Origin of the sequence: Actinokineospora auranticolor (assembly GCF_002934265.1) — a bacterium.
In the GTDB taxonomy this organism is placed as follows: domain Bacteria; phylum Actinomycetota; class Actinomycetes; order Mycobacteriales; family Pseudonocardiaceae; genus Actinokineospora; species Actinokineospora auranticolor.
This window is the reverse complement of the sequence record NZ_PTIX01000010.1, coordinates 115,135-171,557: the sequence shown is the minus strand read 5'-3', so window position 1 is coordinate 171,557 and position 56,423 is coordinate 115,135. Positions and strand designations below refer to the sequence as shown.

The window sequence follows — 56,423 nt, the reverse complement described above, 5'->3', positions numbered from 1 at the left end:
GCTACCCGCACTGGCTGGGCTACACCGACTCGATGCGCAGCGCCGAGCCGCAGCCGTTCAGCTTCGACGGTGACCGCATGGGCACCTTCATGGGTGGTGTGCAGACCTACAACTCGCTGCACGCCGAGCAGCTCGCGGCGGTGTACGACTTCACCAAGCACCAGAACCTGCTCGACCTGGCGGGTCTGTCCACCGCGTTCCTCGACGAGGCGCACAAGCAGAACCCGAACCTGCGCGGCGCGTTCGTCAGCACCGCGGAGATGCTGCAGATGGCCCAGGGCGGCGCGCCCGAGGGCTTCACCGACTTCGTGGAGTTCCACGAGGCCGACCCGCTGACCCAGGACGTCCCCGGCAAGTACGACTCGGTGCTGCTGGAGCACGTGCTGCACCGGTTCACCCCGGCCGACAACCAGACCATCCTCACCAAGGCCCGCGCGGCCGTGGAGCCGGGCGCCGCGCTGCTGGTGCTCGACTTCCTGCTCGACGCCTCGGACGGCCGCCGCCTCGACCCCGTGCTCGCGGGCGAGTACCTGGTCATCGACGGCACGGTCGTGTACCCCGAGGACGAGGTCAAGGGCTGGCTCGAGGCCACCGGCTGGCGCTGGGTCGAGACCCGCGAGGTTCCCGGCTCGCCGCGAGTGATCATCGCGGAAGCGGTCTGACCCCTGGTGGGTGACCGCGAGGGCGACTTACGCCTTCCAGAACGGCGGGGCGGGTGGACGCGGTTTTGCCGCGCCGCCCGCCCCGCTTGCCCAGCACCACACTCCTGAAGACTCCTGAAGGGGAGAGCCCAGCGTGACCCGTCGTCCGGTCGACCACACCCACGCGCCCATCGCGGGATACACCGACCGGCTCTCCGCCAGACCGGGGGAGTCGATCACCGTGCACGCCAGTTCCACCGAGCCCGACGTGCGGGTCCGGTTGGTGCTGGTGGACCACGACGGCACGAAGTCCGTCCGGGTGCCGGTGGAAGCCGGGTTGCCGGAGCGGATCACCGTGCCGCACCAGGACCTGCGCCACGGCTCCTACGGCCTGGTGCCCAACCCGCCCGCGTTCGGCGGCGCGGCGACCTTCGCCACCTGGGTCTGGCCGACCACCCCGCCGGGCCGCCGCCAGGCCCTGCTCACCCAGGAGTCCGTGGCCGGGCTGTCGCTCGACGAGCAGGGGCGCCCGGAGTTGACCGTGCACACCGACGACGGCGTGGTCACCGTGACCGCGTCCGCCGCGCTGCACCCCCGCCGCTGGTACCTGCTCACCGGCTCCTACTCCGAGCGCGGCGCGCGCCTGGAGGTCCGGCCCCGCGACCCGCTGGCGGCCGAGAAGCCGTCCACCGTCGTCGTGGCACCCGCGCGCGGCGTGCTGGCGACCGCGGACACCCCGCTGGTGTTCGCCGGGCGCCTCGCCGACGGCGTGGTCGAGGACAACCTCGACGGCAAGCTCAGCGCCCCCTGCCTGTTCGACCGGGCGCTCGACGCCGCCCAGGTCGCCGAACTGGCCGCGGACACCACCGGCGCCTGGCACCGGGGCGCGGCCGCGCAGTGGGACCTGGCCCAGGAGATCTCCGGCGACCGGCTGCTCGACCTCGTCGACGGGCGGCACGGCACCCTGCACAACGGGCCGCTGCGCGGGGTCACCGCGCACGACTGGACCGGTGAGGTGCTGGACTGGCGCTTCGCCGACACCGGTTACGGCGCGGTGCACTTCCACGCCAGCGACATGGAGGACGTCGGCTGGGCGCCGGTGCTCACCGTCGACCTGCCCATCGACCTGCCCGGCGGCTGCTACGCCGTCGAGCTGACCTCCAGCGCGGGCGCGGACCGGCTGCCGTTCTTCGTCCGCCCGCCGGAGGGCGCGCCCAAGGCGCCGCTGGTGTTCCTCGTGCCGACGCTGAGCTACCTCGCGTACGCGCTGGAACACGTGCACATGGCGTTCCTGCCCGAGGACCCCGCCGAGGTCGCCGCGCCGTTCGCCCGGGCCAACGACCTGCACAGCCTCTACGACCGGCACAGCGACGGCGCCGGTGCCGCCACGGCGTCCCTGCGCAGGCCGCTGCTGGGCCTGCGCGACGACCACGTCTTCCGGCACGCGAGCGGCCCGCACCAGTACAGCGAGGACCTGCACCTGGTCGGCTGGCTGGGCAGGCAGGGCTTCGAGTACGACGTCATCACCGACCACGACCTGCACGCCGAGGGCGCGGCGGCGCTGGAGGGCTACCACGGCGTCATCACCGGTAGCCACCCCGAGTACTGGACCGGGGCCATGCTCGACGCGGTCACCACCCACCTGCACGGGGGCGGCGGTCTCGCGTACCTGGGCGGGAACGGCGCGTACTGGGTCACCGCCATCCACCCCGCCAAGCCGCACGTGGCCGAACTGCGCCGGGGGTACTCCGGTGTGCGCATGTGGGAGAGCGAGCCCGGTGAGCTCACCCTGGCCTGCACGGGCGAACCCGGCGGTCTGTGGGCCGAGCGCGGTCGCGCGCCCCACCGCCTCTTCGGCATCGGGACCACCGCGGCGGGTCTTACGACCGGAGGCTCCTACGAGCTGACCACCGCGACCGGCGACCCCGCCGTCGATTCGCTGCTGCACGGCATCGACCGCGGCGTACCGTTGGGGGAGTTCGGCGCGCTGCTCGGCGGTGCCGCGTCCTTCGAGACCGACGCCACCAACGCGCTGCTCGGCACCCCACCCGGTACCCGCCTGCTCGGCCGGGCGCTGCTCGGCGAGTCCTACATGCAGGCCGACACCGGTCCCACCACGCCCCACCCCCTGGCCGACCCGGTGGACCCCCGCCGGTCCGACCTGACCCTGCTGGACACCCCCGGCGGCGGCACCGTGTTCGCCACCGGGTCGATCGGCTGGTGCGCCGCCCTGCCGCACCGCGGGGACGCCAACGACGTCTCCCGGCTCACCGCGGCCGTGCTGCGCTCCTTCAGCGCCGATCGGCACGGAAAGGAGTTGTAGTTGACCCTGCACCCTGAAGCCAAAGCGGTCATCGCGGCCACCGAAGCCGCGGGCGGACTCCTGCCCGCGGGCCTCTCGGCAGCCGAGGTCCGGGCGGGTTTCGCCGCGAACTGGACCATGCCGGAGAACCTGGACCCGGTCGGCCGGGTCTACGAGCGCACCATCCCCGGTCCCGCGGGGGAGTTGGCCGCGCGCGTCTACGAGCCCACCGGTGAGGGGCCGTTCCCCGGTGTGCTGTGGCTGCACGGCGGCGGTTTCGTGGTCGGCTCGGCGGTGGAGAACGAGCAGGCCTGCCGCACGCTGTGCAACGAGGCCGAGGCGATCGTGGTGTCGGTGGAGTACCGGCTGGCGCCCGAGCACCCCTTCCCGGCCGCCGCCGACGACGCGTACGCGGCACTGACCTGGATCACCGAGCACGGCGCCGAACTGGGGATCGACACCGAGCGGATCGCGGTGGCGGGCGAGAGCGCGGGCGCCAACCTGGCCGCCGTCGCCTGCCTGATGACCAAGGACCGCGGCGGGCGGTTACCCCGGCTGCAGATCATGGCCTGCCCGGTCATCGCCCCACCGACCGACGAGCGGCCCTCGTACGTCGACTTCGCCGTCGGCCACTTCCTGACCCGCGCGGACATGGAGTGGTTCTTCGAGCAGTACCCCGGCGACAAGGCGGACCTGGACAGCCCGTACTTCAACCCGCTCAACGCCACCGACCTGTCCGGCCTGCCGCCCGCGCTGGTGATGACCGCCGAGTACGACCCGCTGCGCGACGAGGGCGAGGAGTTCGCCCACCGGCTCATGGACGCGGGCGTGCCCACCGAGCTGATCCGGTACCACGGCCAGATCCACGGCTTCTTCGCCCTGCTGGTCGACCAGCTCAGCATCTCCGCGGTCGCCCACCAACGGGCCATCGACGCGCTGCGCCGGGTCTTCACCGAGGGACTGGACCTGGACCGGGCCTGACGCCGGGGAGTCCTACCACGACCGTCCTGTTCGGCCCCCGGCGCCGCGATCTTGGTCGCGGGCGAACACCCGTTGACCCGCAGCGCACGCCCTCCGTGCGCTGCGGGCTCCTCGCCTGCCAAACTACTGCCCGGTCCGGGTAGGTTCCCGGTCCTCGGGGTCGGCGAGGAGGTGCGATGGACCCGGCGTTCGTCTCCTCGGCGGTGCGCATCGGGGCGGCGCTGGGCACCAGCGCGGACGTCGAGTGGGAAGAGGTGTTCGACGCGATCACCAGTGCCGTGCCGGACACCTGCGCCGCCCAGGTCACGGGCTGGGACCCGGTGGCCCGCGGGTTCGTGGTGCTGGCCGAGCGCGGCTACACCCGGTCGATCTCCCAGGACCTGGCGCACGAACTGCCGCGCACCCGCTGGGGTGGCCTGCTGTTCGACTCGGACGTGCCGCTGCTGATGGACGACGCCCCCCACAACTTCCGGGATTCGCCGCACTACCAGGAGAACCTGCGCCCGGCGGGCCTGGAGGACGGCCTGTCCGCCGCCCTGCGCCTGGGCACCCACCGGGTCGTCGGCATCCTGCACCTCAACGCGTCCACCCAGAAGTCGTTCGGAGAACGCACGCGAGCGTTCATCGGCGAACTGGAGAAGACCCTCGCCCGCCGCGTGGACCCCCTGCGCAACCCCCGCTTCGAGGCCTGGTTCGGTCCCGAGTGGACGGCCAGCCACCTGGTCCCCGGCGGCGCGCCACTACCCCTGGCGGACCGCCTGCCGTCCCCCTTGGCCGACGACCCCAGGATCCAGGCCCTCAGCGCCGCCTTCAACGACCTGGACGTCGGCACGGTCGCCTTCCTGTGGCCCGGCCCCGACGGCTGGTACCGGGTCCGGTTGTTGCGGGTCATCGACGGCGTCCGCACGGGCGTGATCGTCGCGTCGGCCCCGTACGAGAACGCCCTGAGCCTGACGGCCCGCGAGGTGGACGTGGCCACGGGCATCGTCGCGGGCCTCAGCAACCAGTCCATAGCCGAGAACCTGGTCGTCAGCCGCCGAACCGTGGAAACCTACGTCGAGCGGCTGCTGGGGAAGCTGGACTGCCAGTCCCGGGGGGAGGCGGCGGGGGTGGCCGCGCGGGCGGGCATCATCCGGCCGACGCCCGGTGGGGGAGTGGGCGACCTGCACCGGCTCACCAGGGGTTCCGAACCCACCTGGCTCTAGATTTCCCGGCGTCAAGTCACTCGATCAGGGCTGTGGACAACTTTCTGCGCCGGTGCGCCGGGACCTCCATAGTGGTTCACGCGGAGCCGGTCGGTTCCGCGTGACATCGCCAGGAGGTACGAGATGCCCGTCCCGCACCACGCGACCCGGTCTTGCCCGCGCCCGGGAAGTCCACTTCGGACACCCAGGAGGCTGCCGCGCTCGGGTGCGGGGGCAACCGCGCGCCGAGCAGGACCAGCGGTTCCCGATCCGCGCCGCCGGGCCGAAAACCAGTGCTGCCCGGAGCCCCCTCGGGGCTCCGGGCAGCACTGGGCCCCGCGTCTAGGAGACGAACTCCGTCAGGACCATGACCTTGGGCTCGGTCAGGTCGAGCATCGCCGAGAGGACGCCCTCACGGCCGACACCGGAGTCCTTGATGCCGCCGTAGGGCATCTGGTCGGCGCGGTAGGTCGGGACGTCGCCGATGACGACGCCGCCGACCTGGAGCTTGGCGGTGGCGTGCGCGGCCAACCGCAGGTCGTGGGTGAACACGCCCGCCTGCAGGCCGTAGCGGGAGGTGTTGGCGGCGGTGATGGCCGCGTCCACCGACTCCACCCGCTGCACCACGATGACCGGGCCGAAGACCTCCTCGGTCACCACCGCGCAGGTCGGCGGGACGTCGGCCAGCACGACCGGGTCCAGCAGGGTGCCCGTCCCGCCGCCACCGGCGAGCAGGGTGGCGCCGCGGGTCACCGCGTCGGCCACCCAGTCGGACACCCGGCGGGCGGCGTCGGCGTTGATCATCGGGCCGACGTGCGTGTTCGGGTCGGCGGGGTCGCCGTTGGCCAGGCCGCGCACGTGCGAGACCAGGGCGGGCACGAACCGGTCGTAGACGTCGGTGTGCACGAACACGCGCTGCACCGACACGCACGACTGACCCGCCTGGTGCGTGCCGAAGGTGGCCACGCGGGCGGCCGCGCCCTCGATGTCGGACCAGTCGGGGCAGATCAGCACCGGCGCGTTGCCGCCGAGTTCGAGCAGCACGTGCTTGCGCGGGTTCGCGTCGTTGATCCGGAAACCCACCGCGTCGGAGCCGGTGAAGGAGATGACCGGCAGCCGCGGGTCGCCGACCATCTCGGCGATCTGCTCGTTGGTCATCGGCAGCACCGACCAGGCGCCCGTGGGCAGGTCGGTCTCGGCCAGCAGCTCACCGAGCAGCAGCGCGGACAGCGGCGTGGCCGGGGCGGGCTTGATGATCACCGGGCAGCCCGCGGCGATGGCGGGCGCCAGCTTGTGCGCGACCAGGTTCACCGGGAAGTTGAAGGGCGTGATGCCCAGGACGGGCCCGCGCGGCACCTGCCGCACCAGCGCGACGCGGTCCTCCGAGCCGGGGTCGGTGTCCAGCCGCTGCACGCTGCCGGAGAACCGGCGGGCCTCCTCCGCGCCCCAGCGGAAGGTGGCGATGGCCCGGGTGACCTCGACCCGCGCCCAGCTGATCGGCTTGCCGGACTCGGCGGTGATCAGCGCGGCGACCTCGTCGAGGCGCTCGCCGAGGCGGCGCGACACGTGGTCGAGGGCGTCGGCGCGCACGTGCGCGGGGGCGGACGCCACCTCGTCGCGGGCGGCGGCCGCGGCGGCCACCGCCTCCTCGATGTCGGCGGCGGTGGCGTTGCTGGTGACCCCGGCGACCGTGGCATCGAACGGGCTGCGCACGGTCACCGGGGAGTCGGAGGTGCGGGGCTTGCCCGCGACCCAGTAGGGGGTGCTCACTGAGCAGCCCCGTAGTGCATCCACACGCCCTTGATCTCGGTGAAGGCCTCGATCGCGTACGGGCCCATCTCCCGGCCCCAGCCGCTGGACTTGAACCCGCCCCACGGGGCGGCGGCGTCGGGGATGCAGGGCATGTTGACGAACACGGCGCCCGCGCGGATGCCGTCGGAGAGGCGGTGCGCGGTGCGGACGTCGTCGGTCCACACCGAGGCGGCCAGGCCGTACGGCGAGTCGTTGACGCGGTGCAGCAGCTCGTCCTCGTCGGAGTAGTCGAGCACGGTCAGCACCGGGCCGAAGATCTCCTCGCGGACGATCTTCATGTCGTCGTTGACCCCGGCGAACACGGTCGGGCGGTAGAAGTTGCCCGCGGCCAGGTCGCCGTCGGCGCGCGCGCCACCGGCCACGAGCTGGGCGCCCTGGTCGACGCCGCTGCGCACGTAGTAGTCGACCTTGTCCAGGTGCTCGGCGGTGACCAGCGGGCCGAGCTGGGTGTCGGCGGCGGAGCCGGGGCCGAGCTTGAGGCCGTCGACGGCCTTGCCGAGCTTGGTGGCGAACTCGTCCACGCGGGAGGAGTCGACGTAGAGGCGGGCGAAGGCCGCGCACACCTGGCCGCTGTTGAGCAGGCCACCGGCGACGGCACCGGCCACGGCGGCGTCGATGTTGGCGTCGCGGGCGACGACGGTCGGGGTCTTGCCGCCGAGCTCCAGCGTCACGCGCTTGAGGTCGTTGGCCGCGGCCGCGACGATGTCCTTGCCGACCGAGGTCGAGCCGGTGAACGAGACCTTGTCCACGCCTGGGTGACGCACCAGCGCCTTACCGGCCTCGGGCCCACCGGTGATCAGGTTGACCACGCCCTTGGGCACGCCGGCCTGCTCGCACAGCCGCACCAGGTAGGCCGCGGACAGGGAGGTCTGCTCGGCGGGCTTGAGCACCACGGTGTTCCCGCAGGCCAGCGCCGGGGCCAACTTCCACACCATGATCATCAGCGGGAAGTTCCACGGCGCGATCAGCGCGCACACGCCGACCGGCACCCGCTGGTCGAACTGGAGCGTGTCGGGGAACGACACGTGCCGCACCGCACCGTCGATCTTGGTGGTGAACCCGGCGAAGTACCGGAAGTGCTCCACGGCCCCCGTCACGCTGACCGCCTTGGCCACCCCCAGCGGCTGCCCCTGGTCCAACGTCTCCAACGCCGCGAGCTCCTCGGCATTGGCCTCCAGCAGATCAGCGATCCGCCACAAGATCCTCGCCCGCTCCGTGGCGGGCACCCGCCCCCACGCCGGAAGCGCCGCCCGAGCCGCGGCAACCGCCGCGTCCACCTCGGCCGCCCCCGCGTCCACCAACGTGGCGATGGGGTTCCCGGTAGCGGGGTCGAGACTGGTGAACTCCCCAGCCCCGGCCGGTCGAACCCACTCCCCATCGATGAACAAGCTCTCGCTGCGCATCGGCTCCCCTTCCTCGCCGCCACTGGACCAACGCGGAAGCAAGTGTCAACCGACACCCCCACCCCGTGATTGCCTGTCAGCGCATGGCCATTGACCAGACGTGCCCAGCCCCGACACCCCCGGACCCCACCCCTGTCCGTTTTGTCGGCGCACCGGGAGCGTACGACAACCAGCCCACCGGCGCCTGACCTGAGCAGGCACCTCCGGTCGCTACCCGCGGGGCAGTTTCGGCTCGACGACCCGGGCCAACTCGAGCGCCATCTCGCACGCCTTGTCCACGTCGACCCCGACTGTGGCCTGCGTCGCGACTCTGGTGGTGTCGGTCACCGCCATCATCACGGCGCAGTTTTTCTCCACGTCATTGATGACCTGGATCGTCTGCCGATTCCCGATCGATGCGATCGGCTTTTTGTTCAGCGTGTCAGAGAGGTCTTTGAGACCGGCGCTGTCGTAGAGAATGACGTTCAATATGGAGGTGTATTCCTGGCCTCGGACCTGCCAGGTGCACAAGCGCCCCGAGCCTAGTTCGCTGCTCTTGCCCGTCGCGGTGATGCCGAAATGGGCCTGCTCGGCGCTCGACAGCATCTCGCAAGCCTGCAAATCAGCGAGTGGGCCTGACGCTTTCCTCGATGTGGACGTCGGTTTTGAGGAACTCCTACCGACGGTCGTCGTGGTACCGGTCGGCGTGGCAGGCGAAGTGGTCGCGGTGCCGTCGGTCGTGGTTGTGCACGCGGTGCTTGCGGTTGCCACCGTGACGGCGGTGACCAGCGCCGCGCCGAGTTTGATGCGCATGGTGGGGATCCTCTTCGGGAGCATCGATGGCTGCGACGACTCAAGCCTGGGGGAACTCTGCGGCATTTTGGGCGTCTTTATGCTGGTAGTTCGCCATTGCGGTGGTGATTGCCTCTTGAGCTTGGGTCAACGATTCACGCAATGCCATCATCTGGGTGACGAAGCCTCGATCATCGCTTGCCGCGGCGATCATAAAAGGCTTCATAATTTCGGCATTGTTCGTGGATCCCAGCTTCGGCGCATAGGTCAGAATCGCCCAGTTGGCCCGGTTCGCGTCGATCAGTCGATCATGTTCCGGATCGCAGTGAGCAGGGCCTGGCCGCCGCGTTCGTTGACGGCGAAGCCGCCGGATTGGGCGGCGCCCAGGAAGTGGGAGATGTCGGGGGCGATGGAGCCGCCGCCGTCTGAGTCGCGCATGGTGTGGTTCTTCCCTCCCTGTCAGTGCGATGCTACGGGGGAGGGGTGACGGGGTGTGGGGAATCGCCGGTTTGCCTGCGGTGGGTGACGGTCTGGTCACCGCGAGGAGTGGCGTTGGGGAGGGTTAGTCGCTGCGGTGGGTGGCGCTGCGTTGGCGGTATTCGGAGGGGCTCAGGCCGTACTCGGCCTTGAAAGGCTCGGCTGAGGTATGACGCGTCCATCAAACCCCAGCGGACGCCGATGCCGCCGCCCGAGCCGCGTCCACCTCGGCCGCGCCCGCGTCCACCAACGTGGCGATCGGAGTCCCGGCAGCGGGGTCAAGACTGGTGAACTCCCCAGCCCCGGCCAGTTGAACCCACACCCCGGCGATGTACAGGCTCTCGCTGCGCATCGGCTCCCCTGTAATCGCCTTGGCCTCGCCTACCGTGAGCTGACAGGCTCTGACCTGGGCGCGTACCCGCTACTACGGATACGGCGGTGCGGGACTGTCTGGGCACCGCCATGTCGATCGAACACGTACCGAACTCTTCGACGGATTGGTACGGGCGGTTCTCCTGCCCCGACACTGGCCAAGTCCGCGATGTCGGTATCGGCCAGCAGGCCATCGTGGCAATGTGCTTGGGAATGCTGAATAGCAGTTCCTACTCGCGCGGCAGGGTGGGATCGATCAACTCGGCGATGGTGCGAGCGAGTTCGCACCCTTTGGTCTCATCGTTGTCCGCCATGACGATCGCGGCCACACTGCTCTTCTTGGCAACCGCCATTGATACCGTGCAAGCTTTGAATGCGGTGCCACCGGTTATCTGGATGGCTTTCCGTCCGTTGATGTCCGGCAGGGGCTTGGTTTTCGCGGTATCGGGCACTTCGTCAACCGCGAGGCTGTCGTACAGTACAACACTAATCACCCAAGGGCGCTTTTCCCCTGCTGTGTGCCAATCGCAAGAACGCCCTGAACCGATGTCGCTGGGTTTTCCCGCGTCTGTGACGCGCAATTGCGTTTTCATGGATGGGGTGAGTACGCTGCAAGGCTCGATATCGGCCATTGAGCTCGTGGGTTTCGACGATGTCTTGGCGGGAAGGGACGAGGTCGACGTGCCCGCACTAATCGGTGAGGTTCCGGGTTGGGTTGTCGCAGTCCCGGTGGCGGATGTCGTGCAACCGGAGACGCCGGCTGCCGCGAGTATTGCCAGGAGTACGGCGCTTGACTTGGCGCGCATGTGCCTGCCGGTCCTATCCGGTAGTGGTGTACTTGGTAGCTGTGCTGCCCTATGTCTGGGTATAGCTCGACATTGCTCGCGCTTCAGTGTTCTTGTAGTTGGCAATGGCCGCCACGATCGCTTCTCGTGCGCTGAGCAGGGATTCACGGAGCGCGGACATCTGCGTGATGAACCCACGATCGTCGCTCGCCACCGCCACCATGAACGGCTTCATCACCTGGGCGTTGTTGGTCGATCCCAGCTTGGGCTCTCGGGCCAGCTTCTCCCAGCCGACGACGTTGTCGTCGATCCACGACGTCATGTTGTCGATCGCAGTGAGCAGGGCCTGGCCGCCGCGTTCGTTGACGGCGAAGCCACCGGATTGGGCGGAGCCCAGGAAGTTGGAGACGTCCGGGGCGATGGAGCCGCCGCCGCCGTCGGAATCGCGCATGGTTGTGTTCCTCCCCGTCAGCGCGATGCTACCGGGGGAGGGGTGACGGAGTGTGGGGAATCGCCGGTTTGTCTACGGTGGGTGACGGTCTGGTCACCGCGAGGAGTGGCGTTGGGGAGGGCTAGTCGCTGCGGTGAGTGGCGCTGCGCTGGCGGTATTCGGAAGGGCTCAGGCCGTACTCCGTCTTGAAGGCCCGGCTCAGGTATGACGCGTCCACCAGGCCCCAGCGGGCTCCGATGGCTCCGATCGCCAGTTGCTGCTTGCTCGGGTCCGCCAAGTCCTGACCGCACCGCTCCAACCGCCGCTGGCGGATCCACCCCGACACCGTCACGCCCGCGTCGCTGAAGAGCTTGTGCAGGTAGCGGGTCGAAATGTGGTGTGCGGCGGCGATCTCCGTGGGGCTCAGGGCCGGGTCGTTGAGGTGCGTCTCCACATAGGACTTGATCTTCACCAGCAGCGCGCCCCGGCTCGACTCCGCGGGCACGTTCGAGTAGTCCACCCGGTCTGCCAGCGCCGTCCCCAGGAGGTCCACGACGTTCCTCGCCAGCCGCACGCTGCCGTACACCTGGGGATCGTCGAGGTTGCGGGCCAGCTGCACCAGGATCGAGCTGACGATCCCACTCACCCCGGATCCACCACTAAAGCGTGTAGCCGTCAGCTGTTCGACGTGTCCGGATGGCAGGCACAGCATGTCGCGGGGGAACATCAGGACCAAAGTGGACGAGACGTCGTCGAAGGCCAACGTATACGGGCGGGTGGTGTCGTAGATGGCGAAGTCGCCGGGGTCCAAGGCCGCCTGGCGGCCGTCCTGGCTGAGTCGCGCGGAGCCGTGCAGCTGCAACCCCAGCTTGTACACCTCGGGGTTGCCCTTGGCGATGGCGCGCTGCGTCCGACGTACGGTGTGCGCGTCGGCGGTCGCCTCGTACACGGCGACGCTACCCAGGTTCTGCCCGCGCAGCCTGCCCCGGAACGCCGAGCGCTCGCCCGGCGCGGCCTCCAGCGGCACGAAGGTCTGCGATACCGCGGACTCCCACAGGTCGAACTGCTGCGCCGCCGGCGCGCCCGCCGTCGTCACCGAGTACGTCAACGCTGACCTCCTTGCCAGAGTGACCCTGCGTGACTGGGAACACTGTTCCCTCACGCCCGTTCCCGTCAAGGCTCGGCCTCGCACCGAGTCCTACCCGCAATGTTGCGATGCGCTCCCGGTCAACCGGAGTGCACGCCCCGCCAAGGAATCAACGCTCCGAGGGGGTACACCTGTTCCCATCGGTGGCGTGTGCCGCCGTCGGAGTACGAATCATATGCGATCCGCTACATGATTCCCTCTATGGAGGAGGTCACCATGGGTGAGCTGGTCCTGGCCGCCAAGATCACGCACGTGCCGTCGATCTGGCTGTCCATCCAGCCCGGCAAGAACCACGGCATCCGCAGGCCCGCGGAGCTCGGCCTGGCCGAGGTGGGCAAGCGGGCGCGCGACCGCGGCGCCGACACCTTCCTGGTGGCGGACTCGCACTGGATGAACAGCATGGGCTTCCACCTCAACGGCAAGGCCCAGCACCACGGCAGCTACGCCTCGCACGAGCTGCCGCACTTCATCGCCGACCTGGAGTACGACTACGCGGGCGCCCCCGACCTGGCCCGGCTCATCGGCGAGGAGATCAACGCCGGTGGACAGAAAGCCCTGGTCCACGACGTCAAGGACCTCGGCCTCGAGTACGCCACGCTGGTCCCGATGCACTTCATGAACCGCCCCGACAACACCGAGGGCGCCCGGCAGCTCGACGTGCTCCCGATCGGCTGCAACATCTACTCCACGATCGACGAGAACCGCCGCGTCGGCGAGGCCATGCTGCGTGCCATCAAGCGCTCCGACCGCAAGGTCGCGTTCCTGGCCAGCGGGTCCCTGTCGCACCAGTTCCCCACGAACGAGATCTCCTCCCAGTACCTCAACACGATCTCCAACCCGTTCAACGAGCAGGCCGACCGGATCGTGCTCGACCAGTGGCGCGAGGGCCGCATCGCCGAGTTCCTCGAGACCCTCCCGACCTACAACGAGCGCTGCACCGGCGAGGCCGCCATGGCCGACACCGCCATGATGTTCGGCCTCCTCGGGTGGAAGGACTACTCCGGCAAGGGCGAGCAGCTCTGCGACTACTTCCCGAGCTCCGGCACCGGCCAGGTCATCGTTGATTTCCCGGTGCCCGCGTGAGCGCGCACCCGCTGGGCATCCAGCCGACCAAGATCATCGCGGTGCACCTGAACTACCGCAGCCGCGCGGCCGAGCGGGGCCGGTTCCCGGAGGAGCCGTCCTACTTCCTCAAGCCGCCGTCGTCACTCGCGGCGACCGGCCAGGACCTCGTCCGTCCCAAGGGCACCGTCCTTTCCGCGTTCGAGGGCGAAATCGCCGTAGTCATCGGCAAGCGCGCCAAGAACGTGAAGCGTTCGGACGCCCTGGACTACATCGCGGGCGTCGCCGCCGCGAACGACTTCGGCGTGCACGACCTGCGCTACGCCGACCGCGGCTCCAACCTGCGCAGCAAGGGCTCCGACGGCTTCACCCCCGTCGGCTCCGCCCTGCTGGACCCCCGCACCGCCGACCTGACCCTGCGCACCTGGGTCAACGGCACGCTGGTGCAGGAGGCCAAGGTCGACGAGCTGCTGTTCGACTTCGGCTACCTGGTCGCCGACCTCTCCCGCACCATCACGCTGGAGCCCGGCGACATCATCCTCTGCGGCACCCCGACCGGCGCCACCGTCGTCGAGCCCGGTGACGTCGTCGAGGTCGCCATCGGCGACGCCGAGCGCCTGGTCAACACCGTCGTCGAGGCCGACGACGAGCTGCCCAAGCCCGGCGCCCGCCCCCAGGTGACCGCCGTGGACAAGGGCATCGCGTTCGGCAAGGACGTCCCGTCCATCAAGCCGGAGACCGAGGCCGCCCTCAACGCGGTGTCCACCGCGACGCTGTCGAGCCAGCTGCGCAAGCGCGGGCTCAACCACACCTTCCTCACCGGACTCGCCCCCGCGCGCGCCGACCTGCGGATGGTCGGCGTCGCGCACACGCTGCGGTACCTGCCGCTGCGCGAGGACATGTTCGACGAGCGCGGCGGCGGCATGAACGCGCAGAAGCGCGCCGTCGAGGCCATCGGCCCCGGCCAGGTGCTGGTCATCGACTGCCGCGACGAGCACGGCGCGGGCACCATCGGCGACATCCTGGCCCTGCGCGCGGCCCGCCGCGGCGCGGTCGGCATCGTCACCGACGGCTGCCTGCGGGACAGCCCGTCCTTCGGCGAACTGGAGATCCCGACCTACTCCGCGGGCGCGCACGCCGCGGTCCTCGGCCGCAAGCACGTGCCGTGGGAGATCGGCGTGGACGTGGCCTGCGCGGGCGTCCTGGTGCGCCCCGGCGACGTGCTGGTCGGCGACGGCGAGGGCGTCATCCTGATCCCGCCCGCCATCGTGGACGAGGTCGCCAAGGACGCGCTGGAGATGGAGCGCCAGGAGAAGTTCATCCTGGCCCGCGTCGACGAGGGCGAGTCGGTCGACGGCCTGTACCCGATGAACGCGACCTGGAAGGCCAAGTACGCCGAGTGGGACGGGCGATGACCACCTCGGTCACCATCCCGGCGCTCGCGGGCCGCTCCAAGACCCAGTACGCCTACGAGACGCTCAAGGAGCGCATCGTGGACGGCTGGTACGGCCCCGGCACCCGGCTGGTCTTCGACCGGATCGCCCGCGACCTCGGCATCAGCGCCGTGCCGATCCGCGAGGCGGTGCGGCGGCTGGAGGCCGAGGGCTGGGTCATCTTCGAGCGCAACGTCGGTGCCCAGGTCGCGGGCGTCGACCCGGACCAGTACCGGCACGCCATGCACACGCTGGCGCTGCTGGAGGGCCACGCCATGGCGACCGCCAAGGCCACCCCGACGCTGCTGTCGCGTGCCGAGAAGCTCAACGACCGGATGCGGGCCACGCTCACCGAGTTCGACCCGCTGGGCTTCACCCGGCTCAACCGGGAGTTCCACCTCCTGCTGTGCGGGGGCTGCCCCAACCCGCACCTGCGGGACCTGATCACCCGCGAGTGGAACCTGCTGGACGTGCTGCGCCGCTCCACGTTCAGCCTAATCCCCGGACGGGCCAGGGAGTCGGTCGAGGAGCACGACGAGCTCTTACGCCTGCTCCGCACCGGAGCGCCCGCCGCCGACGTCGAGGCCTTCGCCCGCCAGCACAAGCTCAACACCGTCACCGCGGTCTCCACCCGCGCCTGATCCTGGAGAAGCAATGAAGTTCCGCTCCACCCCCGCCGCGGTCAAGGGCTCCATCGCCCCGGTGGTCACCCCGTTCACCGCCGACGGCGCCGTCGACCTCGACGGCCTGCGCAACCTCGTGCGCTGGCAGCTCGACTCGGGCTCGCACGGCATCTCCATCGGCGGCTCCACCGGTGAGCCCAGCGCGCAGACCATCGCCGAGCGCATCGCCGCGATGAAGGCCGTGGCCGAGGTGATCGACGACCGCGTGCCGTTCCTGCCGGGCACCGGCTCCACCAAGCTCGACGAGACGCTGGAGCTGACCGCCGCCGCGCAGGACCTCGGCGCCGACATCGCGCTGGTCATCACCCCGTACTACAGCCGTCCCACCCAGGAGGGCCTGATCGCCTGGTACGGCACCGTGGCGCGGGAGTTCCCCGACCTGCCGATCGTGGTCTACAACGTGCCCTCGCGCACCGCGCTGGACATCGCCCCGGACACCGTGGCGACGCTGCGCCGCAACCACGACAACATCGTGGGCATCAAGGAGACCACCAAGGACTTCGAGCACTTCTCGCACGTGCTGCACAAGTGCGGGCGCGACTTCCTGATGTGGTCGGGCATCGAGCTGCTGTGCCTGCCGCTGCTGGCCATCGGCGGCATCGGCTTCGTCTCGGCGCTGGCGAACATCGCGCCCGCCGCGGTCGCGCGGATGTACGAGCTCTACGTCTCCGGCGACCACGAGGGCGCCATCGACCTGCACTACCAGCTCGCGCCGCTGGTGGAGCTGCTGTTCGTGGAGACGAACCCCGCGCCCGCCAAGCACATCCTGAAGAACCTCGGCCTCATCGAGAGCGGGTTCGTCCGCGCGCCGCTGATCGAGCCGACCGCCAAGGGCCTGGAGAAGATCAACGCCCTGCGCGCCCAGGCCGAGCACCTGCTCGTCCGCCCCGCCAACTGACGCCCCCGCCGACCCGCCAAGGAGAACAAGCATGACCGAGCCAGTCGTCCCCCGCCCTGCCGACCTGCCCAGCGACCTGCGGCACTTCATCGACGGCAAGCCGGCGTCCAGTGTGGACGGTGCGACCTTCCCGGTCGCCGACCCGGTCACCAACGAGGTCTACGGCCGCGTCGCCGCCGGTGACGCCGCCGACATCGACCTCGCCGTGGCCGCCGCCAAGCGCGCGTTCACCGAGGGCCCGTGGCCGCGGCTGAGCGCCCGCGAGCGCGCCAAGATCCTGAACAAGATCGCCGACGGCATCGAGGTGCGCGCCGAGCGCCTGGCCGAGCTGGAGACCTTCGACACCGGTCTGCCGATCACCCAGGCCCGCGGCCAGGCGCACCGCGCGGCGGAGAACTTCCGCTACTTCGCCGACGTCATCGTGGCCATCCACGACGAGGCCTACGTCGTGGGCGACAAGCAGGTCAACTACTCGGTGCGCCAGCCCGCCGGTGTCGCGGGTCTGATCACCCCGTGGAACACCCCGTTCATGCTGGAGACCTGGAAGCTGGCCCCCAGCCTCGCGTCGGGCTGCACCGTGGTGCTCAAGCCCGCCGAGTGGTCGCCGCTGTCGGCGAGCCTGCTGCCGGAGATCATGACCGAGGCGGGCGTGCCGGACGGCGTGTTCAACCTGGTGCACGGCATCGGTGAGCAGGCCGGTGCGGCGCTGGTGTCGCACCCGGACGTCCCGCGCATCTCGTTCACCGGTGAGAGCGGCACCGGGCAGATCATCATGCGCTCCTCGGCCGACAACCTCAAGGAGGTGTCGATGGAGCTGGGCGGCAAGTCGCCCTGCGTGGTCTTCGCCGACGCCGACTTCGACCGGGCCGTGGACGCCGCCGTGTTCGGCGTGTTCTCCCTCAACGGCGAGCGCTGCACCGCCAGCTCGCGGGTCCTGGTCCAGCGCGAGATCTACGACCGGTTCGTCGAGGCGCTGGGCGCCCGCGCGGCGGCCGTGCGCGTCGGCCTGCCCGCCGACCCGACCACCGAGGTCGGCGCGCTGATCCACCCCGAGCACTACGCGCGGGTCATGGAGTACGTCGAGATCGGCAAGCGCGAGTCCCGGCTGGTGGCCGGTGGCGTGCGCCCCGAGGGCCTGCCGGAGGGCAACTTCCTGCAGCCGACCGTGTTCGCCGACGTCCGCCCGGACGCCACGATCTTCCAGGAGGAGATCTTCGGCCCGGTCGTCGGCGTGACGCCGTTCGACACGGAGGAGGAGGCCATCGAGCTGGCCAACGCCACCAAGTACGGGCTGGCCGGATATGTCTGGACCAGTGACCTGCAGCGCGGCCACCGCGTCGCGCGCGCGGTGCAGTCGGGCATGGTCTGGATCAACTCGCACAACGTGCGCGACCTGCGGACCCCGTTCGGCGGCATCAAGGCCAGTGGTGTTGGCCAGGAAGGCGGTGTGCACAGCATCGACTTCTACAGCGACGTGCGCGCCATCCACGTGGCCGTCGGCGACCTGCACACGCCGCAGTTCGGCAAGGCTGGCAAGTAAAAAGACCCAACCGGTGGTCCGGCTTCGGTGCAAGTCGGACCACCGGTTGTCCCATGCCGTGACCAACTAGTTGCCTCGAAGCGAACGATCGTTGTTCGGCTGCGCACTAGTGGGTTCTGGCTCTGGGTAACCGCTCATGGCGGGAATTAGCGTGCCCGGTCATGGGCAGCATGGACGGCAAGGTGGCACTGGTCACCGGGGCCGGTTCCGGGGTCGGCATCGCGGTCGCGCGGATGCTCGACGACGAGGGCGCCACGGTGGCGGTGCTCGACGGTGACTCGACCGGGGCGGAGCTGGCCTCGCGCGGGCTCCGGCGCGGCATGGTGGTCAGCGCCGACGTCTCCGACCCGGTGCAGGTCGACGGCGCGGTGCGCGCGGTGGTCGACCACTTCGGCAGGCTGGACGTGCTGGTCACCAACACGGGCGGCTGGGACTGCGGTCCGGCCGCCGCCGGGTCCACGATGGACATCACGGACGAGCAGTGGCACGAGGCGCTGGGAGTGCGCCTCGACGGCACGTTCTACGGGACCCGGGCGGCGTTGCGGGCGATGAAGGGCCAGGGCAGCGGGGCGATCGTCACGATCGTCGCGGACTGCGGGCACATGGCGCACCACAGCGCCGTCGAGGGCGCCGTGCGCGGGTTCACCGCCGCGGTGGCCGGGGACGTGGCCCCGCTGGGCATCCGGGTCGGCGCGGTCGCCCCGGGGTGCACGGACTTCCTGGTCCCCGAGGACATCGCCGCGGCGGTCCTCGGCCTGCTCGGGCCGGACGGCGCCCACCTGAGTGGACAGACGATCAAGACGAGAGGAACGGTCGCATGAGGTTCGCGGACACGGTCACCCTGATCACCGGGGCGGGCACGGGGATCGGCGCGGCCACGGCCCGCCGGCTGGTCGAGGAGGGCGGCAAGGTCGTCCTCACCGGCAGGCGCGAGGCCCCGCTGCGCGAGGTCGCCGACCCGCTGGGGGAGAGCGCGCTCGTGCTGCCCGCCGACGCGGTGGACTCGGCGGCCATGAAGGCCGTCGTGGCGGCGACGCTGGAGAAGTTCGGCAGGCTCGACGGCGTGGTCGCCAACGCCGGTGGCCACGGCCTCGGCACCGCCCTGGAGACCGACGACGCGGGCTGGAAGCTGGCCCTCGACGTCAACCTGACCAGTGCCTTCGTCACCATCCGCGAGGCGCTGCCCGCGCTGCGGGTGCGCGGCGGCTCGGTCGTGCTGGTCTCGTCGCTGGCCGGTCTGTTCGCGGGCCCCGGTGTCGCGGGCTACACCTCGACCAAGCACGCGCTCATCGGCCTGACCCGCTCGATCGCCCGCGACTACGGCCGCGACGGCGTCCGCGCGAACGCGGTGTGCCCGGGCTGGGTGCGCACGCCGATGGCGGACGAGCAGATGGCGGCGTTCGGGGCGGGCAAGGGCCTGGACCGGGAGCAGGCGTACAAGGTCGTCACGGAGAACTGCCCGCTGGGCCGCCCGGCCGAGCCGGAGGAGATCGCGTCGGTCATCGCGTTCCTGGCGTCGAAGGACGCCGCGATCGTCAGCGGCGCCGTCGTGACGGCCGACGCGGGCGCCAGCTCCGTCGACCTGCCGACGATCGCCTTCGTCGACTAGCGGCAGCGCCGTGCGGCGGGGTGGTGACCGGTCGCCGGTCGCCACCCCGTTCCGCTTCAGGCCGTGCAGCGCAGCCAGGGGCGGTTCGCCCGCCACGGGTACACGGTCGCGACGCCCCACCGGCTCGCCGGGTCGTCCAGGTAGCCGGGGTCGCGCACGAACATGATCCAGGTTCGGCCGTCCCCGGCCTGGTACGTGACCTGGCACTGCTTCTCGTCCGCCAAGAGGTGCGGCGTCCCCTGGGTCAGCACCCGCCGGACGCACGCCACCAGGTGGTTCCGCTGCGCCCGCGACGTGACGTTGCCGTGCCTGGCGCTGATGTGCCGCATCCCGTAGTTGATGTCGTGACCGCCGGCGGCCGGGTCTCTTGGGTCTCGTCTGGCATCGCGCCTGCCCGGTCCGGGCGGCGTGGAGCAGGAGACCAGTCCCCGGAACGGGGGTTGCGGGAGTTCACCTGTCGGCGGTGGATACGCACACGACCGGATCCGATCGCGTGTTCGCCCCGCTACGCTGTGCGCATGTCGACATGGCGCGACCTCGCGCAGTACGTCCGCGAAGAGTACGAGGTCATCTCCGAGGAGGAGGACCAGCTCCGGATCCTGGTCAACTTCGAGCAGCAGGACGAGGAGGACGAGCGCACCCAGGTGGTCATCGTCGCCCTGGAGATCCTGGACAGCAAGCACGAATGGGTGCAAATCGCCACGCCGCTGGGGTTGGCGGACAAGGTGGACCTGAAGGCGGTCCTCACCGAGATCGGCCACTCCAGCATCGCCTGCGGCGCCGCGATCATGGGCGACCACGTCGTCCTGCGGCACTCGCTGCCGCTCAAGGACCTGGACATCCACGAGTTCACCGACCCCCTGGAGCTGCTCGCGGGCACCGGCGACCAGCTGGAGGAGATCTTCTGGGGCGGCGACGAGTACTGAGCGGGCCCACCCGCGCGTCCGCCGGAGCGCCGGAGCACCGCACGCCCCCTCGCGGGGGCCGTGCCCCGCTCCGGCGCTCCGCCGTTCCAGGGGCCGCCCGCGCGCTCGCGGACGGAGTGGTCGGACACTTGGTACGTCGAGCGACCGCCCCGGCGGAACCGGCCTAGTCCCGGATCGTGAACCGCGCCCGCGGCGCGCTGGTCGACCAGGAGCACGGCCGGTGCGACCGTCCGCAGCACGGCGAGTAGGGCCAGGTGTCCGATCGCGACCGCCTCCCCGCTCCGGTCGCCGTCCGAGCGGGTGCGCCAACACCGCGCCCGGAACGAGGTCGGTCGAGCCGCCGGTGCGGTCGACAGCGGGATTCACCCGGACGACGGTCGTTCCCGCCGATGTCGTCCCCTTTTTCTACTCAAGCGCGTATCAACCTTTCGCAAAGCGTCCGGTCGGGTTATCAACCCGATCACCCTTCGTGCCCGCCGGCTATTGACGCACTGGGGCCGCGCATCGTCCCACATTCACCTCACATCCGCTCATCGGGTGCGTGTTAAAGTCCGCAATCTCACTCGTCGGTAAGGACGACCCGCTTTTCGGCAGGCCCTTGCAATTTGCAGTCTTCGCCCGTACGGCCCACGTCCGTGCGGCATCCGGACCGGCACGACCTTCCGTCTCGCATACTTGAGACTGAATTGATGCCCGCTATGGTCGAACGTTATGTACCTATCACGTTGTCAACGGCTTGACTGGCGAGACTTTGGTGGGCAAACGTTCACATGTCACCTGAGTGAATGGCAAAGAACATTGGAACGCTACTCCTTTTGGGTAATAGGTTGTGAATTCTTCTACCCCGAAGGGCGTAGGTGGGGATAGTTAGCAACAGTTATGTTTCGCATGCCTCCAGTGCCACGGTGAAACTGTTAATGCGCGCAGTCGGAATCCGAACGCGTCGATCCGCCCCGGCCCGGTCCGCGGCGGCGGCACCGACCACAATGGACTCCTCCCGAACCGCGGCACGGCGGAGGCGACGCCCGGCAGGGCGGGGCGACCCCCGCCGCCGGACTCACCGAAAGTCCCACCACGACACACGGTGTTAAGGAACCAGGAGTGAGCGAATGACCGACCTCATCGTGGCGATGAGCCTGCCGCACGTCGACGGCGCGCTACCGGGCGCGCGTTCGGCGCGGTACCTGGCCCGCCAGGAGCAGACCGAATCCAACGCCCGCAGCTACCCACGCGGTCTGCCGATCGCGATCGAGCGCGGCCAGGGCAGCTTCGTGCGCGACGTGGACGGCAACGTCTTCATCGACTTCCTCGCGGGCGCGGGTGTGCTTTCCCTGGGGCACAACCACCCCGAGCTGGTCGCGGCCATGGTCGACCAACTCGGCGTGCTCACCCACGGCCTCGACTTCCCCACCCCGGCCAAGGCGGCCTTCGTGGAGGCGCAGCTGGCGATGCTGCCGCCCACCATGCGGGAACGCACCAAGATCCACTTCTGCGGTCCGACCGGGGCCAACGCGGTCGACGCCGCGATCAAGCTGTGCAAGACCGCCACCGGCCGCGGCGACGTCGTCTCCTTCCAGGGCGGCTTCCACGGCGCCACCGCCACCGCGATGGCGCTGACCGGCCTCGTCGCGCAGAAGAGCCCGGTGGCCAACGGCCTGCCGGGCGTGCACTTCTTCCCCTACTCGTCCTGCACCCGCTGCCCGCTCGGGCTGCGCCCGGACACCTGCGCCACCAACTGCGTCGAGTACCTGGAACGGTCCCTGCGCGACCCCAACGGCGGCTTGCCGCTGCCCGCCGCGGTCATCCTCGAACTGGTGCAGGGCGAGGGCGGCGTCATCCCCGCGCGGCCGGAGTTCGTCCGCCGGGTCCGTGCGCTGACCGCGGAACTCGACATCCCGCTGATCGTCGACGAGGTGCAAACCGGTTGCGGGCGGACCGGAACCTGGTTCGCGTTCGAGCAGTACGGCATCGAACCGGACGTCGTCGTCGCGTCCAAGGCGCTCAGCGGCGTCGGCGCGCCGGTCGCGGTCATCCTGTACGACCGCAAGCTCGACGCGTGGAAACCCGGTTCGCACACGGGGACCTTCCGCGGCAACCAGCTCGCGTTCGCCGCGGGCGTCGAGGCGGTCCGCGTCATCGAGCGCGACGACGTGCTGGGCAACGTCCGCCGACGCGGCGAGCAGGTCTCCAAGCGGCTCGCGGAAATCGCGTGGCACCCGGCCGTGCGCGACATCCGGGGCCTCGGCCTGATGTGGGGCATCGAACTCACCGACGCGCCAGACGGCACACCCGCGCCGGAACTCGCCGCCAAGGTACGGGATTCGGTGCTGCACGAGGGATTGATCCTCGAACTCGGCGGCCGCGACGACCGCGTCGTGCGGCTGCTGCCGCCGCTCAACGTCACCGCCGAGGTCGTGGACATGGCGTGCGACATCCTGATCGGCGTCCTCGGTCGGCTCGGACTGGGGGAGCGGGGTTGACATGGCACTCGTCGTGCAGAAGTACGGTGGCTCCTCGATCGGTTCGGCCGAGCGCATCACCGAGGTGGCCCGGCGGGTGATCGCGACGAAGGAGGCCGGGCACGACGTGGTCGTCGTCGCGTCCGCCATGGGCGACACGACCGACGAACTGCTCGACCTGGCCGCCCGGGTGTCCCGCACCCCCGGTTCGCCGCGCGAGATGGACATGCTGCTCACCTCCGGCGAGCGGATCTCCAACGCGCTGCTGGCCATCGCGCTGACCGACCTCGGGCACCCGGCGACGTCGCTGTCCGGCCCGCAGGCAGGCGTGTTCACCACGGGCGACCACGGCAGCGCGCGCATCGTCGACGTGCTGCCCACACGGGTGCGGCAGGAACTGGACCGCGGCCGGATCGTGCTGGTCGCGGGCTTCCAGGGGCTGTGCAAGGACACCGACGACGTGACGACCCTGGGCCGCGGCGGGTCCGACACCACCGCGGTCGCCATCGCGGGCGCCCTGCGCGCCGACGTCTGCGAGATCTACACCGACGTCGACGGCGTGTGCACCGCGGACCCGCGGGTCGTGCCGACCGCGCGGCTGCTGCCCCGCGTCGGCTACGCGGAGATGCTGGAACTGGCCGCCAACGGGGCCAGGGTGCTCATGACACGCTCGGTCGAGTACGCGCGGCGCCACGGCGTCACGCTGCACGTGCGGTCCTCGTTCACCGATGAGCCGGGGACGATCGTGGCCGAGCCCGCCGGAGAGGTTGTGGAGAGGGACATGGAGAAGGAAACCGTCACCGCCATCGCCCACGACCGCTCGAGCGCGCTGGTCACGGTCGCCGGGGTGGCCGACGACCCGGCGCTGGTCGCCCGCGTCTTCCGGGTGCTGGCCGGTACGGGCGTCGAGGTGGACATGCCCGCCTTAGGGGCTGCCCTTTCGTTCACCGTCCCGCGCTCGTCGGCGGTGGCGACCGCGGAGCTGCTGGAAGCCGAGCTGGGCCTGAAATCGGTGTCGGTCGACGTGGGCATCGGCAAGATTTCCCTGGTGGGGTCGGGCATCCGCGCCGCCACCGGTGCGTTCTGGGAGACCTTCGCCGCGCTGGAGGTGGAGATCACCCAGGTCGCCACGTCCGAACTGCGCCTGTCCGCGCTGTGCCGGGAGAGCGAGCTGGACCGGGCCGTGCGGGCGCTGCACGAGGTTTTCGAGCTCGGTGGCGCGGACCAGGCGGTGGTGTACGCGGGGAGCGGTCGGGGGTGGTGATGTAACACCGGCGTCGCGCGGGGCGACGTCGTGAGTGCGGCCCCGGCCAAGTCTTCTGACAGCCCCCCGATCAGCCTTGACGGGGCCGCACTCCCCGGTAGCGTCGGTGCCGTGATCACAGTTGCCGGATTGCACGCGTACCCGGTCAAGGGCTGTGCCGGGACGGCCTTGGCGGAGTCCGCGGTGGGCCCGGCGGGCCTGGCGCACGACCGGGCGTTCATGGTCGTGGACGCGTCGGGTGTGTCCCGGTCGCAGCGCCGAGACCCTCGGTTGGCCGTGATCCACCCCGAGGCCACGGCGGACAAACTGGTCCTGCGCGCCCATTCGCACGGCGAGATCACCGTGCCCGTCGACCTGCTGTCTCCTCCGCGCCCGGTAACGATGTTCGGAGACCCCTACCGCGCCATAGACCAAGGCGACGACGCGGCGGCTTGGTTCACCGACGTCCTGGGATCCCCAAGCCGCTTGGTGCGCGTACCGTTGGACCACGACCGGGTCGCCACGGGAGAAACCCCGGGTACTTCCGGTTTCGCCGACAGCAGCGCGATCCACCTGCTGTCACTGGAGTCTTACGACGACCTCCGCACCCGCTTGCCCGCTGTGCCCCTCGATCGCTTCCGTCCCAACATAGTCATCACGGGCGTTTTCCCTTATGCCGAGGACTCGTTGCGCACTTGCCGAATCGGTGATGTCGCCCTGGGGTACACGAAGCCCGCGATCCGTTGTGCCGTGACGGTGGTCAACCAGCGCACCGGAACTCGTGAGGGCCCGGAACCACTCCGCACCCTCGCCACCTACCGCCGGACCCCGGACGGCATCGCCTTCGGCACGAAGTACGCGGTGACCACCCCGGGCACTATCGCGGTGGGGGACGAACTCAAGCCCCTGACCTGGGCCTAACCCACCCGATGTGACTTCTCCACCAAGCCCGGGATTCCCCCGTTGCGGTGACGGCAACATTGCTACCGTACCCCCGACTCACCCCTTCGGCGGAGGCCCCATGCGAGACTCAGACGGCGGCGGAGGCTCCCTCTCCGCGGCATCGGTGGACAGCTTCCTGTCCACCGCCAACCAAGGCGGCTTCGCCGTCAACGCCCGTGGCGGCGAGGCCCTGCGACAGGCCATCCGCAACATGGTCGCGTGGATTGATAGCCAGAGGTTCGAGTTCGAGAAGCTTCAGCAGGTGCCCAAGCTGGGCAGCTCGAACAACGCCGAGATCATGAAGCCGTTCATGCAACAGGTGGCTGGTGACGCGAACGGCTTTGTCACAAGGGTCTTGGAGCTGCGCGAGTCGCTGATCAAGGCGGATGAGGCCATCCAGGCCGCCATGGCGAACTATGCTGAGGTCGAGCAGACCAACGCCAGTCTCAACTCGGAAGGTCGTTAGATCCCGGTGAAGCGTTCACGCTGGTGGGCCCAAGCAGCAGTGTCGGTTGCCTTTCTCGCGGGGTGTACGACGACCACGGGTGGGCAAGCCAACACCGAGGGGTCATCCACGCCTCCGACCAGCGGCGGAGCCGACAAGACCACCACTGGCCCATCGGAATCGAACACGTCCGCTCTCAAGCCGTGTGGATGGCTTGCGGAATCCGACCTGCGGACGTTCGGTACATCCGAGAAGCCGAAGCAGAAGGAGACGAAGAGCTATACCTCCTGCGAGTGGAGGGTGTCGAAGGAGCGTCTAGCCGACAGCTTCACAATCGGTATCACCTACTACAAGGAGCGCGGAGTCGAAGAGTTGGTCGCTGAGGGCGAGCGGACTCCGGTGCGGATCGGAAGGCACGAGGGTGTTCAGGCGTTGGGCACCAACAAGGTGGGGTGCATTGTCTCGCTCGGGATCACGCAGACCTCGCGCGTGGATGTGCTGATCGTGGGCACTGGTACGAGTGAGCTCTGTCCTCAGGCCAAGACCGTGGCCGAGTTGGTCGAGCCGAGCCTGCCCTAGCCGGGGAGGCGGACCAGGGCCGTGGGGGTGGTTCGGTCGTCGCCGGGTGGGGGTTTCGGGGTGTGCAGGGCGTAGCCCTGGCCGAGGGGTTCCAGCCAGCCCGGGGCGGTGGTGACCTTCTCCACGCGGTCGCCGTCGACCAGGAGGACCTGGGAGGCGTTTTCGCTGGTTCTGGTGGCCAGCCAGATCCGGTCGCCGTCCACGCGGATTCTGGGGGATTCCGTGGGGACGACCGAGGCGAGGTTTCCCAACAGGCCCGGGAAAGTGCCCAACACGCGCGGGCGGGTTTCGTCGTATAGGTGCAGGGACAGGCCGCGGTTCGGGATCAGGGAGTCTTGTACCAGGCCGTACAGGTGGGTCGCGGTGGCTATCCAGCGGGCGGTGCCTGCCGGTGGGCGTTCCACGAACAAGCGGCGGTCTGTTCCCTCGAACGTTTCTAAGCCCAGGTTGGTGGCCAGGAACCAATTGTCCTTGTAAAGCAGTTGGTGCGCCCACAATCCCGTGGTGTCCTGTTGTTCGGCGACCACGGACAACTCGCCGGTGGCGTCGAGCGTGGCCAGGGTTTGGCTCGGCACAATGGCCCGCGACCGCAGTCCGGTCCGGCGGCGGCTGGTGCGGCCCAGGATCAGCGCGCACGAACGGCCGTCCCCCAAGGGGGTGGGTGGTACCGAACTGGGCATGGACGGGTCCAGGAGCCGCCGCCGGGTGCCGTCTTCGTTGATGAACCAGGTGGCGGTCGGGCCCAGGGGAGTGGGCTGGGCCGTCACGGGGGTGAAGGCGGTGGTCGGGCGGACGACGAGGAAGGCGGGGTCGGCCAGTTCGCCCCAGGGGAGGCCGTCGGCGTTGTTCACTGGGCGTGTCGATGTCCCCCGGAGGAACACCCAGCCGGTGCCCGCCTGGGCGATCAGCCACGGATCGTGCGGGGTGAGCAGGTCGACGGTGTTCAGGATGATCAGGTCCGGGCTCAGCGCGTGCACCCGCACCGCCGTGCCGCGTCGCTCGGCGATGAGCACCAAGTGCTCGGCGACGGCCCACCCGACGATCCGGGCCATCGGCAGCTCGCGCTCCACTCGGCCGTTGCCGTCCAGCAGGCGGACCCGGTGGCCACCGCCCTCGCCGACGCCCCACGTGTACAGGACGCCGTTGGCCGCGACGGCCTCGAGCACGCCCGTGGCCAGCACCGGGAACGGTCCGTTCGGTGACGGGATCCGCACCACCTGGGTTTTCTCACCCACACCGGGGTCACTCACTGGGGTGGGTGGGGCGGGTTTGAGTGACCGCTGGGCCCAGCGCGCCGCCCCCAGGGACACCACGGCCTTCGGGTCGTGCACCGTCCGCACCAGGTCGTTGTAGCTGGCCCGCAGCGTCTCCTCCACCAGCCGGATCCGGCTGGCGCCACCCGTCAGGAACACCCCGCGCAGCTGCTCCGGCGACCGCCCGCTCTCCGCCAGGCTCTTGGCCAGCAGCGCCGTCGTGCGCGCCACGTCGTCGGCGATCAGCGCCTCGAACTCCGGACGGGTGATGCGCACGTCCGCGTCCGCGCCGACCACGTACTGCCCGGCGTCGTCGTGCTCGGACAGCGACTCCTTGGCCAGCCGGGCGTCGGTCAGCAGGTCGGTCGCCGCGGCCAGCCACCGCCGGTCACCGCTCGTGCTCACCTGCTCCCACCACTGGGGGTTCAACGCGCTCAGCTGCTCCCCGAAGTGGTGAAACACCCGCTCGTCGAACGTCTCGCCACTGATCTCGGGGTCACCCGCCGGTGCGCCCACCACGGTGAACCCGGACTCGGTGAACGACAGCACCGCCGTGTCGAAGGTCCCGCCGCCCAGGTCGTACACCGCGACGCTGTCCTGCCCATCACCCGATCGTGGGTGGCCGTAGGTGGCCCCGTAGTGCACGGCCGCGGCGACCGGCTCGGCCACCAGCTCGACCGGCACCCCCGGCAGCACCAGCTCCGCGACCTCGCCGAGTACCGTGCGCTGGGCCTCCGACCACGCGACCGGGTGGGTGAGCACCAGTACCGACGGGGCGGACCCGTCGAACCGGGCGCGCGCGGCGTCGACGTACTGCCCCAGCAGCGCCCCCAGCGCCTGCTGCGCGGTGATCAGCTCGCCGCCGAGCACCATGGGTCGCCTGCCGACGTACCGCTTCGGGTTGCGCTCCGCACGATCGGGTGAACGGCCGACCATGCGCTGCGCCACGCCACCCGCGAGGAGCTTGCCCGAGCCGTCGAGCAGCACCGTCGAGGGGATGCGGCGCTCACCGGCGACCTCGAGCACCTCGACCCGGTCGGCGGTGGCGACCGCCCCGGACGTGAAGCTCGTGCCGAGGTCGACCCCCAGACTCCACCGTGTCACGTCACTCCCCGCTGCCGACTTGTCACCCGGTTGTTCACCCGTTCGTGTCCATACTCAGGATCGCTCCTGCCTGGACAGTGTTTCCCGGCGGGGTGGGCGCGGCTCCGTAGACTCCCGCCATGGCGAAGTACTTCGACGTGCACCCGGACAACCCGCAGCGGCGCTCGATCCTGCAGGTGGTGGACCTGGTGCGGGATGGCGGACTGATCGCCTACCCCACCGATTCCTGCTACGCGCTCGGCTGCGCGCTGGGCAATCGCGACGGCATCGACCGGATCCGGCAGATCCGCGGTCTGGATGATCGGCATCACTTCACCCTGATGTGTCAGGATTTCGCTCAATTGGGCCAGTTCGTGCATCTTGGCAACGCGGTGTTCCGTGCGGTCAAATCGGCGACGCCGGGTAGTTACACGTTCATCCTTCCTGCCACGAAGGAGGTGCCCCGCAGGCTACTGCACCCGAAGAAGCGCACGGTGGGTGTTCGCATCCCCGATCACACCGTCACCCAGGCGCTGCTCGCTGAACTGGGCGAACCGCTGTTGTCCAGTACGTTGCTGCTGCCCGGCGAGAACGAGCCGATGGTGTCCGGTTGGGAGATCAAAGAGGCCCTCGACCACGTGGTCGACGCGGTCATCGACTCCGGGGAATGCGGCACGGTGCCGACCACGGTGATCGACTTCTCGGAGGACGAACCGGAGATCGTGCGGCGCGGCGCGGGCGACACGGCGCGATTTGAGTAGTCCTCACCACTAACTGCGGGGAAGCGGCCAAATCGGTTGCACGGTGTGTCTATCGCCACGATCGTTGTATAACGAGCGGATTACGCTACTGTCTGCTCCCGTGTCGGATCATCTACCTTCACCCGATCAGGGGATGCGAGAGCTGCCGAAGTTCCCGCCGCGCCCGGCCGAACCGGCCCCCGCGCCTGCCGTGATCGTGAGCACGCTCCCGGACGAGTTGCCCTGGAGCGCCAAGGCGCCGAGGGGGGCCGTCGAGGCCCCGTTCGAGCCGCCGTTCCAGCCGTTCGCCGTCACCCAGGTGATAGAGCCCCCCGTCGAGCCCGAGCCCGCCCCCGCCGCGCGCCCCCGCGCGCGCCTGCTGGCGCTCGTCCTCGCGAAAGCCCGGCCGCGGTGGTTGCTGCCCGCAGCCGGTGCGGTGGTCGCCGCGGTGGTGGCGGGGCTGGTCCTGGTGCTCACCTCCGGTGACGAACAGCCACCACCGCCCGCGCCCGTCCCCGTGCAGGGTGAGTTCCTGTTCCAGCGGATGGGTGAGACCGTCGAGCCGCTGCGGGACAGCGACTGCGCGGCGCACGCGTACGGCAAGGTCAAGCAGTTCCTGGTGGAGAACCAGTGCAGGCAGTTGTCGCGCGCCGTCTTCATCACCCCGATGGATGACGGTCGAACGGTGTACACCAGCGTCAGCGTGGTGCGCATGCCGGACCGGGCCGCCGCCGAGAAACTGGAACTGCTCGTCCGCTCGGACGACACGGGCAGCGTCAACGACCTCCTGCGCGAGAAACGCGTGGTGGTCCCCGGCCTGGCCCGCCTGAGCCGGGGCGGCTTCTCGGCCATGTCACTCGATCGGGACGTCATCATCGCCGAGTCGGACACGGCCAGCCCGGACCCCGACCCGGAGATCCACAAGCAGGAGATGAAGCGCATCAGCGTCGACGCCCTGCGGCTGGGCAAGGACTTCAACTAGGTGGTTCGCGGCTCCGCCCGGGTAGGTCGGGCGGAGCCGCGAACGATCCTCGAGTGTCACTTTCGCATAACTTTTGTCGAACTACCCACAATCCACTATCGAGATAGGGGTGGGTTGGCTTCGGTGCTCGGTGCTCGGTGCTCGGTGCTCGGTGCTCGGTGCTCGGTGCTCGGTGCTCGGTGCTCGGTGCTCGGTGGCCCCGCTCTTGATCTTGGTCGCGCCCGGATCCGCCCTCGTGCGGTTGTCCACATCCCCGCCGCTCATCCACAGGAAATCGCGGCCCCTTCCCAGCAGTCTTCGCGCCGATAGACTGGAGCAGGGCTGTCCCCCCGGAGGAGGGCGGGGGCTGTCCTGGGTCTGGGCGGGGTGGTTAAACAGTTGCTGACCAGGCGGGCGCTGCTTCGGCTGGCTGCCGCCGACCGTGGTCCGCACCCGAATGGCTCGCTGCCGGGGTGTCGGGTGCTCGTGCCGCAACCGTTCGCGCGGCACTCCGCTGCGGCACAGCCCGCTAAGCCTCGGCCGTTGGTGCCGTGCCTGCTCCCATCGTTCCCGTAGCAGCTCGTGGCGCCACAACGCGCGCGCATGGGGGGCTTCTGGCACGGCGCCCGTGTTGCCGGCCGGTCTCCTCGTGGCGAGGTCGTTCGATGGGCGCGGCTTGTTCGCGGTCCGGTGAACATTCCGGGACGTCCACCGCCGCCTCGACGTCACGGCTGGTCGGCCCCGTGAACGGGTCCGCCGGTGGCGGCGCCACAACCGATCCACAACCGGGGTGCGCTACCCAGTCCCAGGGCGGCTACACGAAAGGGATCGAGTCCATGAGGGCAATGGTGCTCGCCGCGGCGGTGGTGGTCGCGGCCTTGCCGGTGGTACCGGCGTACGCGAGCGGTTCGGGCTGCGCGCCCGCGAGTGTGGCGGTGGGTGACTACCGCCAGTACGAGGGCACCGGCGCCGGGACGACCACGTTCAGCTTCTCGGTCTCCGTCACCGCCCCACCCGGGTGCGCGGCCAGCGGGTCGGTCGACTACACGACCGATCCCGGCACCGCCACCCCCGGCGTCGACTACACGCCGACCTCGGGCACCCTGACCTGGAACGGCACGACGGACACCAAGACCGTCTCGGTCACCATCGCCCGTGACGCGGCACCGGAGTACGAGGAGACCTTCGCGGTCCGCCTGCACTCGCCGCAGGGGTTGGTGATCGCGGACAACCTGGGCGTCGGCCAGATCATCGACGACGACCGGCCCCCGCTGGACACGTCCCTCGACGGCGGCAAGATCTGCTGGCGCTCCCAGGGCACCGCCGAGATCGGCCTGCACACGTCGGCCCCGGCCCGCGCGCCGATCACCATCCACTACCGCACCATCCAGGTGGGCGACGGCAAACCGGGCTACTACCCCGTGCGCGACGGCGTCGTCACCATCCCCGTCGGTGAGACCCGGGGCGTGGCGAAGGTCCGCCTGTTCACCGACGAGCAGCTGCCGGACGAGCAGTTCGTGCTGGAGATCTTCAACCCGTCGGCGGGCACCATCGGCCTGTCGAAAGTCCCGGTGACGGTGAGGTCGCGAGGCTGACCGCAGGGGGATCGAGTCGGGGGACCTGCCTGGGCGGGCAGGTCCCCCGACGTTCGTCCAACCCCGGACCGGGTCAAGGCGGGCGCGGGCTTCTTCATCGTCCAAGACCGCCGAGTCCGCGTTGCGCTCCAGGGTCTTCAAGCACGGGCGGGCCAGTCGAACAGGCCCACCACCGTCCAGGGTTTCGGCACGATCGCCCGCCTGACCAGGAAACTGCCACGTTTCGGGGCTTGGTCATCGCGCCACTTGCCCGCACCGGTCCCATGGCGGTTGACCCGCAAGGCCGACGGCAGGGAACCAACCCGGGCGCCACCACTCCGCGGTGGCCCACCGGCCAGTGCCGAGGGCGCCGGCGCGGCACCCTCGGCGATCATCGCCCGGTCCCGCGCGTCCGGGGCTCCCGCCTCGTGCCAACCCCATCGGCGTCCGGATCGGGTGTAGTCCATCCACCCCACTCCGCCGCTGATCTGCGGCTTTGTCACATCGGGGTTATCCACACAGCCGGGATTGTTGGTCGCCGGGGGCCGGTATGGCTATGTCGCACGCGTGATCCGGGCGGCGCCGACCGGTGGCACCGAGGCACCACTGACGGGGACACGGCCACCGATCGGTAGGTCTTGTCGTGACGCGGGTGGCGGCCGTTGATGCCGGAGAGCCGTGTGAGCGTGTCGTCGCGGTTCCAGCGGACCAGGATCTTGGCACCCGCACCGCTGGCCCCGACCAGCACACCGCGCTCGGTGGCGGCCCGGACGATGTCGCCGCCGAGGGTCGGTAGGAGCACGGGTGTGCCGTCGCGTGACCAGCGCGTGGCCCGCGAGGCCTCGGCCGCCAGTGCGCAGCCGCCGTGCACGACGCCGATCCGGCGGGGAAGCGGCTGCCCGACAGCGGACCAATGCCGCGGGCGTCGTTCGACAAGCTCGCCCGGTACGGAACCCCGCTGGTCGTAGTCGACCGGCTGGTCACGACCGGCCCTCTCGTGGCCTACCTGGCCTGGCCATGAGCCGCATCGCCGACCCTGCCCAGGCCGCGCGAAAGACCGACGCTCGGGATGCGTTCACCATCGCCGACGACCCCGCCGGCGAGGTGACCCGGGCCGGCAACCGCATCCGCGGGCTGCTCGCCGGCATTCATCCCGCCGTCGAAAACGCGATCGGACCCGAGGTCAGCCACCCGGCGGCGCTGGACACCCGCTCCCGCTGCGGCAGGCCGACATCGCGAAGCGGGCTGCCGTCGACTCACCGCGATCGCGAGGGTCCGCGCGCCTTGCGTGGACGAGCGGCTGGTCGAGGCGATCGTGACCGCCCTGGGGCAGACAGACCACTGCCGTCCCGGGAACCGCGGCCGCGGACACCGTCCGACCGCGACTGAACCGTTGTCCAGCAACGCAAACACGCCGCTGAGTAGACCGAGGGGATACCCGACGCGCCCCCTTGTCGGGGTCCTGACCTCGACGCCCGGTATCCCCGCATCCTGCTCGGCGCCGCCTCCGCCCTTCAGGTCCTCCAGGTATCGCCCCGCCGGTCGCGGCTCCGGAACCGCGAGCAGCCGCGGCCGTGCCGAGAAGGTGCGGCTGGAGCCTGTGGCTGAGAGGTTCTCCAAGGTTGGGCAGATGGCAGTGGCAATAATGTGTGGCACACACTATTGTGTGTTGTGTGGATGAGGAGCTGTTGGCCACGCACCTGCAGGAGTTGCGGCGGGGGACCGTGGTGCTGGCCTGTCTGCTGGTGCTCCGGGAGGCCAACTACGGGTACGCGCTGCTTGAGGTGTTGGAGCGGCGGGGGTTCGCGGTCGACGCGAACACGCTCTACCCGTTGTTGCGGCGGTTGGAGAAGCAGGGGTTGTTGGTCAGCGAGTGGAACACCGATGAGTCCCGGCCGCGGAAGTTCTATCGGACGTCCGAGGCGGGTGGGGTCATGGCGGGGGAGTTGGCGCGGGACTGGGTCGGGCTCGACCTGGCCTTTCGCGGGTTGAAGGGGGAGCTGTGAGCGCACTGGTCGACCGGTACGTCGAGGCCGTCGTGACCCGGGTGCCCAAGGGGCAGCGGGTGGACATCGAGCGCGAGTTGCGGGCTTCGATAGCCGACGCGGTGGAGATGCGGGTGGAGGGAGGGGAAGGTGGGGGCGAGGTCGAGGTGTTGACCGAGTTCGGTGACCCCGTTCGCCTGGCCGCGGGCTACGCCGATCGGCCGTTGCGGCTCATCGGGCCCGAGGTCTACCTCGACTACACGCGGTTGTTGACCGCGTTGGTGGTGACCGTGGTCCCCGGGGTCGCGGTGGCCGTGGGTCTGATGCGGGCGTTGAGCGACAAGACTTTCGTGGTGGAGTCACTTACGGCCGCGTTGCACACGACTGTCCATATCGGATTCTGGACTACCCTTGTGTTCGCGCTCATCAGTTGCAAGCCGCGGTCGTGGGCGCCCGAGAAACTGCCTGCCAAGCCGACCCGTCGGGCGCGCTACACCGAGTTGGTCACCCAGACGGCCATCACCGTCTGGTTCGTCGCCTTCCTCCTGTACGCGAGGGAATGGCTCGACCCCCGCTTCAACTCCGTCCTCTACCTGTTCATGGCCCTGGTCATCGCCACTCTCGGGTTCTCCTTCGCCGCCCACTACGCCCGCTGGAGCATCCCCCTCGCGGTGGCGCGGGCGGCCACGGAAGTCGCCTGCTCGACGATCCTGCTCTGGTTGGCCTCGACCGACCACGTCGTCAAAGCCGGGGTCTGGGAACCGGACCTGGTCAACGCGGTCCACACCGGACTGACGATCCTCGCCTGCGTCTCCTACCTGCACACCGTCATCGAGGGCGTCAAGGCCGCCCAGCAACGCTAAGGACCAACGATGAAAGCCATCGTCCACCACACCTACGGCACCCCCGACGTCCTCAGATACGCCGACGTCGACCAACCCGACACCGGGCCCGACGACGTCCTCGTCGAGGTCCGCGCCGCCTCCCTCAACTTCGCCGACCGGGCCGTGCTCAGCGGCATCCCCCGGATCGGGCGACTCGCTTTCGGCTTGACCAAGCCAAAGCACACCATCCTCGGCCGCGACATCGCGGGCACCGTTGTGCGGACAGGCGCGGGTGTGACCGCGTTCGAGGAAGGGGACGAGGTGTTGGGGGAGATGGAGCAGCGCGGCTTCGCCGAGTACGTCGCCGCCCCTGCCGCCCACCTCGTCCGCAAACCCAGGGGCATCACGTTCGAGCAAGCCGCAACGTTGCCGGTCGCGGGCACCACCGCCTACCAGGCCGTCGAGATGGCCCAAGCCGGCAAGGGTGGACACATCCTGGTCAACGGCGCGTCCGGCGGTGTCGGCACGTTCGCCGTGCAACTCGCCAAGATCAAGGGCGCGGAGGTCACGGCGGTGTGCAGCGCGCGCAACGTCGACCACGCCAGAAGCATCGGTGCCGACCACGTCATCGACTACCGCAAGGAAGACTTCACCGAGGCGACAACGCGCTACGACGCGGTCGTCGACGTGGCGGGTGGTCACCGCGTCACCGCGATCCGCCGGGTCCTGACCCGCGACGGCGTCTACGTCAGCACGACCGGCGAAGGCGGGCCGACCCTCGGCCCGGTCCCCAGGCTCCTCAAAACCCTCACCGCAAACCCTTTCGTCCCCCAGAAACTCAGGATCTTGTCGTCCAAACGCGACAACGCGATCCTCGGAACCCTCGCAACCCTGGTGGCGGAGGGAAAGCTCACCCCGGTCATCAGCAGGCTCCACCCCCTGTCCGACACGGCCGACGCCATGCGGGAACGGCACGCGGGCGGCAAGACGGTCCTCACGGTGTGAGCCGCGCCGACAGCTCCTCCGCCTCCGTCGTCGCGTTGGCCTGGCTGTAGAGGGACCGGGCGCGGGACCAGTGCCGGGTGGCGGTGGTCGAGTCGCCCGCGCGGGACTCGAGGTCCCCCAGGTCGCGGTGCAGGTGCGCCAACTCGTAGTCGTCCGGCACCGCCGTGCGGATCGACAGGCTGCGCTCCAGGTTCTCCCGCGCCGCCGCCAGGTCGCCCGCCGCCAGGTACGCGCGGCCCAGCTGGTTCAACGCCGACGACTCGCCGTGCCGGTCGCCCACCTCGCGGCTCAGGTCCAGGGCCGCGCTGAAGTGCGCCACCGCCGCGCGCACGTCGCCCGAGTCGAGGTGGGCGCGGCCGGTGTCCAGCAACGACTCCCACTCCAGCCAGCGGTCGCCGATGGCGCGGCTGACCTCCACCGCCTCCCGCAGGTGCGCCAGCGCCGCGCCGTGGTCGCCGCGCTGCAACCACGCCTCGCCCAGGGTGTCCAGGGTCGCGGCCTCCAAGCGGGCGTTGCCCAGGCCGCGGAAGGTGGCGAGGGCGTCGGTCAGCGGGGTCAGGCTCTCCTCCGCCCGGCCCATCCGGACGAAGGTGTGCCCGAGGTTGCGCTGCGACAACGCGCGGCCCAGGTCGCTGCCCGCCTCCGCGCACCGCGCCACGGCCAGCCGGTGCGCGGCGATCGCCTCGTCGAAGCGGCGCAACTCCGCGTACGCGTTGGCGATGTTGTTGTGCACGTGGCCCTCGCCCGCGAGATCTCCGGCCGCGCGCACCGTTTTCAACGCGCGCTGGTTGGTTTCCAGCGCCTCCTTCAACCGCCGCGTCATGAAGTACGCGACGCCCAGCGCCCGCAACATCTCCGCCTCGGCCACGGGATCGCCCAGCGCCGTGGCCGCCGCCGCGCCCTGGCGGCACAGCTCGACCCGGTCGTGCCAGTGCCCGGTCGCGTCGTAGAAGCTGGTCAGCAGGTACGTCAGCTGCCACGCCGAGTCGAGCCTGCCCAACTCGCGCGCGCACTGCGCCACCGCCCGCAGGTTCGCCCGCTCCGCGTCGAGGAAGGCGAGCGCGCCGTGGCGGTCGTCGAACGGGACCCGGCAGCGGGGGTGCCGCAGCGACGGCGTCACCAGGTCCCGGTTGGGATCGATCACCTTGTTCGCCTCGTCGGCGACCACCAGGTACCAGTCGACCAGCCGGGACAGGGCGATCGCCCGCTCTTCGCGCTCCACCCGACCGGCGGCGAACTCCCGCACCAGGTCGTGGAAGCGGTACCGGTCCCGCTCGGTCTCGGTGACCAGGTGCGCGGCGGCCAGCGCCGACAGCGACTCCCGCGCCCGCTCCGGCGGCACCCCGCACAGCGTCGCGCCCAGCCACGCGCTCACCGACGTGCCCGGCGCCAGCCCCAGCAGCCGGAACACCCGCGCCCGCCCCGGTTCCAGCGGCTCGTACGCGCTGGCGAACACCGCCCGCACCGTCCGCGAGTCGCCCTCCACCGCCAGCGTGTCCAACCGACCCGCGCCGACGAGTTCCGCCGCCGACTCCGCCACCGTCCGACCGGGTAAGGACACCAGCCGCGCCGCCGCCAGCCGCAGCGCAAGCGGCATCCCGCCGCACAGCCGCCCCAGCCGGGCCGACGCGCCCGGCTCCCGCGCGACCCGGTCCGCGCCGAGCACCCTGGTCAGCAGTTCGAGGGACTCCGCGTGGCCGAGGCTGTCGAGGGCCACGGGGTGCACGGCGTGCCGGGTCCCCAGCGCGGCCAGCGTCTGCCTGCTCGTCACGACCAGCAGCGTCCGACCGTTGCCCGGCACCAGCGGCAGCACCTGCTCGACGTCGCCCGCGTTGTCCGCCAGCACCAGGCAGCGCCTGCCGTGCAGCAGCGACCGGTACAGCGCGGCGCGTTCCGGCAGCTCGGCGGGCATCCGCTCATCCGGCACGTCCAGTGCCCGCAGCACGTGCGCGAGCGCGTCCGACGCCGACAACGCGCGCCCGGAGTCGTGGCCGCCGAGGTCGAGGAACAGCTGCCCGTCGGGGAAGCGGTCGGCGGCCCGGTGCGCCCACTGGACGGCGAACGCGGTCTTGCCCATCCCCGCCGCCGCCGAGATCACCACGACCGGCCGCTCGTCGGACGGGTCCGCCAGCATCGCGTCCAGCGCGGCCGACTCCGCGACCCGGCCGGTGAAGTGCCCGACCCGCGCGGGCAGCTGCGCGGGCCCGCGCACCGCCGGTCGCGGGTCCAGGCTCGGGTCGCGCCGCAGGATCGACGTGTGCAGCGCCAGCAGCTCCGGGCCCGGGTCGACGCCGAACTCGTCGGTCAGCCGGGTGCGCAACGCGCGGAACACCGCGAGCGCTTCGGTGTGCTGGCCGCAGCGGTGCAGGGCCAGCATGTACAGGCCCGCCAACCGCTCCCGCGTCGGGTGCGCGGAGACCAGGCGCGGCAGTTCCCGGACGGCGTCGGCGTGCCGGTCGAGGCGCAGTTCGGCGTCCCAGAGGTCCTCCAGCGCGGCCAGCCGCTGCTCGTGCAGGGTCTCGACCTCGCCGCAGCCCCAGCCCTCGAGCGCCGCGTCGGCGAACGCGTCGCCCCGCCACAACCCGAGCGCGGCCCGCAGCTGCTGGGCGGCCCGGTCGGCCTCGTCGCGGGCCAGGTGCTCGCGGGCGGCGCGGACCTGCCGGTCGAACAGCAGCGCGTCGACCGACTCGGGTTCGACGGCCAGCAGGTAGCCGGGTTCGCGGGTGCGCAGGACGGTCGGGAAACCGCAGGCGGCGAGGGCCTGGCGGATGCGGGCGACGTGGCTGTGCAGCGTCTTCACGGCGGTGCGCGGCGGGTTCTCGCCCCACAGCACGTCGATCAACCGGGACGCGGGCAACACCGTGCCCGCGTGCAGGGCCAGCACCCCCAGCACCGCGCGCTGGCGGGTGCCGTGCACCAACGCGCGCCCGGCCGGGCCGACGGCCTCGACCGGTCCCAGCACGCGCAGCTCGCCGGGTCCGCTCACCCCCAGCTCCTTCCGCGCAGCTCGGTAAAGGGAGCGTAACGACCCGACTGCGGTGCGCAAACACCCAACCGGCTGAGCCGCGTGCGGCCAAACCCCCAACTTCGGTTGCGTTCCGCGACAACCATGCCACAACCGGTCGCCGACACGCTTCGGGTCACACCCTGTACGCCCCTCCGGCGAGGAGATCACCATGTTCCACCGCAGTGTCCCAGCCCGCCGCAGAGCCCTCGTGGCCGCGGCGTCCGCGCTGGTGGCGGCCGTCCTACCCGCCATCCCGGCCGCCGCGGCGCCCGCCGTCGTGCCGGTCGCGCAGCCGCCCGCAGCAGGCCCGTGCGGTCCATTGGACGTCACGTTCGTCATCGACGACACCGGCAGCATGGGTGGCGCGATCGCCAACATCAAGGCGGGCATCAACACGATCATCGGCGACGTGTCGACGCTGTCCGGCGGCGACTTCAAGCTCGGTCTGGTGACCTTCAAGGACGACGTGAAGGTCCTCAACGACCTGGCCGCGGGCAACCAGGCGGCGGTGACCGCCGGGGTCAACGGCCTTGTCGCGGGCGGTGGCGGCGGCGGCCCCGAGGCCTCCGACGAGGCGCTGAACACCGCGGTCAACAACCTGCCCGCCGCGGGCCGCCCGCAGACCGGCAACTTCTCCGGCGTGTGGCGCAGCAACGCGACCAAGATGATCATCCTGGTGACCGACGCGCTGCCCGGCGGCTTCGACGACACGCACACCGCGGTCGACGTCGCCAACGCGCACACCCGGGCGCTGCAGGCGCAGAACAACATCAAGATCAACAGCGTCTACGTGCCCACCGGCGGCGTGTCCGCCCCGGTCGTGACGATCATGCAGGACTACGCCACCACCACCGGCGGCGTCTACACCCAGACCGCGGCCAACGGCTCCAACACCGCGACCACCATCCAGCAGAGCCTGCGCAACTGCCGCCGCACGGACGTGTTCGTCCGCGACCACGCCGCGGACACCGGAGTCGAGCCGCACGGCCTGAACCCGATCTGGACCAGCCCGGACATCACCGTCTGCCCGTCGCCCGCCCCGTGCGCGGGCACGAACCCGGTGGTCGGCGGCACGAGCTACATCCACGTCAAACTCAACAACCCCGGCCCCAACGGCGCGGGCACCGCGACCGGTGACCTCAAGCTGTACTACACCGCGCAGGGCGGTGCGGCGATCTGGCCGACGCACTGGACGCACATCAACACCGCGACGAACGTGACCGTGCCCGCCGGGACGACCAACGTGGTGATCCCGTGGAACGGCGTGCCGGGCCCGGGGCACTTCTGCCTGCTGGCGCGGTGGGTGTCGGCGACCGACCCGATGACCTTCGCCGAGGGCCCGAACACGCTGACCAACACCCGGAACAACAACAACATCGCGTGGCGCAACGTCGACACCGTGCGGGTCAAGCCCGGCACGCCGACCACCCGGCCGTTCACCCTGGCCAACCCGAACCCGCGCGCGCTGACCAACCTGGTCTTCACCGCGCCCGAGGGCCCGTTCGCGGGCAAGGTGACCATCGACCTGGGCCGTGAACTGGCGGCGCGGTGGAAGCAGTCGGGCGGCAAGGCCGAGGGCATCCGGCAGGTCGGCGAGACCGCGTTCGAGATCGTCGACGGCAAGCGGGCGGTGCTCGCGGGCCTGGCCATCGACCCGAAGGAGCGGTTCGAGACCAAGATCGACTTCACCGCGACGGCCGACCAGGCGCGGGCGGTCGTGTGGGTCAACCAGACCGATGAGAAGGGCGAGGACCTCGGTGGCGTCGAGTTCCGCCTGACCACCGAGTGAGTCGCAGGGGGTAAGGGGACGGCCCGGTCACTCGACCGGGCCGTCCGCTATTCGCGTTCCCGTAGTGGGACGGCGAACCAGAGCGCGGCGATGAACAGACCGCACACCCCGGCAACTACGAACGCCGCCCACCCGCCGATGACCATCTCGGCGAGCAGCAGCACCGCGGCGGTGAAGGCCAGGGACAGGCAGACCAGACCGGCGATCGTGGTCCGCGTGGCGAGGTGCATGATCTCCTGCCGCTTGCCCCGGCGGAACAGGATCCGGTGCCAGGCGGCGGGGGCGGTGAGCAGGCCGACGGACGCCACGGCGAACAGCACAGCGACGAGGTGGGTGCCGCGCTCGAAGGCGTTGGCGTCGCGGACGTAGACCTCGGTGAACGCGATGGAGAGCAGGAAGCCGAACAGGATCTGCACGCCCGCCTGGGCGACGCGCAGCTCCTGGAGCAGTTCGCCGAGGTTGCGGTCCAGCCGCTCCTTGGGGGTCTCTTCCGCGTCGGACGTGGTGCGCACCGGGGGCTCCTTTACCTGCCGTGTCTGTTCGGGAGGTTCCTCCGGACACGAAGGTGGAAACCGCTCGGATTTCCTTACCCCGAGTGATGGCCGGCGCCGGCTAGGCTGGCGGTGACACCAGGAGGAGGTCGCCATGGCGGTGGAGGTCACCGACGTCGCGGAGCGGCACCGGTTCGAGGCCACGGTGGACGGCCGGTTCGCCGGGTACGCCGAGTACATCCGGAGCCACACGGTGGTGGTCTACCCGCACACCGAGGTCGACTCGTCGTTCGAAGGCCACGGCGTCGGTGGGGCGCTGGCCCGCGCGGCGCTGGACGACGCTCGGGAGCGGGGGCTGCCGGTCCTCGCGACCTGTCCGTTCATCGCCGCCTGGATGCGTCGGCACCCGGAGTACCTGGAGTTGGCCTACCAGAACCGCAGCCAGGTGACCGACTGACGCGGTGCCCGGCTGCGCGGTCGTGAGTCTTGGTGTTCGAGGTTGATTGTGGTCGACCCGGGGCGGTGGTCGCGGGTCGGTCAGGGGCGCTCGAAATCGGTGAGGGCGCGGCGGAGGTAGTCGTCCAGGGGGATGGTTCGCGACGGGTCCACCTCGACCTCCACCGGCGCCGGGTACGGCTCCCAGGACGTGATCATCGTGCGGGTCACCGTGCCGTCGGCGCGCAGGGCGGCGTTCTCGCCGCGCGCCACGGGGGAGTAGACCGGCCGCACGGTCGCCTGACCCATGCTGATCACCACCCCGTTGCCCAGGTTCCACCCCCGCACCTCGCCCGGCTCCGCCAGCACCCGGTGCCGGACCTTGGCGCCCTCGGTGGTCTCCCGGTGGTCCCCCCGGGACAGCTTCTCCGTGCGCTCCACGGGCAGCGGTTCGGGCAGGAAGCCTTCGGCGAAGGCGGCGGCGGGGAAGTCGCGCACGGCCTGCGCGAGGCGGTCCAGGTCGGCCTGGTCCACCAGCTTGCGCCGCTCCGCGTCCCGGGCCAGCCACCGGGGCCAGGCCTGCGGGTCGGGCAGCGTGTCCGGGTCGATCACAGAGTGATCGTACGGCCGACGCCATGGTCCATTGGTGTGACCTCCGTCCGAGGTTCGCAACTGATTGTCACTCGCTGAAACGCGCGGGCGGCAGCGCCTAGGGTTGGCGCCGTGGACACCACCGCGGTCTGGAACGAGCACAACCGCCGCCTCACCGACCTCATCCGCGACGCCGACCCGACCCGCGAGGTCCCCACCTGCCCCGGCTGGACCCTGCGCGACCTCGCCGAGCACGTCGGTCGGGGCGACCGCTGGGCCGCGCGCGTGGTGGAAACCGGTGTCTTCACCCGCCCCGACGACACCCCCGGCCTACCCGCCCCCGACTGGTCCGAGGTGCCGGATTGGCTCGCGCAGGGACCACCGTGCTCTTCGACGCGGTGGCCGCGGTCGGCGCGGACACCCCGCGCGCGGGGTTCGCCGGGCCGCTCCTGGCGGGCTGGTGGCTGCGCCGCCGCCTCTACGAGACCGTCGTGCACCACGCCGACGCGGCCATCGCCTTGGGCGCCCCTTACGCGCTCGACCCGGAGGTCGCCGCCGACGGCATCTCCGAGTGGCTCTCGCTGGGGGTCGCGCTTCCCCTGGGGGAGTCCCCGCTCGCCGGGGACGACACCCTCCACCTGCACGTCACCGAGGACCTGGGCGACCGGGGCGAGTGGATCGTCCGGCCCGGCGTCGAGTGGGCACACGGCCACGCGAAGGCCACCACCGCCGTGGTCGGCACGGCGGTGGACCTGTTCCTCGTCCTCATGCGCCGCCTCGCCCCGGACGGTCACGTGGAGGTCTTCGGCGACCGCGCGGTCCTCGACACCTGGTTGTCCCGCACGTCCGTCTGACCGCCGGAGGGCCGCCGAAGCGGCCCTCCACCGGGGTCAGGCCTGGGCGTCCTCCGGGCGGGCCCAGCGGGGGAGCAGGAAGGCCAACGCCGCCGTGGCGACCACCAGACCCGCCGAGACCCACAGCACGACCAGCAGCGCGTCGTTGTGCCGCCCGCCCTCGAAGTACTGGAAGAACACCGTGCCCAGCACCGCGACGCCGGTCGCGGCGCCCAGCTGCTGCACCGCGTTCAGCACCCCCGACGCCGAGCCCACCATCGGCTGGGTCACGCCCGCCAGCACGATGTCGAAGAACGGCGCGAGCAGCAGGCCCATGCCGATGCCGCAGACCGCCAGGCCCGGCGCCAGGTCCCAGCCGGTGACCGGCTCCGCGGACCACGCCACCGTCGCGATCACCACGACCAGCCCCGCGGCCATGACCAGCGCGCCGATCTGCAGCACCGGCCTGCCGAACTTGCGCCCCAGCACCGCCCCCGACAACCCGGCGCCGACCGCGAGCCCCAGCGCCCACGGCGCCTGCGACAACCCGGCCTGCAACGCGGTGAACCCGAGACCCAACTGGACGTACAGGCTCAGGGCCAGCCCGACGCCGGTCATCGCGCTGAAGAAGATCAGGCCGACGACCATGCCGCCGCTGAACGCCCGCGACCGGAACAGCCCCGGCTCCACCAGCGGCGCGCGGCCCGCGCGGCTGCGGCGCACCTGGTGCACGCCGAACGCCACCAGGATCGGCACGGACGCGGCCAGCATCGCGAAGCACCAGCCCGGCCAGCCCAGCTCGCGGCCCTGCACCAGCGGGTAGACCAGCAGCAGCAGACCCGTGCTCGCCAGCAGCATGCCGACCGGGTCCGGCCGCGGCGCGTCCTCCGCCCGCGACTCCGGCAGCACCTTCCAGGCCAGCGCCAAGCAGGCCAGGCCGATCGGCACGTTGATCAGGAACACCGCGCGCCAGCCCGCGTCGCCCGGGTTCCAGCCGATCAGCGCGCCCGCCAGGATCGGTCCGCCGACGGTGGACAGGCCGATGGCGGGCCCGAAGGCGCCGAACGCCGCGCCCAGCTCCTTGGGCGGGAAGATCGATCGGATCAGACCGAAGCCCTGCGGGATCAGCACCGCGCCGAACAGGCCCTGGAGCACCCGGCTGGCGACCAGCATCCCCGGCGACAGCGCCAGCCCGCACAGCGCGGACGTGACGATGAAGCCGATCAGGCCGATCAGGAACATCCGCCGCCGACCGAACAGGTCGCCCAACCGGCCGCCGGTGATCAGCCCCACCGCGAGCGCCAGCGTGTAGCCCGCGGCCACCCACTGGATCATCGTGCTGCCGCCGCCCAGGTGCTGCTGGATCGACGGGGCGGCGATGCTCACCACCGTCGCGTCCAGCAGGTCCATGATCTCGGCGGTCAGCACCGCCACCAGCGCCCACCACCGCCATCGGTAGGCGGTGTCGAGCCCTTCCCCGGCCGTGGTCGTCGTCGCGGTCATCTCAGCTCCCCCTCGAACAGCGTTCGTTAACGAACACTGTTCTACTGGCGAACACCGTTCGTGTCAACTAGGGTGACCGATATGACCGCAGCCGAGAGCGACCCGGACCCAGCGCGGCTCGAACCCCCGTGGTGGACCCCCCGCAAGAGCGGCGCGCGGCGCTCGCTGAGCCGGGAGACGATCGTGGCCGCGGCGGTGCGGATCCTGCGCGCGGAGGGCGTCGACGGGGTGAGCATGCGCCGCGTCGCCGCCGAACTGGGCACCGGACCGGCCTCGCTCTACGCGCACGTGGCGAACAAGGACGAGCTGCTGGAACTGCTCTTCGACGAGGTCGTCGGCGAGGTCCCGCTGCCGGAACCGGACCCGGCGCGCTGGCGGGAGCAGATCACCAGGCTGTGGACCGACGGGCACGAGGCGCTCAGCCGCAACGGCGACATCGCCCGCGTCATCCTCGGCCGCGTGCCGATGGGCCCGAACGCCATGCGGATGTCCGAGTTCACCCTGACGCTCCTGCGCGGCGCGGGCATCCCGGACCAGGCGGCGGCCTGGGCGATCGACGTGGTCGGCATGTACGTCAGCGCGAGCGCCATCGAGAACGCCGTGACCGTCGACCTGGCCCGCGAAGGCCGTGACCCGGAGCAGTACTACGGCATGGTCTGCCGCTTCTTCGCGAGCCTGCCCCCCGAGGAGTTCCCCGCCACGACGTCCCTGGGGGACGCGCTCGGCAGGGGCAGCAGGGAGGAGCGGTTCGCCTTCGGCCTGGACGTGATCCTCCGGGGGCTGGCGGCGCTGGTCCCGGCCGATCGGGCCGACCGGCCGGGGGAGCGCCCCTAGAGCCGCGGGGCCACCTGCTCGGCGATCAGGTCCAGGTGGTCGAGGTCATCGGTGTCGAGCACCTGCAGGTAGACCCGGCTGATGTCCGTGCGCTCGCGCCAGGTGCCGAGGCGGTCCACGACCTCGGCGGGCGTGCCCGCGAGCCCGTTGGCGCGCAGCTCGTCGACCTCGCGGCCGATGCGCGCCGCCCGGCGCCCGATCTCCGCGTCGTCCCGGCCGACGCAGACCACCAGCGCCGCCGAGCGGATGATCTCCGACGGGTCGCGGCCGATCTCCGCGCACGCCGCGCTGACCCTGGCGAACTGCTCCGCCGCCGCGTCCAGCGGGACGAACGGGACGTTGAACTCGTCGGCGAAGCGGGCCGCCAGGCGCGGGGTCCGGGTGCGGCCCCCACCACCGATCAGGATCGGCGGGCCGGGGCGCTGGGTCGGCTTGGGCAGCGCGGGCGAACTCACCAGCCGGTAGTGCTCCCCGTCGAAGGAGAACTTCTCGCCGTCCGGGGTCGACCAGAGGCCGGTGATGACCTCCAGCTGCTCGGCGAACCGGTCGAAGCGCTCACCGAGGCTCGGGAACGGGATGCCGTAGGCCGTGTGCTCCTCGGCGTACCAGCCGGTGCCCAGCCCGAACTCGACCCGGCCACCCGACATCTGGTCGACCTGGGCCACCGAGATCGCCAGCGGACCCGGGTGCCGGAAGGTGGCCGCCGTCATCAGCGTGCCCAGCCGGATCGTGGTGGTCTCCCTGGCCAGACCCGCCAGGGTGGTCCACGCGTCGGTGGGACCGGGCAGACCGGTCGACGAGCCCATGCTCAGGTAGTGGTCGGACCGGAAGAACGCGTCGTAGCCGGTCTCCTCCGCGTGGCGGGCCACGCGCAGGAGGTCGTCGTAGGTGGCGCCCTGCTGCGGCTCGGTGAAGATCCGCAGGCGGAGGGCGCTCGGCTCGGTGCTCACCCGACGGAGGCTAGTGCAGGGGGGTGACGGCTGCCCGGCCCATCACCGGCGCGCGCCGGTCAGGATGGTGACTTCCACGTACTCGGTGAACGGGGCGAACGGGTCGAGCACCGCGCGCAGCCGTGCGTCGAAGTCCGGGCGGTCGGCGGGTGCGGGCAGGAGCTGGTGGGGCAGCGCCGAGTACACGCCGCCGATGATCTCGTCGGCGGTCGGGTGGGCCGCGTAGCCGACGACCTGTAGGCCGATCGCGTACCCGGCGGCGCGGAGGTCGTCGCGGACCCGGCGCTGGCTGTCGGGGTCGGTGCCGCAGGTGTCGATCAGCGGTTTGCCGAGCCAGGCGGACAGGTGTCCGCGCAGCGCGCGCGACCAGTCGCTGTCCTGCTGCCACAACGGCACGCCGTTGGTGACGACGGCGACGCCGCCGCCCGGTCGCAGCAGCGGGTGCGCGGTGGCGAACAGCCTGGTGCGGTCCATCCAGTGCAGGGCCTGACCGACGGTGATCGCGCCCAACGGCCGCAGCAGCGCCGCCAACCCCGACAATTCCGCGTCGGAACCCAGCAACCAGCCGACGTTCGCCGGGTTCTCCTCGACCGCGCGAGCGCGGACCAGCATGTCCGGTTCCGGGTCGACGCCCAGCACGCTGCCGACCCGCGGTGCCAGCGGTCGGGTCAACTGACCTGTGCCGCAGCCGAGGTCGACCACCGCGTCGAGCGGGGTGAGGTCGAAGGCCGCCACGACGACGTCGACCACCCGGTCCGGGTAACCGCGCCGGAACCGGTGGTAGAAGTCCGGTACCTCGCCGCCGAAACCCGGGTCCCGCTCCGCTGTCGCCGTCATGGGACCATGCTGCCCGCTCGCGACCCGGCCGCGCAGCCCTGTTCGCCGTCGGCGTCGCCCGGCGGGCTTACCGAGTGACCACAGTGGACACCCGGTAAGCCGCTGGGCGGACACCCGGTAAGCCGCTGGGCGGACACCCGGTAAGCCCGCCGGGCGGACACCCGGCAAGCCGCTCGGGGCGCTACTCCGACTTGCGGGAGGCGACCAGTGCCTCGACACCGTCGAGGATGCGGGCGAGGCCGAACTCGAAGTTGTGCGAGGAGTCGTAGGCGGTGCCGTGCACGGCGCCCACGGCCGCGCCGACCGCCGCCGCCCTCGGGTACTGGCTCGCGTCCATCAGCGTGTTCAGCACCGGGCTGTGCGCCTGCCACCACTGCTCGTCGCTGACGCCGGTGTCGCTCTCGGTCGCCGTGGCCTCCAGCGCCCGCCGCGCCGTGGTCTCCGCGTGCCCGATCACCAGGTTCAGCACGGTGTCCATCTCGACCTCGGTCAGCCCGATGTCGGCGATCGTGCCCAGTTCCCGGTCGTACTTGGCCATCACGTTGGGGCCCAGCGGCGGTCTGCTCACGCCGACCCGCAGCATCCACGGGTGCCGGTGGTAGAGCGCCCAGTTCGCGTGGGCGACCCGGTGCAGCTCGCCCCGCCAGCCCGGTGCCGCCGCGTCGCCCGCGCCCGAACCCGCGCCGCCGGGCTCCGCGCCGTCGCCGGACTTCGCGGTCTCGGCGTAGACGGTGTCCAGCATCAGGTCTATCAGCTCGGCCTTGCCCGGCACGTAGGTGTAGAGCGACATGGTGCCGACGTTGAGCTTGTCGGCGACCCGGCGCATCGACAGGGCGATGAGGCCCTCGGTGTCGGCCACCTCTATGGCCGCGCCGACGATGCGGTCGACACTGAGATCGCGCCTGCCGTTGCGGACCGGCGCCTGGTTCTGCTTGCGCCACAGCAGCATGAGGCTGCGTGTGGGGTCACCGCCCCCGCTGTGGTCCTTCGTCGCGTCCTTTGCCATGGTGGCCCGATCCTAACTGGTCCGCTTCGCGGTGGTCGCGGACTCGCCGGCCCGGGCCACTTCGGTTCCGGTCGGGTCACCGACCGTGATCGGACGGCGCGTTCGCGTGTGGACCGTGGACCCGCCGCGGCGGCGGAGCCGCTGCCTCATCTCGTCTCGCCCCCCAGGCCGTGGCGTCGTACGGTGATCGCCACGGTTGCGGTCCGCGCGTGCGCCTTCGGGTGTTACCAGCTTGCCGGAGTCGTCGTGGTGGCGTCCGCCGGCGGGCTTGCCGGATTGTGCCGATGGGCGGCCACCGGGCAGCCCGGCCCCACCGCGGGTCGCTGAGTCCTGTGTGGACGGTGGGGTGCTCGGGGGGACCGCCCCGTGGGTCGGTCCGAGCCGCGTCGGCGCCATCGTGCTCCTCTCCGCCTCCAGGGGACACCGTACCCGACCACGTACGGCATACGACCGCCGCGTACGGGTGAGCCCGGACCACTTTCGGCCCGGGCTCGATCCAACTCCCCGCAGGGCTCGCCTAGACCGGGGTACCGCTCTGCCGCAGCTGCTCGATGCTGATCAGCTCGGCCTCACGGACCGAGTGCCCGCGCGCGTGGGTGACCCGCCACAGCGTGGTCACGCTCTGCAGCGGGTGCAGGAACCAGCCCCACGCGCCGATGACCGGCAGCGAGCGGGCGACCCGGCCCCGGGCCCGGCGCTCGCTGCGCGAGTGCCAGCCGATGTGCAGCTCGAACAGCAGGATGCCGACCGCGGCGGGCGCCGCGAACATGATCGACGCCTCGATGCCGTAGCCCTTGCCCGCAGCGTGCTCCCAGTTCAGGTACACGCTGCCCGCCAGCAGCGCCAGCAGCGCGAACCTCGGGCCCGCGCCCGAGTAGGGCGAGAGGGCGTAGCGGTGCGCCAGGCCTGCGACGATGAGCGCGGAGGCGTCGAAGACCAGCGACACCACGGCGGCCAGCGGGGTGGGGATGCTGAACGCGCGCGCGTACTCGAACAGCGACCACCAGGAGATGCCCATCGCGGCCACCAGCACCACGATCCAGGCCATGTTCGCCGACCAGGACAGCACGGTCGGCACCTGGGGCGTCAGCGGCTCGGACCGCTCCGCCTCCGGCGGCACGACCCGCTCGGCGCGCGCCTCGATGTAGGGCACGGTGTCGAGCGCGGTACCCGCGCTGGACGCGGTCGGCTGCTCGGCGACCACGACGGCGCTGGACGTGGACCCGACCTCGTCGGTGTCGGCGTCCACGACGTCGCCGTCGGTGTCGGCGTCAGTGTCGGCGTCCGGTGCGGGGTCCGCGACCAGGGTCGCGGTGGCGGCGGACTCGGTCGCCGCGGGGGTCTCGGTGGCCACGGCGCCGGAGTCGGCGGCGCTGGCGGTTCTGTCGGTGTCCACGGTGTTCGCGTCGGTGTCCGATCCGGTCGAGCTTGGCGGGGTGGGGGCGGCCGGTCCGTCGGCGGTGACCGCCGGGATGACCGCGGTGGGCGCGTCGGCGGCGGCCCGGTCGGCCGTCGCGTGGCTGTCGGTGGCGCTCTCGTGCGAGCGCAGCGCGTCGAGCTCGGCGAGCAGCTCGGGGCTCAGCGCCACCAGGTCACCGGTGTCGCCGATCTTGTTCTCGCCGCGCCAGGTGTTGATGATGCCGGTGGCGTAGGTGGCCGTGACGTGGATGCCGTAGGCGTCCAGCCATTGCTTGACCCCGAGGGTGGTCGGTGGGTCGACGTTCTCGCACGCGTAGCGGATCTTGTCCGCCAGGGTGGCCAGCGCGGTCAGCGCCTCCGTGTGCGTGGGGTCGGTGTCGATCTTCGGACTCACCTGCGCGGTCCTCCTCGGGCTGGCAGCGGATGACGCGGTCGATCTCGAGCCGTGGGTGGTTGCACTTTGTCGGACGCGCTGCGCGAGCGTCCACCCGGGGGTCCCCCAGCGCGACCGCAGATCAACGATCTTGACACAGTCGTGCCCCGGCTGTTACCTGGACCCCTGCCTAGACCCCCTGTTCCGCCCCGGTGCGGTCCATAGTGGACCGCTGGGCGGTGGTGACCACGACCACCACCACGACCACCACCACGAGCAGCAGGGACAGCGCGGGCACCGGCACCCCGACGACCCACGACACGACGATGTCCGCCCCCGGCGCGAGCACCGCGGCGGCGAACACCCACGCGGGCGCGGTGCCCGGTTTGACCCGCCCCGCCCACGGCGTCCGCCCGCCCGCCTTGGCCACCGACAGCCACACCTGCGCGGCGATGGCCGCCACCATCGCCGCCGACCCGACGACCAGGGCACCGGACACCCGATCATCGGCTGCCGCCTGCCGCAGCGCGGAGGACAGCACGGCGATGCCGAGCCCGATGAGGACCAGCGTCAGCCCGAACTTGATCGTGACCCACCAGTGCCGGAAGAACCCCCACGAGGTCGCCCCCGCCAGCGCGATCCCGGTAGCCGCCGCCGCGTTGGCGAACGGCGCGAGCAGGACCCCATCGATCAGGTGCGCCACCTCCAGCAGCGCGTGCCGCCGCCCCGGGACGGCGCTGGCGCGACCGGCGAGCATGAGCGCCACCAGGGTGAGCGCCTGCGCCATCCACCCGACGGACGTGATGACGTGCAACCAGACGGTCAACCGCCGCCAGCGAACCACGGAACCCTTGGCGTTCATGGCCCCGACCGTCCCGCGCGCACCCGCGCGACCGCATCGTGCGCATTCCCGATGCCCGCCCCGGGAACCACCCCTAGGGGTGGCCCGGCGTCACGGTGTGGCGGGCAGGATCCCGGTCGGGTGCACGACCCGGAGTTCGCCGATGAGGCCGCGCGAATGCAGGCTCAGGAACAACTCCACCGCGTCCGGGCAGAACTGCGAACCCCGGCCCCGTATCACCTCGGCCACAGCCTGTTCTTCGGACAACCCGCGCTGGTACGCGCGGTCCGAGCGCATGGCGGCCCACGAGTCGCACACCGCCAGCAGCCGCGACTCCACCCGGATGTCGTTGCCGCCCAACCCATCCGGGTAGCCGCCGCCGTCCCAGCGCTCGTGGTGCTGGCGGATGACGGTGGCGACCGTCGAGTAGCCGGGCACCACCGACACCATCCGGGACCCGTGGTCCGGGTGGGCCCGCATCAGCTCCCACTCCCGCGGCGTCAGCGGACCCGGCTTGGCCAGGACCTCCCTGGGCACCACGATCTTCCCGATGTCGTGCAGCCGACCGGCCAGCTCCGCGGTGCGCACCCGGTCGGCGTCCAGCCCGGCCTCGACCGCCAGCAGCCGCACCCAGCGGGCGACCGCGCGGCTGTGCTCGTGGCTGGACAACCGGCTGTCGACCTCGTCCGCCGCCTGCTGCAGGTACTCCACGCCGGAGGGCACGCGCGGCGCGGCGGCCGCCCGGGTGGGTCCCACGACGACCCGGTCGCGGCCCGCCTCCTTCGCCGCGTACAGGGCCCGGTCCGCGATCGACACCAGGTCGTCCGGGTTGTCGTCGTGGGTCGGGAACACCGACGTGCCCACCGACACCGTCACCGACGCCCACCGACCGCCCGGCAGCTCGATCGGCTGACCGGCGACCCGCTCCCGCAGCCGGTCGGCGATCAGCGGCAGGGTGGCCGCGGTGGCGCCCGGCAGGATCACGGCGAACTCCTCGCCGCCGAAGCGGGCCAGCACCTCCCCGGCGCGGACCGCGTCGCGCAGCCTGCTCGCGATCTCCACCAGCACCTGGTCCCCGGCGGGGTGCCCGTGCCGGTCGTTGATGGTCTTGAAGTGGTCGACGTCGGCGATCAGCACCGCGACCGTCGTCCCGGCGCGCCGCGCCCTGGCGATCTCCAGTGGCAGCTGTGCCTCGAAGAACCGGCGGGTGTGCAGGCCGGTCAGCGCGTCGGTGATGGCGAGCCTGCGCTGGTCGGACACCAGCGCCGCCAACCGGGCGATGGTCAGCCCGAACAGCACCGCGCACGCCCCGGCGACCACCGGCACGTCCCGCACGGTGCCCTCGGCCCACTGCACGACCAGCACGACCGGCGCGATCAGCGCCGCCGCGGACAGCCCGGCGATGCGCACGGGGCTCAGCGGCGCGTCCGGCACCGGTGACGGCTCGGCCAGCCGCGCCATGGTCGGGTGCAGCGCGCTCGCGCCCAGCGCCAGGTTGCCCGCCAGCCAGATCGCGTCCAGGAAGTTGCCCGCCTGGAAGGTGCCGTTGAGCTGCTGGAGCACGTAGATGGTGTCCGCGGTCATGATCGCCGCGAGCCAGCCGATGAACGGGAAGAACGCCCGCGGCCGCGCGCCGGAGCCCAGCACCAGACCCAGCGCCACGGTCAGCAGCGCCAGGTCCATGACCGGGTAGCCCAGCGACGCCAGCTCCACCAGCAGCGGCGAGCCCTTGCGGGTCTGCGGGCCGATCACGTACAGCCACGACAGCATCGCCGCGACGACGGCCAGGGTGGCCGCGTCCAGCAGGCCGGACAGGTCGTGGCCGGGGGTGCGGCGGCGGATCAGCATCACGATGCCCGCCACCGCCAGCGGGTAGTGCGCCAGGTAGAACGGGTCGGCCAGCGACGGGTACGCGGTGACGTCGAAGACGTAGTGCGAGATGTAGAAGATCGCGTCGGCGAGCGCGTAGACCAGCTGGCTCGCCGCGATCATCACCCACGGCAGCCGCGGCTGCGGGCGGTTGCGCACCACGCCGTAGCAGACCGCCACCGCCGCCGAGGCGCTGACCAGGCAGTACAGCACGACGCGCAGCGGGAACCCGCCCGCGGTCACCGGTGCCAGGTAGTAGAGGACGACCAGCGCGGCGCCCGCCGCCAGGTACGCGGGCCACATCCAGCGCGGGGCGGGATTCCCCGGCTCGACCGGCTCAGCCATCCCCGCTCCCCACCCCGGATCCGGTGCGCGCCGTCTCCGCCCGTAGTCGATCCCGGGCGCGGGATCCGGTTGCGGAGCGCCGATATCGGGCGCATGCGGCGAAGTCGACCACCCGGACAGAGTGGCATAGCGGGATTCCGACCGGGGCGCAGGCTGTTGTCGTTGGGCCATTCGGGTACCGGTCGGGGGCGCGGCGTGTGCCGCGCCCCCGACCGGCCTCCTGAGCTGGTCAGCAGCTCAGGTTGTTGCCGGGCGTGGTGCCCAGCACCTGGGTGAACTTCTGGTAGGCGTTGATCCGGCTCTGCACCTGCGCCGGGTTGCCGCCGTTGCACTCGAGGGCGCCGTTGATGCTGCGGATCGTCTCGCCGAAGCCGCGGCTGTTGACCATCGCGTCGTGCGGGGTCATGGTGCCGGGGCCCTTCTGCGTGTTCCAGTACCAGAGCGCGGTCTTCCACGCCACGGCCGGGTCCTGCTCGACCAGGAACGGGTTGCGCAGCAGGTCGATGCCCAGCGCGTCACCGGCGGCCTTGTAGTTGAAGTTCCAGCTCAACTGGATCGGTCCGCGGCCGTAGTACGCGGACTGGCCCGCCGGGCAGCCGTAGGACTGGGTGGCGTCGCAGTAGTGCGGGTAGTTGGCCTCGTTGATCTCCTTGATGTAGACCAAGCCGCCGGTCTCGTGGTTGACGTTGGCCAGGAACGCCGCCGCCTCCTGCCGCTTCACGGTGTCCGTGCCGGTGTTGGCGAAGCCGGGGTAGGCCGCGAGCGCGTCGGTGAGGCCCTTGTAGGTGTAGAAGGCGTTCCGGCTGGGGAACATCTGGTTGAACTGGGCCTCGGACACCACGAACCCGGTGTTCGGGATGGAGGTGGGCGGGGTCGAGGTGGTGCTGGTGGGCGGGGTGTCGCCGCAGGTGTACGGGTCCCAGTACCAGGTGCTCACGACGGGGCTGTAGCCCGGGTTGTCGTGCTCGGCGATGTAGAACTTGCCGTCGGTGAACTTGACGATGTCACCGGTGACGTAGTTCTTGCCCTGGACCCAGGCCGCGTAGTTGCAGCCGCCCGGGGGGAGGGTGGTGGTGGGCGGGGTGGTCGTCGTCGGGCGGGTCGTGGTGGTGGTCGGCGGGGTGCCGCCGCCGCAGGCGCCCTGGTCGGTCCAGACCTGGGCGCCGCCCGGGGTCTCGCCCTGGGTCCACCACTTGGCCTGCCAGTTCTTGCCGTTGTACGAGGCGGTCTTGCCGCCGGTGTATACCGTGGCACTGGCCCACGGCGCGGCGCAGTCGGCCGCGGCCTCGGCGGTCACGGAGGGCAGGACGAACGCCAGCCCGGCCGCGGCCGCCGCAGCGGCGACCGCCGCCACGATGCGGTTCCTCGACACGTGATCACTCCTTCGGTGCCGACCGGGGGACGAGGTCGGCGTGCAGGGGTCGCGCGGAACCCGGGACACCCGGGAACGCGTGTGAAAATCACCTAAGCCGATGGGCCAACCGGCGTCAAGGTCTAGACCACTGCCCGCCGGTGGGCGGTCCGGGCGCGCGCCCGCCGACTGGAGATGATCTACGCTGACCGCCGGGTCCGCCTGGCGTCCAAGGAGGAACGTGATGGCCGAATCGGCCAAGGAACTGCTGGACCGGGTGCAGCGCGAACTGCTCCCCGGCGAACACGACAACCGACTCGTACCCCTGGTGGCCTGCGGGGAGGCCCCGCTGGCCGTGCTCGGCGCGCTGGCCGCCGAGCAGCACCGCATCATCGCCAGCGACTGGCGCACCTTCCTGACCCTGGCCGCGCAGGCCGTCGACCCCGCCGCCCGGGAGGTCTTCACCTCGCTGGGCACCGGCGAGGGCTTGGCCCTGGCCAAACTGGGCGACTTCGCCAAGGCCTGCGGCCTGAGCGAGGACGACATCCGCGCCTACCGCCCCCAGCCGGGCTGCCAGGCCTACCCCGCCTACCTGGCCTGGCTCGCCCTCAACGGCAACCCCCGCGACGCCCTCCTGGCGATCCTCGCCAACTTCGCCGCCTGGGGCGGCTACTGCGCCACCATCTCGGCGGGCCTGCGCGAGCACTACGGCTTCGACGAGGTGGGCACGGGCTTCTTCGACTTCTTCGCCACCCCGGTCCCGGAGTTGGAAGAGCTGTACGTGGTCGCGCTCCAACAGGCCCTCGACGCCGGCTGGACCCCGGAAACGTCAATCGGCTACGGGCGGTTGTTGCAGGGGTACGAGCTGATGTTCTGGAACACACTCGCCGACCTGGCCGTCTGAACGGCCCCTCCGACAAGCACTTCCCGGGACGCGGCCGTACCATCCGGCCGCGTCCTTTGTGGATCTAGGCGTCGTCCTCGTCGAAAACCCGTTGCGCGGCAGCGAAAGCGGCGTTGGCCGCCGGGACGCCCACATAGGCTCCCGTGTGCAGCAACACCTCCGCGATCTCCTCCCGGCTCAACCCGTGCCGCAGCGCGGCCCGCACGTGCATCGTCAATTCATCGTGCGCGCGCAGCGAAGTCAGCACCGCCAACGTGATCGCGCTACGAGTGCGGCGGTCCAGGCCGGGTCGAGTCCACACCGAACCCCACACCGAGTCCGTGATGTACTCCTGGAACGGCCGGTTGAACTCCGTCACCCGCGTCCGATCCACGTGCACATCCCCCAACACCGACCGCCGCATCGCGTCGCCGGTGGCCGGGGGTAGCCCCGACAGGATCAGCCGGGTGAACTCCTCGGGCTTCTCCAGCACCCCCAGGTGCGCGGCCCCCTGGACCACCGCCTGCCGCGCCCCCGGGATCGCCGCCGCGATCCGCGCGCCCTGCTCCGGCGGGGTCGCCGGGTCCTGCGCCCCCGACACCACCAGCGTCGGCGCCGCGATCCGCCCCAGTCCGCCGACCAGGTCCATCGACCCGATCGCCTCGCAGCACCCCGCGTACCCCTCCGCGGGCACCCGCAGCAGCATCTCCCGCAGTGCGCTGTCGTCGCCGTAGCCCGCCGTCACCCACCGCCCCATCGTCTGGTCGACGACCGACGCCATGCCCTCCGCGCGCACCAGGTCGGCGCGGGTCTGCCAGTTCGCCGACGGGCCCAGGTCCGCGGACGTGCAGCACAGCACCAGGTTCTGCACGCGCTCCGGGGCGTGGGTGCCGAGCCACATGCCGACCATCCCGCCGAGGGACACCCCGACCACCGACGCCGTGCGCACCCCGAGGTGGTCGAGCAGCGCGAGCACGTCCCCCGCGATGTCCGCGAGCCGGTAGGGGCCGGGGGGCACCGGGGAGGAGCCGTGGCCGCGGTGGTCGTAGCGGATCACCCGGTACCCGGCGTCAACCAGCGGGTCGACCTGCGCGTCCCACAGCGAGAGGTCGGTCCCCACAGACCCCGCCAGCACGACCGCCACCGGCCCGCGCCCCCGCACCTCGTGGTTGACGATCACCCGTTGCCTCCCGATCGGTCCCGCCCCGACCGCGGCGGCCGGTGCACCATCCTCACCCGCCGGGGCGGCCGCGGCGCGCCCGCCGGGACGTGATCCTGCTGACGCCGTGCGCCCCAGCCGCCGCGTCCGATCGGCCGGGGGAGTGGACCGGTCGGGTGCTCCTATCGGGTGGTGTCGCGCAGCGTGGTGACACGATGCCGGTACGTACGCGATACGGATGCCAAGGCGTAGCTCACCCGTGGGGCGAACGGGGGCGACCGGTGTACGGACCCCTTGTCCCGCAATGGTTTTCGAGGGGGTCGTTGTGCGTACCTGTCTCATCGAAATGCTGGTCTGC

At 71.0% G+C, this 56,423-nt stretch carries 54 protein-coding genes and 1 pseudogene (2 of these 55 only partly in view); 32 read left to right on the top strand and 23 right to left on the bottom strand.

Annotation, left to right across the window (positions count from 1 at the left end; genetic code table 11):
• The 4 genes from CLV40_RS19710 to CLV40_RS19695 all read left to right on the top strand — a co-directional run.
• A protein-coding gene (locus CLV40_RS19710; RefSeq protein ID WP_104480419.1) for a methyltransferase crosses the window boundary here: on the top strand, positions 1–662 show its 3' portion. Its footprint begins 316 nt before the window's first position; the window shows 662 of its 978 coding nt (coding positions 317–978); the start codon falls outside the window, past its left edge; it ends in the stop codon at positions 660–662.
• Positions 663–795: 133 nt separating this feature from the next.
• The gene (locus CLV40_RS19705) at positions 796–2,964 is read left to right on the top strand and encodes a N,N-dimethylformamidase beta subunit family domain-containing protein (protein WP_104480418.1); all 2,169 of its coding nucleotides are present in this window, start codon (positions 796–798) and stop codon (positions 2,962–2,964) included.
• A complete protein-coding gene (locus CLV40_RS19700) occupies positions 2,965–3,924 on the top strand; it encodes an alpha/beta hydrolase (RefSeq protein ID WP_104480417.1) in 960 nt (319 codons plus the stop codon). It begins immediately after the preceding gene.
• 176 nt (positions 3,925–4,100) lie between these two features.
• Positions 4,101–5,129: a helix-turn-helix transcriptional regulator gene (locus tag CLV40_RS19695; protein WP_104480416.1), complete on the top strand. Its 1,029-nt coding sequence runs from the start codon at positions 4,101–4,103 to the stop codon at positions 5,127–5,129.
• Between the two features lie 321 nt (positions 5,130–5,450).
• Here CLV40_RS19695 and CLV40_RS19690 read toward each other — a convergent pair whose 3' ends face one another.
• The 9 genes from CLV40_RS19690 to CLV40_RS19650 form a co-directional block, all read right to left on the bottom strand.
• Positions 5,451–6,878, bottom strand: a complete 1,428-nt coding sequence (locus CLV40_RS19690) for an aldehyde dehydrogenase family protein (RefSeq protein ID WP_104480415.1) — start codon at positions 6,876–6,878, stop codon at positions 5,451–5,453.
• Positions 6,875–8,323: an aldehyde dehydrogenase family protein gene (locus tag CLV40_RS19685; protein ID WP_104480414.1), complete on the bottom strand. Its 1,449-nt coding sequence runs from the start codon at positions 8,321–8,323 to the stop codon at positions 6,875–6,877. Before CLV40_RS19685 ends, CLV40_RS19690 begins: the two co-directional genes overlap by 4 nt.
• Before the next feature lie 210 nt (positions 8,324–8,533).
• Positions 8,534–9,115, bottom strand: a complete 582-nt coding sequence (locus tag CLV40_RS19680) for a DUF3558 family protein (RefSeq protein ID WP_181043600.1) — start codon at positions 9,113–9,115, stop codon at positions 8,534–8,536.
• Positions 9,116–9,155: 40 nt separating this feature from the next.
• Positions 9,156–9,308, bottom strand: coding sequence for a hypothetical protein (locus tag CLV40_RS39645; protein ID WP_245931400.1), 153 nt, complete (start codon positions 9,306–9,308; stop codon positions 9,156–9,158).
• Between the two features lie 86 nt (positions 9,309–9,394).
• On the bottom strand, positions 9,395–9,532 hold the full coding sequence (locus CLV40_RS39640) for a hypothetical protein (RefSeq protein WP_245931399.1): 138 nt from the start codon (positions 9,530–9,532) through the stop codon (positions 9,395–9,397).
• A gap of 220 nt (positions 9,533–9,752) precedes the next feature.
• The gene (locus CLV40_RS19665) at positions 9,753–9,923 is read right to left on the bottom strand and encodes a hypothetical protein (RefSeq protein ID WP_181043599.1); all 171 of its coding nucleotides are present in this window, start codon (positions 9,921–9,923) and stop codon (positions 9,753–9,755) included.
• 250 nt (positions 9,924–10,173) lie between these two features.
• Positions 10,174–10,749: a DUF3558 domain-containing protein gene (locus CLV40_RS19660; RefSeq protein ID WP_104480412.1), complete on the bottom strand. Its 576-nt coding sequence runs from the start codon at positions 10,747–10,749 to the stop codon at positions 10,174–10,176.
• Between the two features lie 49 nt (positions 10,750–10,798).
• The gene (locus CLV40_RS19655; protein ID WP_104480411.1) at positions 10,799–11,179 is read right to left on the bottom strand and encodes a hypothetical protein; all 381 of its coding nucleotides are present in this window, start codon (positions 11,177–11,179) and stop codon (positions 10,799–10,801) included.
• Between the two features lie 121 nt (positions 11,180–11,300).
• Complete coding sequence (locus CLV40_RS19650; RefSeq protein ID WP_104480410.1) at positions 11,301–12,266, bottom strand: AraC-like ligand-binding domain-containing protein; 966 nt, start codon at positions 12,264–12,266, stop codon at positions 11,301–11,303.
• A 255-nt stretch (positions 12,267–12,521) separates the two neighbouring features.
• On the opposite strand from CLV40_RS19650, the gene hpaD reads away from it, so the two are divergent.
• The 7 genes from hpaD to CLV40_RS19615 all read left to right on the top strand — a co-directional run bounded on the left by hpaD (position 12,522) and on the right by CLV40_RS19615 (position 19,530).
• Entirely contained in the window at positions 12,522–13,388 is an 867-nt protein-coding gene (hpaD, locus tag CLV40_RS19645) for a 3,4-dihydroxyphenylacetate 2,3-dioxygenase (protein ID WP_104480528.1), read from the top strand.
• Positions 13,385–14,782: a fumarylacetoacetate hydrolase family protein gene (locus tag CLV40_RS19640; RefSeq protein WP_104480409.1), complete on the top strand. Its 1,398-nt coding sequence runs from the start codon at positions 13,385–13,387 to the stop codon at positions 14,780–14,782. Before hpaD ends, CLV40_RS19640 begins: the two co-directional genes overlap by 4 nt.
• On the top strand, positions 14,779–15,441 hold the full coding sequence (locus CLV40_RS19635) for a GntR family transcriptional regulator (protein ID WP_104480408.1): 663 nt from the start codon (positions 14,779–14,781) through the stop codon (positions 15,439–15,441). The genes CLV40_RS19640 and CLV40_RS19635 overlap by 4 nt, the downstream gene beginning before the upstream one ends.
• 13 nt (positions 15,442–15,454) lie before the next feature.
• Complete coding sequence (dapA, locus tag CLV40_RS19630) at positions 15,455–16,381, top strand: 4-hydroxy-tetrahydrodipicolinate synthase (RefSeq protein ID WP_104480407.1); 927 nt, start codon at positions 15,455–15,457, stop codon at positions 16,379–16,381.
• 31 nt (positions 16,382–16,412) lie between these two features.
• The gene (gene hpaE, locus CLV40_RS19625; protein ID WP_104480406.1) at positions 16,413–17,921 is read left to right on the top strand and encodes a 5-carboxymethyl-2-hydroxymuconate semialdehyde dehydrogenase; all 1,509 of its coding nucleotides are present in this window, start codon (positions 16,413–16,415) and stop codon (positions 17,919–17,921) included.
• Positions 17,922–18,082: 161 nt separating this feature from the next.
• Positions 18,083–18,742, top strand: a complete 660-nt coding sequence (locus CLV40_RS19620) for an SDR family NAD(P)-dependent oxidoreductase (protein ID WP_104480405.1) — start codon at positions 18,083–18,085, stop codon at positions 18,740–18,742.
• Complete coding sequence (locus CLV40_RS19615) at positions 18,739–19,530, top strand: SDR family NAD(P)-dependent oxidoreductase (protein WP_104480404.1); 792 nt, start codon at positions 18,739–18,741, stop codon at positions 19,528–19,530. The genes CLV40_RS19620 and CLV40_RS19615 overlap by 4 nt, the downstream gene beginning before the upstream one ends.
• A 56-nt stretch (positions 19,531–19,586) precedes the next feature.
• Here the strand turns inward: CLV40_RS19615 and CLV40_RS19610 are convergent, their stop codons facing one another.
• Positions 19,587–19,859, bottom strand: a complete 273-nt coding sequence (locus CLV40_RS19610) for a hypothetical protein (RefSeq protein WP_104480403.1) — start codon at positions 19,857–19,859, stop codon at positions 19,587–19,589.
• A gap of 189 nt (positions 19,860–20,048) precedes the next feature.
• Between CLV40_RS19610 and CLV40_RS19605 the strand changes: the two genes are divergently transcribed.
• The 6 genes from CLV40_RS19605 (at position 20,049) to CLV40_RS19580 (ending at position 26,124) form a co-directional block, all read left to right on the top strand.
• On the top strand, positions 20,049–20,456 hold the full coding sequence (locus CLV40_RS19605) for a type III secretion system chaperone family protein (protein ID WP_104480527.1): 408 nt from the start codon (positions 20,049–20,051) through the stop codon (positions 20,454–20,456).
• Positions 20,457–21,565: 1,109 nt separating this feature from the next.
• A complete protein-coding gene (locus CLV40_RS19600) occupies positions 21,566–22,936 on the top strand; it encodes an aspartate aminotransferase family protein (RefSeq protein WP_104480402.1) in 1,371 nt (456 codons plus the stop codon).
• A gap of 1 nt (position 22,937) precedes the next feature.
• On the top strand, positions 22,938–24,179 hold the full coding sequence (locus CLV40_RS19595) for an aspartate kinase (protein ID WP_104480401.1): 1,242 nt from the start codon (positions 22,938–22,940) through the stop codon (positions 24,177–24,179).
• A gap of 111 nt (positions 24,180–24,290) precedes the next feature.
• Entirely contained in the window at positions 24,291–25,079 is a 789-nt protein-coding gene (locus CLV40_RS19590; protein ID WP_104480400.1) for an MOSC domain-containing protein, read from the top strand.
• Positions 25,080–25,179: 100 nt separating this feature from the next.
• Positions 25,180–25,566 carry a hypothetical protein gene (locus CLV40_RS19585; RefSeq protein ID WP_104480399.1) on the top strand — a complete coding sequence of 129 codons (387 nt, stop codon included), beginning with the start codon at positions 25,180–25,182 and terminating at the stop codon, positions 25,564–25,566.
• A 6-nt stretch (positions 25,567–25,572) separates the two neighbouring features.
• Entirely contained in the window at positions 25,573–26,124 is a 552-nt protein-coding gene (locus CLV40_RS19580) for a DUF3558 domain-containing protein (RefSeq protein ID WP_181043598.1), read from the top strand.
• On the opposite strand, the gene CLV40_RS19575 is transcribed toward CLV40_RS19580, so the two are convergent.
• A complete protein-coding gene (locus tag CLV40_RS19575; protein WP_104480397.1) occupies positions 26,121–28,481 on the bottom strand; it encodes an Hsp70 family protein in 2,361 nt (786 codons plus the stop codon). The genes CLV40_RS19580 and CLV40_RS19575 overlap by 4 nt on opposite strands.
• 119 nt (positions 28,482–28,600) lie before the next feature.
• Here CLV40_RS19575 and CLV40_RS19570 point away from each other — a divergent pair, with 119 nt between their 5' ends.
• From CLV40_RS19570 to CLV40_RS19535, 8 genes are all read left to right on the top strand, one after another.
• On the top strand, positions 28,601–29,221 hold the full coding sequence (locus tag CLV40_RS19570; RefSeq protein WP_104480396.1) for an L-threonylcarbamoyladenylate synthase: 621 nt from the start codon (positions 28,601–28,603) through the stop codon (positions 29,219–29,221).
• Between the two features lie 133 nt (positions 29,222–29,354).
• Positions 29,355–30,182: a hypothetical protein gene (locus CLV40_RS19565; RefSeq protein WP_104480395.1), complete on the top strand. Its 828-nt coding sequence runs from the start codon at positions 29,355–29,357 to the stop codon at positions 30,180–30,182.
• Positions 30,183–30,997: 815 nt separating this feature from the next.
• Positions 30,998–31,756 (top strand): Calx-beta domain-containing protein, encoded by a 759-nt coding sequence (locus CLV40_RS19555; RefSeq protein WP_146108110.1) that lies wholly within the window; start codon positions 30,998–31,000, stop codon positions 31,754–31,756.
• An 844-nt stretch (positions 31,757–32,600) separates the two neighbouring features.
• Positions 32,601–32,756 (top strand): hypothetical protein, encoded by a 156-nt coding sequence (locus CLV40_RS38120; RefSeq protein WP_181043597.1) that lies wholly within the window; start codon positions 32,601–32,603, stop codon positions 32,754–32,756.
• Positions 32,753–33,124 (top strand): hypothetical protein, encoded by a 372-nt coding sequence (locus CLV40_RS19550; RefSeq protein WP_181043596.1) that lies wholly within the window; start codon positions 32,753–32,755, stop codon positions 33,122–33,124. Before CLV40_RS38120 ends, CLV40_RS19550 begins: the two co-directional genes overlap by 4 nt.
• Positions 33,125–33,408: 284 nt before the next feature.
• Positions 33,409–33,741: a PadR family transcriptional regulator gene (locus CLV40_RS19545; protein ID WP_104480392.1), complete on the top strand. Its 333-nt coding sequence runs from the start codon at positions 33,409–33,411 to the stop codon at positions 33,739–33,741.
• Complete coding sequence (locus CLV40_RS19540; RefSeq protein WP_104480391.1) at positions 33,738–34,583, top strand: hypothetical protein; 846 nt, start codon at positions 33,738–33,740, stop codon at positions 34,581–34,583. The genes CLV40_RS19545 and CLV40_RS19540 overlap by 4 nt, the downstream gene beginning before the upstream one ends.
• 9 nt (positions 34,584–34,592) lie before the next feature.
• Positions 34,593–35,549 (top strand): NAD(P)-dependent alcohol dehydrogenase, encoded by a 957-nt coding sequence (locus CLV40_RS19535; RefSeq protein ID WP_104480390.1) that lies wholly within the window; start codon positions 34,593–34,595, stop codon positions 35,547–35,549.
• On the opposite strand, the gene CLV40_RS19530 is transcribed toward CLV40_RS19535, so the two are convergent.
• A complete protein-coding gene (locus tag CLV40_RS19530) occupies positions 35,539–38,535 on the bottom strand; it encodes an AfsR/SARP family transcriptional regulator (protein WP_245931398.1) in 2,997 nt (998 codons plus the stop codon). The two genes, CLV40_RS19535 and CLV40_RS19530, sit on opposite strands and share 11 nt — an antisense overlap.
• A 190-nt stretch (positions 38,536–38,725) precedes the next feature.
• On the opposite strand from CLV40_RS19530, the gene CLV40_RS19525 reads away from it, so the two are divergent.
• Positions 38,726–40,345, top strand: a complete 1,620-nt coding sequence (locus CLV40_RS19525) for a vWA domain-containing protein (RefSeq protein ID WP_104480389.1) — start codon at positions 38,726–38,728, stop codon at positions 40,343–40,345.
• Between the two features lie 47 nt (positions 40,346–40,392).
• Here the strand turns inward: CLV40_RS19525 and CLV40_RS19520 are convergent, their stop codons facing one another.
• Positions 40,393–40,857 (bottom strand): DUF6328 family protein, encoded by a 465-nt coding sequence (locus CLV40_RS19520; RefSeq protein WP_104480388.1) that lies wholly within the window; start codon positions 40,855–40,857, stop codon positions 40,393–40,395.
• Positions 40,858–40,990: 133 nt separating this feature from the next.
• Between CLV40_RS19520 and CLV40_RS19515 the strand changes: the two genes are divergently transcribed.
• Positions 40,991–41,293, top strand: coding sequence for a GNAT family N-acetyltransferase (locus CLV40_RS19515; protein ID WP_104480387.1), 303 nt, complete (start codon positions 40,991–40,993; stop codon positions 41,291–41,293).
• A gap of 80 nt (positions 41,294–41,373) precedes the next feature.
• On the opposite strand, the gene CLV40_RS19510 is transcribed toward CLV40_RS19515, so the two are convergent.
• Positions 41,374–41,883: a hypothetical protein gene (locus CLV40_RS19510; RefSeq protein ID WP_104480386.1), complete on the bottom strand. Its 510-nt coding sequence runs from the start codon at positions 41,881–41,883 to the stop codon at positions 41,374–41,376.
• Positions 41,884–41,994: 111 nt separating this feature from the next.
• On the opposite strand from CLV40_RS19510, the pseudogene CLV40_RS40800 reads away from it, so the two are divergent.
• Positions 41,995–42,339 (top strand): annotated as a pseudogene (locus tag CLV40_RS40800) (maleylpyruvate isomerase N-terminal domain-containing protein); the annotation flags it as partial.
• Entirely contained in the window at positions 42,246–42,716 is a 471-nt protein-coding gene (locus tag CLV40_RS19505) for a maleylpyruvate isomerase N-terminal domain-containing protein (RefSeq protein ID WP_425428239.1), read from the top strand. The pseudogene CLV40_RS40800 and the gene CLV40_RS19505, both read left to right, overlap by 94 nt.
• Positions 42,717–42,752: 36 nt before the next feature.
• On the opposite strand, the gene CLV40_RS19500 is transcribed toward CLV40_RS19505, so the two are convergent.
• Positions 42,753–44,198, bottom strand: coding sequence for an MFS transporter (locus CLV40_RS19500; RefSeq protein ID WP_104480385.1), 1,446 nt, complete (start codon positions 44,196–44,198; stop codon positions 42,753–42,755).
• A gap of 81 nt (positions 44,199–44,279) precedes the next feature.
• On the opposite strand from CLV40_RS19500, the gene CLV40_RS19495 reads away from it, so the two are divergent.
• Entirely contained in the window at positions 44,280–45,032 is a 753-nt protein-coding gene (locus tag CLV40_RS19495; RefSeq protein ID WP_104480384.1) for a TetR/AcrR family transcriptional regulator, read from the top strand.
• Here the strand turns inward: CLV40_RS19495 and CLV40_RS19490 are convergent.
• The 7 genes from CLV40_RS19490 to CLV40_RS19460 all read right to left on the bottom strand — a co-directional run bounded on the left by CLV40_RS19490 (position 45,029) and on the right by CLV40_RS19460 (position 54,044).
• The gene (locus CLV40_RS19490; RefSeq protein ID WP_104480383.1) at positions 45,029–45,982 is read right to left on the bottom strand and encodes an LLM class F420-dependent oxidoreductase; all 954 of its coding nucleotides are present in this window, start codon (positions 45,980–45,982) and stop codon (positions 45,029–45,031) included. The genes CLV40_RS19495 and CLV40_RS19490 overlap by 4 nt on opposite strands.
• Positions 45,983–46,024: 42 nt before the next feature.
• On the bottom strand, positions 46,025–46,819 hold the full coding sequence (locus CLV40_RS19485; protein ID WP_104480382.1) for a class I SAM-dependent methyltransferase: 795 nt from the start codon (positions 46,817–46,819) through the stop codon (positions 46,025–46,027).
• 181 nt (positions 46,820–47,000) lie between these two features.
• A complete protein-coding gene (locus tag CLV40_RS19480) occupies positions 47,001–47,825 on the bottom strand; it encodes a TetR/AcrR family transcriptional regulator (RefSeq protein WP_104480381.1) in 825 nt (274 codons plus the stop codon).
• Between the two features lie 517 nt (positions 47,826–48,342).
• The gene (locus CLV40_RS40330; RefSeq protein ID WP_104480380.1) at positions 48,343–49,638 is read right to left on the bottom strand and encodes a DUF2637 domain-containing protein; all 1,296 of its coding nucleotides are present in this window, start codon (positions 49,636–49,638) and stop codon (positions 48,343–48,345) included.
• 169 nt (positions 49,639–49,807) lie between these two features.
• Positions 49,808–50,479, bottom strand: a complete 672-nt coding sequence (locus tag CLV40_RS19470; RefSeq protein WP_104480379.1) for a hypothetical protein — start codon at positions 50,477–50,479, stop codon at positions 49,808–49,810.
• A 90-nt stretch (positions 50,480–50,569) separates the two neighbouring features.
• Complete coding sequence (locus tag CLV40_RS19465) at positions 50,570–52,672, bottom strand: diguanylate cyclase (RefSeq protein WP_245931396.1); 2,103 nt, start codon at positions 52,670–52,672, stop codon at positions 50,570–50,572.
• 229 nt (positions 52,673–52,901) lie between these two features.
• Complete coding sequence (locus tag CLV40_RS19460; protein WP_104480377.1) at positions 52,902–54,044, bottom strand: glycoside hydrolase family 19 protein; 1,143 nt, start codon at positions 54,042–54,044, stop codon at positions 52,902–52,904.
• A 223-nt stretch (positions 54,045–54,267) separates the two neighbouring features.
• Here CLV40_RS19460 and CLV40_RS19455 point away from each other — a divergent pair, with 223 nt between their 5' ends.
• Positions 54,268–54,927, top strand: coding sequence for a thiaminase II/PqqC family protein (locus CLV40_RS19455; protein WP_104480376.1), 660 nt, complete (start codon positions 54,268–54,270; stop codon positions 54,925–54,927).
• Positions 54,928–54,991: 64 nt separating this feature from the next.
• On the opposite strand, the gene pcaDC is transcribed toward CLV40_RS19455, so the two are convergent.
• Positions 54,992–56,407, bottom strand: a complete 1,416-nt coding sequence (gene pcaDC / locus CLV40_RS19450; protein WP_104480525.1) for a bifunctional 3-oxoadipate enol-lactonase/4-carboxymuconolactone decarboxylase PcaDC — start codon at positions 56,405–56,407, stop codon at positions 54,992–54,994.
• Here pcaDC and CLV40_RS19445 point away from each other — a divergent pair.
• Positions 56,391–56,423: the beginning of a methyltransferase domain-containing protein gene (locus CLV40_RS19445; RefSeq protein WP_181043595.1), read on the top strand. The gene runs 1,071 nt beyond the window's last position; the window shows 33 of its 1,104 coding nt (coding positions 1–33); its start codon is at positions 56,391–56,393; its stop codon lies off the right edge, out of view. The two genes, pcaDC and CLV40_RS19445, sit on opposite strands and share 17 nt — an antisense overlap.

Excerpts from the sequence above, each read along its gene's own strand:
- CLV40_RS19465 (WP_245931396.1), bottom strand. The coding sequence starts at position 52,672 with ATGGCTGAGCCGGTCGAGCCGGGGAATCCCGCCCCGCGCTGGATGTGG.
- CLV40_RS39645 (WP_245931400.1), bottom strand. The coding sequence starts at position 9,308 with ATGATCGCCGCGGCAAGCGATGATCGAGGCTTCGTCACCCAGATGATG.
- hpaD (WP_104480528.1), top strand. The coding sequence starts at position 12,522 with ATGGGTGAGCTGGTCCTGGCCGCCAAGATCACGCACGTGCCGTCGATC.
- dapA (WP_104480407.1), top strand. The coding sequence starts at position 15,455 with ATGAAGTTCCGCTCCACCCCCGCCGCGGTCAAGGGCTCCATCGCCCCG.
- CLV40_RS19635 (WP_104480408.1), top strand. The coding sequence starts at position 14,779 with ATGACCACCTCGGTCACCATCCCGGCGCTCGCGGGCCGCTCCAAGACC.
- hpaE (WP_104480406.1), top strand. The coding sequence starts at position 16,413 with ATGACCGAGCCAGTCGTCCCCCGCCCTGCCGACCTGCCCAGCGACCTG.
- CLV40_RS19570 (WP_104480396.1), top strand. The coding sequence starts at position 28,601 with ATGGCGAAGTACTTCGACGTGCACCCGGACAACCCGCAGCGGCGCTCG.
- CLV40_RS19600 (WP_104480402.1), top strand. The coding sequence starts at position 21,566 with ATGACCGACCTCATCGTGGCGATGAGCCTGCCGCACGTCGACGGCGCG.
- CLV40_RS19685 (WP_104480414.1), bottom strand. The coding sequence starts at position 8,323 with ATGCGCAGCGAGAGCTTGTTCATCGATGGGGAGTGGGTTCGACCGGCC.
- CLV40_RS19555 (WP_146108110.1), top strand. The coding sequence starts at position 30,998 with ATGAGGGCAATGGTGCTCGCCGCGGCGGTGGTGGTCGCGGCCTTGCCG.
- CLV40_RS19585 (WP_104480399.1), top strand. The coding sequence starts at position 25,180 with ATGCGAGACTCAGACGGCGGCGGAGGCTCCCTCTCCGCGGCATCGGTG.
- CLV40_RS19480 (WP_104480381.1), bottom strand. The coding sequence starts at position 47,825 with ATGGCAAAGGACGCGACGAAGGACCACAGCGGGGGCGGTGACCCCACA.
- CLV40_RS19655 (WP_104480411.1), bottom strand. The coding sequence starts at position 11,179 with ATGCGCGATTCCGACGGCGGCGGCGGCTCCATCGCCCCGGACGTCTCC.
- CLV40_RS19515 (WP_104480387.1), top strand. The coding sequence starts at position 40,991 with ATGGCGGTGGAGGTCACCGACGTCGCGGAGCGGCACCGGTTCGAGGCC.
- CLV40_RS19620 (WP_104480405.1), top strand. The coding sequence starts at position 18,083 with ATGGGCAGCATGGACGGCAAGGTGGCACTGGTCACCGGGGCCGGTTCC.
- CLV40_RS19615 (WP_104480404.1), top strand. The coding sequence starts at position 18,739 with ATGAGGTTCGCGGACACGGTCACCCTGATCACCGGGGCGGGCACGGGG.
- CLV40_RS19565 (WP_104480395.1), top strand. The coding sequence starts at position 29,355 with ATGCGAGAGCTGCCGAAGTTCCCGCCGCGCCCGGCCGAACCGGCCCCC.
- CLV40_RS19525 (WP_104480389.1), top strand. The coding sequence starts at position 38,726 with ATGTTCCACCGCAGTGTCCCAGCCCGCCGCAGAGCCCTCGTGGCCGCG.
- CLV40_RS19665 (WP_181043599.1), bottom strand. The coding sequence starts at position 9,923 with ATGCGCAGCGAGAGCCTGTACATCGCCGGGGTGTGGGTTCAACTGGCC.
- CLV40_RS19610 (WP_104480403.1), bottom strand. The coding sequence starts at position 19,859 with ATGCGGCACATCAGCGCCAGGCACGGCAACGTCACGTCGCGGGCGCAG.
- CLV40_RS19455 (WP_104480376.1), top strand. The coding sequence starts at position 54,268 with ATGGCCGAATCGGCCAAGGAACTGCTGGACCGGGTGCAGCGCGAACTG.
- CLV40_RS19695 (WP_104480416.1), top strand. The coding sequence starts at position 4,101 with ATGGACCCGGCGTTCGTCTCCTCGGCGGTGCGCATCGGGGCGGCGCTG.
- CLV40_RS19500 (WP_104480385.1), bottom strand. The coding sequence starts at position 44,198 with ATGACCGCGACGACGACCACGGCCGGGGAAGGGCTCGACACCGCCTAC.
- CLV40_RS19495 (WP_104480384.1), top strand. The coding sequence starts at position 44,280 with ATGACCGCAGCCGAGAGCGACCCGGACCCAGCGCGGCTCGAACCCCCG.
- CLV40_RS19535 (WP_104480390.1), top strand. The coding sequence starts at position 34,593 with ATGAAAGCCATCGTCCACCACACCTACGGCACCCCCGACGTCCTCAGA.
- CLV40_RS39640 (WP_245931399.1), bottom strand. The coding sequence starts at position 9,532 with ATGCGCGACTCAGACGGCGGCGGCTCCATCGCCCCCGACATCTCCCAC.
- CLV40_RS19470 (WP_104480379.1), bottom strand. The coding sequence starts at position 50,479 with ATGAACGCCAAGGGTTCCGTGGTTCGCTGGCGGCGGTTGACCGTCTGG.
- CLV40_RS19680 (WP_181043600.1), bottom strand. The coding sequence starts at position 9,115 with ATGCGCATCAAACTCGGCGCGGCGCTGGTCACCGCCGTCACGGTGGCA.
- pcaDC (WP_104480525.1), bottom strand. The coding sequence starts at position 56,407 with ATGAGACAGGTACGCACAACGACCCCCTCGAAAACCATTGCGGGACAA.
- CLV40_RS19485 (WP_104480382.1), bottom strand. The coding sequence starts at position 46,819 with ATGACGGCGACAGCGGAGCGGGACCCGGGTTTCGGCGGCGAGGTACCG.
- CLV40_RS19605 (WP_104480527.1), top strand. The coding sequence starts at position 20,049 with ATGTCGACATGGCGCGACCTCGCGCAGTACGTCCGCGAAGAGTACGAG.
- CLV40_RS19660 (WP_104480412.1), bottom strand. The coding sequence starts at position 10,749 with ATGCGCGCCAAGTCAAGCGCCGTACTCCTGGCAATACTCGCGGCAGCC.
- CLV40_RS19550 (WP_181043596.1), top strand. The coding sequence starts at position 32,753 with ATGAGCCGCATCGCCGACCCTGCCCAGGCCGCGCGAAAGACCGACGCT.
- CLV40_RS19595 (WP_104480401.1), top strand. The coding sequence starts at position 22,938 with ATGGCACTCGTCGTGCAGAAGTACGGTGGCTCCTCGATCGGTTCGGCC.